Source organism: Nocardia sp. NPDC004278, assembly GCF_053602975.1.
Map to the genome: position 1 here is coordinate 1 of NZ_JBSGEQ010000036.1, position 57671 is coordinate 57671.

General features: G+C 64.7%; 50 protein-coding genes and 1 pseudogene. 17 read left to right on the plus strand and 34 right to left on the minus strand.

Annotated elements, in window-relative coordinates; translation table 11 throughout:
* Positions 1-750: 750 nt before the first annotated feature.
* Positions 751-1110, plus strand: a complete 360-nt coding sequence (locus tag ACWEO2_RS35990) for an ArsR/SmtB family transcription factor (protein ID WP_452409440.1) — start codon at positions 751-753, stop codon at positions 1108-1110.
* A gap of 600 nt (positions 1111-1710) precedes the next feature.
* On the opposite strand, the gene ACWEO2_RS35995 is transcribed toward ACWEO2_RS35990, so the two are convergent.
* The 4 genes from ACWEO2_RS35995 to ACWEO2_RS36010 form a co-directional block, all read right to left on the minus strand.
* Positions 1711-3357 (minus strand): SulP family inorganic anion transporter, encoded by a 1647-nt coding sequence (locus ACWEO2_RS35995; RefSeq protein ID WP_452409441.1) that lies wholly within the window; start codon positions 3355-3357, stop codon positions 1711-1713.
* 2 nt (positions 3358-3359) lie between these two features.
* Positions 3360-5192, minus strand: coding sequence for a phosphoenolpyruvate carboxykinase (GTP) (locus ACWEO2_RS36000; protein WP_452409442.1), 1833 nt, complete (start codon positions 5190-5192; stop codon positions 3360-3362).
* A gap of 945 nt (positions 5193-6137) precedes the next feature.
* Positions 6138-8903, minus strand: a complete 2766-nt coding sequence (locus ACWEO2_RS36005; protein WP_452409443.1) for an ATP-binding protein — start codon at positions 8901-8903, stop codon at positions 6138-6140.
* Between the two features lie 61 nt (positions 8904-8964).
* Positions 8965-10161, minus strand: coding sequence for an amidohydrolase family protein (locus tag ACWEO2_RS36010; protein WP_452409444.1), 1197 nt, complete (start codon positions 10159-10161; stop codon positions 8965-8967).
* Positions 10162-10841: 680 nt separating this feature from the next.
* Between ACWEO2_RS36010 and ACWEO2_RS36015 the strand changes: the two genes are divergently transcribed.
* From ACWEO2_RS36015 to ACWEO2_RS36030, 4 genes are all read left to right on the plus strand, one after another.
* Positions 10842-11438, plus strand: coding sequence for an RICIN domain-containing protein (locus ACWEO2_RS36015; RefSeq protein WP_452409445.1), 597 nt, complete (start codon positions 10842-10844; stop codon positions 11436-11438).
* Positions 11439-11936: 498 nt separating this feature from the next.
* Positions 11937-12278 carry an ArsR/SmtB family transcription factor gene (locus ACWEO2_RS36020; protein WP_452409446.1) on the plus strand — a complete coding sequence of 114 codons (342 nt, stop codon included), beginning with the start codon at positions 11937-11939 and terminating at the stop codon, positions 12276-12278.
* Positions 12279-12281: 3 nt separating this feature from the next.
* Positions 12282-12788, plus strand: coding sequence for an SRPBCC family protein (locus ACWEO2_RS36025; protein ID WP_452409447.1), 507 nt, complete (start codon positions 12282-12284; stop codon positions 12786-12788).
* Positions 12788-13468: a dihydrofolate reductase family protein gene (locus ACWEO2_RS36030; RefSeq protein ID WP_452409448.1), complete on the plus strand. Its 681-nt coding sequence runs from the start codon at positions 12788-12790 to the stop codon at positions 13466-13468. Before ACWEO2_RS36025 ends, ACWEO2_RS36030 begins: the two co-directional genes overlap by 1 nt.
* A 329-nt stretch (positions 13469-13797) precedes the next feature.
* Here the strand turns inward: ACWEO2_RS36030 and ACWEO2_RS36035 are convergent, their stop codons facing one another.
* Positions 13798-16578 carry an ATP-binding protein gene (locus tag ACWEO2_RS36035; protein ID WP_452409449.1) on the minus strand — a complete coding sequence of 927 codons (2781 nt, stop codon included), beginning with the start codon at positions 16576-16578 and terminating at the stop codon, positions 13798-13800.
* A gap of 133 nt (positions 16579-16711) precedes the next feature.
* Between ACWEO2_RS36035 and ACWEO2_RS36040 the strand changes: the two genes are divergently transcribed.
* Together ACWEO2_RS36040 and ACWEO2_RS36045 are read left to right on the plus strand one after the other, a co-directional pair.
* The gene (locus ACWEO2_RS36040) at positions 16712-17041 is read left to right on the plus strand and encodes a hypothetical protein (RefSeq protein ID WP_452409450.1); all 330 of its coding nucleotides are present in this window, start codon (positions 16712-16714) and stop codon (positions 17039-17041) included.
* 2 nt (positions 17042-17043) lie between these two features.
* Positions 17044-17583 carry a YceI family protein gene (locus ACWEO2_RS36045; protein ID WP_452409451.1) on the plus strand — a complete coding sequence of 180 codons (540 nt, stop codon included), beginning with the start codon at positions 17044-17046 and terminating at the stop codon, positions 17581-17583.
* 614 nt (positions 17584-18197) lie between these two features.
* Here the strand turns inward: ACWEO2_RS36045 and ACWEO2_RS36050 are convergent.
* From ACWEO2_RS36050 to ACWEO2_RS36060, 3 genes are all read right to left on the minus strand, one after another.
* Positions 18198-18827, minus strand: coding sequence for a TetR/AcrR family transcriptional regulator (locus ACWEO2_RS36050; protein WP_452409452.1), 630 nt, complete (start codon positions 18825-18827; stop codon positions 18198-18200).
* Positions 18828-18833: 6 nt separating this feature from the next.
* Positions 18834-19664 carry a class I SAM-dependent methyltransferase gene (locus ACWEO2_RS36055; protein ID WP_452409453.1) on the minus strand — a complete coding sequence of 277 codons (831 nt, stop codon included), beginning with the start codon at positions 19662-19664 and terminating at the stop codon, positions 18834-18836.
* 276 nt (positions 19665-19940) lie between these two features.
* Positions 19941-20777, minus strand: coding sequence for a PhzF family phenazine biosynthesis protein (locus ACWEO2_RS36060; protein WP_452409454.1), 837 nt, complete (start codon positions 20775-20777; stop codon positions 19941-19943).
* A gap of 85 nt (positions 20778-20862) precedes the next feature.
* Here ACWEO2_RS36060 and ACWEO2_RS36065 point away from each other — a divergent pair, with 85 nt between their 5' ends.
* Positions 20863-21738: a LysR family transcriptional regulator gene (locus ACWEO2_RS36065; RefSeq protein WP_452409455.1), complete on the plus strand. Its 876-nt coding sequence runs from the start codon at positions 20863-20865 to the stop codon at positions 21736-21738.
* A gap of 615 nt (positions 21739-22353) precedes the next feature.
* Here ACWEO2_RS36065 and ACWEO2_RS36070 read toward each other — a convergent pair.
* The 9 genes and pseudogenes from ACWEO2_RS36070 to ACWEO2_RS36110 form a co-directional block, all read right to left on the minus strand.
* Positions 22354-23025 (minus strand): RNA polymerase subunit sigma-70, encoded by a 672-nt coding sequence (locus ACWEO2_RS36070; protein WP_452409456.1) that lies wholly within the window; start codon positions 23023-23025, stop codon positions 22354-22356.
* Positions 23026-23268: 243 nt separating this feature from the next.
* Positions 23269-23472, minus strand: coding sequence for an SDR family NAD(P)-dependent oxidoreductase (locus tag ACWEO2_RS36075; protein WP_452409457.1), 204 nt, complete (start codon positions 23470-23472; stop codon positions 23269-23271).
* Positions 23473-23688: 216 nt separating this feature from the next.
* Positions 23689-23862, minus strand: a pseudogene (locus tag ACWEO2_RS36080) (3-isopropylmalate dehydratase small subunit); the annotation flags it as partial.
* Positions 23863-23902: 40 nt separating this feature from the next.
* On the minus strand, positions 23903-24766 hold the full coding sequence (locus tag ACWEO2_RS36085; protein ID WP_452409458.1) for a dioxygenase family protein: 864 nt from the start codon (positions 24764-24766) through the stop codon (positions 23903-23905).
* Positions 24766-25644: a citryl-CoA lyase gene (locus tag ACWEO2_RS36090; RefSeq protein ID WP_452409459.1), complete on the minus strand. Its 879-nt coding sequence runs from the start codon at positions 25642-25644 to the stop codon at positions 24766-24768. The genes ACWEO2_RS36085 and ACWEO2_RS36090 overlap by 1 nt, the downstream gene beginning before the upstream one ends.
* Complete coding sequence (locus tag ACWEO2_RS36095; RefSeq protein ID WP_452409460.1) at positions 25641-26834, minus strand: CaiB/BaiF CoA transferase family protein; 1194 nt, start codon at positions 26832-26834, stop codon at positions 25641-25643. The genes ACWEO2_RS36090 and ACWEO2_RS36095 overlap by 4 nt, the downstream gene beginning before the upstream one ends.
* 47 nt (positions 26835-26881) lie before the next feature.
* On the minus strand, positions 26882-28249 hold the full coding sequence (locus ACWEO2_RS36100; RefSeq protein WP_452409461.1) for an amidohydrolase family protein: 1368 nt from the start codon (positions 28247-28249) through the stop codon (positions 26882-26884).
* Positions 28246-29370 carry an alpha/beta hydrolase family protein gene (locus ACWEO2_RS36105; RefSeq protein WP_452409462.1) on the minus strand — a complete coding sequence of 375 codons (1125 nt, stop codon included), beginning with the start codon at positions 29368-29370 and terminating at the stop codon, positions 28246-28248. Before ACWEO2_RS36105 ends, ACWEO2_RS36100 begins: the two co-directional genes overlap by 4 nt.
* Before the next feature lie 2 nt (positions 29371-29372).
* Positions 29373-30968 carry a bifunctional 3-(3-hydroxy-phenyl)propionate/3-hydroxycinnamic acid hydroxylase gene (locus tag ACWEO2_RS36110; RefSeq protein WP_452409463.1) on the minus strand — a complete coding sequence of 532 codons (1596 nt, stop codon included), beginning with the start codon at positions 30966-30968 and terminating at the stop codon, positions 29373-29375.
* Between the two features lie 388 nt (positions 30969-31356).
* Here ACWEO2_RS36110 and ACWEO2_RS36115 point away from each other — a divergent pair, with 388 nt between their 5' ends.
* Positions 31357-32172: an IclR family transcriptional regulator domain-containing protein gene (locus ACWEO2_RS36115; RefSeq protein WP_452409464.1), complete on the plus strand. Its 816-nt coding sequence runs from the start codon at positions 31357-31359 to the stop codon at positions 32170-32172.
* A 941-nt stretch (positions 32173-33113) separates the two neighbouring features.
* On the opposite strand, the gene ACWEO2_RS36120 is transcribed toward ACWEO2_RS36115, so the two are convergent.
* Genes ACWEO2_RS36120 through ACWEO2_RS36130 form a run of 3 tightly spaced genes read right to left on the minus strand, consistent with a single transcriptional unit; the run spans position 33114 to position 35622 of the window.
* The gene (locus ACWEO2_RS36120) at positions 33114-34592 is read right to left on the minus strand and encodes an MFS transporter (protein WP_452409465.1); all 1479 of its coding nucleotides are present in this window, start codon (positions 34590-34592) and stop codon (positions 33114-33116) included.
* Complete coding sequence (locus tag ACWEO2_RS36125) at positions 34547-34732, minus strand: hypothetical protein (protein ID WP_452409466.1); 186 nt, start codon at positions 34730-34732, stop codon at positions 34547-34549. Before ACWEO2_RS36125 ends, ACWEO2_RS36120 begins: the two co-directional genes overlap by 46 nt.
* The gene (locus tag ACWEO2_RS36130) at positions 34732-35622 is read right to left on the minus strand and encodes a hypothetical protein (RefSeq protein ID WP_452409467.1); all 891 of its coding nucleotides are present in this window, start codon (positions 35620-35622) and stop codon (positions 34732-34734) included. Before ACWEO2_RS36130 ends, ACWEO2_RS36125 begins: the two co-directional genes overlap by 1 nt.
* 126 nt (positions 35623-35748) lie before the next feature.
* Here ACWEO2_RS36130 and ACWEO2_RS36135 point away from each other — a divergent pair, with 126 nt between their 5' ends.
* Complete coding sequence (locus ACWEO2_RS36135; protein WP_452409468.1) at positions 35749-36639, plus strand: LysR family transcriptional regulator; 891 nt, start codon at positions 35749-35751, stop codon at positions 36637-36639.
* A 689-nt stretch (positions 36640-37328) separates the two neighbouring features.
* On the opposite strand, the gene ACWEO2_RS36140 is transcribed toward ACWEO2_RS36135, so the two are convergent.
* On the minus strand, positions 37329-37964 hold the full coding sequence (locus ACWEO2_RS36140) for a recombinase family protein (protein WP_452409469.1): 636 nt from the start codon (positions 37962-37964) through the stop codon (positions 37329-37331).
* Between the two features lie 357 nt (positions 37965-38321).
* Positions 38322-38486: a hypothetical protein gene (locus tag ACWEO2_RS36145; protein WP_452409470.1), complete on the minus strand. Its 165-nt coding sequence runs from the start codon at positions 38484-38486 to the stop codon at positions 38322-38324.
* Positions 38487-38602: 116 nt separating this feature from the next.
* On the opposite strand from ACWEO2_RS36145, the gene ACWEO2_RS36150 reads away from it, so the two are divergent.
* Together ACWEO2_RS36150 and ACWEO2_RS36155 are read left to right on the plus strand one after the other, a co-directional pair.
* Positions 38603-39430, plus strand: a complete 828-nt coding sequence (locus ACWEO2_RS36150; RefSeq protein WP_452409471.1) for a 2-keto-4-pentenoate hydratase — start codon at positions 38603-38605, stop codon at positions 39428-39430.
* Positions 39431-39509: 79 nt separating this feature from the next.
* On the plus strand, positions 39510-39788 hold the full coding sequence (locus tag ACWEO2_RS36155; protein WP_452409472.1) for a hypothetical protein: 279 nt from the start codon (positions 39510-39512) through the stop codon (positions 39786-39788).
* 7 nt (positions 39789-39795) lie between these two features.
* On the opposite strand, the gene ACWEO2_RS36160 is transcribed toward ACWEO2_RS36155, so the two are convergent.
* The gene (locus ACWEO2_RS36160; protein WP_452409473.1) at positions 39796-40020 is read right to left on the minus strand and encodes a zinc-binding dehydrogenase; all 225 of its coding nucleotides are present in this window, start codon (positions 40018-40020) and stop codon (positions 39796-39798) included.
* A 213-nt stretch (positions 40021-40233) separates the two neighbouring features.
* Here ACWEO2_RS36160 and ACWEO2_RS36165 point away from each other — a divergent pair, with 213 nt between their 5' ends.
* The 5 genes from ACWEO2_RS36165 (at position 40234) to ACWEO2_RS36185 (ending at position 46362) form a co-directional block, all read left to right on the plus strand.
* Complete coding sequence (locus tag ACWEO2_RS36165; protein WP_452409474.1) at positions 40234-40536, plus strand: hypothetical protein; 303 nt, start codon at positions 40234-40236, stop codon at positions 40534-40536.
* Between the two features lie 1052 nt (positions 40537-41588).
* Positions 41589-42641 carry a thiamine pyrophosphate-dependent dehydrogenase E1 component subunit alpha gene (locus tag ACWEO2_RS36170; protein ID WP_452409475.1) on the plus strand — a complete coding sequence of 351 codons (1053 nt, stop codon included), beginning with the start codon at positions 41589-41591 and terminating at the stop codon, positions 42639-42641.
* A gap of 16 nt (positions 42642-42657) precedes the next feature.
* A complete protein-coding gene (locus ACWEO2_RS36175) occupies positions 42658-43611 on the plus strand; it encodes an alpha-ketoacid dehydrogenase subunit beta (protein ID WP_452409505.1) in 954 nt (317 codons plus the stop codon).
* Positions 43612-43631: 20 nt separating this feature from the next.
* The gene (locus ACWEO2_RS36180) at positions 43632-44981 is read left to right on the plus strand and encodes a dihydrolipoamide acetyltransferase family protein (RefSeq protein ID WP_452409506.1); all 1350 of its coding nucleotides are present in this window, start codon (positions 43632-43634) and stop codon (positions 44979-44981) included.
* Positions 44982-45153: 172 nt separating this feature from the next.
* Positions 45154-46362, plus strand: coding sequence for a cytochrome P450 (locus ACWEO2_RS36185; protein ID WP_452409476.1), 1209 nt, complete (start codon positions 45154-45156; stop codon positions 46360-46362).
* A 117-nt stretch (positions 46363-46479) separates the two neighbouring features.
* Here ACWEO2_RS36185 and ACWEO2_RS36190 read toward each other — a convergent pair whose 3' ends face one another.
* From ACWEO2_RS36190 to ACWEO2_RS36240, 11 genes are all read right to left on the minus strand, one after another.
* Complete coding sequence (locus ACWEO2_RS36190) at positions 46480-47319, minus strand: alpha/beta fold hydrolase (RefSeq protein ID WP_452409477.1); 840 nt, start codon at positions 47317-47319, stop codon at positions 46480-46482.
* The gene (locus ACWEO2_RS36195) at positions 47312-47521 is read right to left on the minus strand and encodes a ferredoxin (protein WP_452409478.1); all 210 of its coding nucleotides are present in this window, start codon (positions 47519-47521) and stop codon (positions 47312-47314) included. The genes ACWEO2_RS36190 and ACWEO2_RS36195 overlap by 8 nt, the downstream gene beginning before the upstream one ends.
* Positions 47522-47534: 13 nt before the next feature.
* A complete protein-coding gene (locus tag ACWEO2_RS36200; protein ID WP_452409479.1) occupies positions 47535-49628 on the minus strand; it encodes an acetate--CoA ligase family protein in 2094 nt (697 codons plus the stop codon).
* Positions 49625-50527 carry an alpha/beta fold hydrolase gene (locus ACWEO2_RS36205; protein ID WP_452409480.1) on the minus strand — a complete coding sequence of 301 codons (903 nt, stop codon included), beginning with the start codon at positions 50525-50527 and terminating at the stop codon, positions 49625-49627. Before ACWEO2_RS36205 ends, ACWEO2_RS36200 begins: the two co-directional genes overlap by 4 nt.
* A 101-nt stretch (positions 50528-50628) precedes the next feature.
* On the minus strand, positions 50629-52170 hold the full coding sequence (locus ACWEO2_RS36210; RefSeq protein ID WP_452409481.1) for an AMP-binding protein: 1542 nt from the start codon (positions 52168-52170) through the stop codon (positions 50629-50631).
* A gap of 195 nt (positions 52171-52365) precedes the next feature.
* Positions 52366-53280, minus strand: coding sequence for a VOC family protein (locus tag ACWEO2_RS36215; RefSeq protein WP_452409482.1), 915 nt, complete (start codon positions 53278-53280; stop codon positions 52366-52368).
* Between the two features lie 32 nt (positions 53281-53312).
* The gene (locus ACWEO2_RS36220; protein ID WP_452409483.1) at positions 53313-54467 is read right to left on the minus strand and encodes an acyl-CoA dehydrogenase family protein; all 1155 of its coding nucleotides are present in this window, start codon (positions 54465-54467) and stop codon (positions 53313-53315) included.
* Positions 54464-54841, minus strand: coding sequence for a hypothetical protein (locus ACWEO2_RS36225; protein ID WP_452409510.1), 378 nt, complete (start codon positions 54839-54841; stop codon positions 54464-54466). The genes ACWEO2_RS36220 and ACWEO2_RS36225 overlap by 4 nt, the downstream gene beginning before the upstream one ends.
* Positions 54766-55245, minus strand: coding sequence for an aromatic-ring-hydroxylating dioxygenase subunit beta (locus ACWEO2_RS36230; protein WP_452409507.1), 480 nt, complete (start codon positions 55243-55245; stop codon positions 54766-54768). Before ACWEO2_RS36230 ends, ACWEO2_RS36225 begins: the two co-directional genes overlap by 76 nt.
* Positions 55246-55250: 5 nt before the next feature.
* Positions 55251-56528 carry an aromatic ring-hydroxylating oxygenase subunit alpha gene (locus ACWEO2_RS36235; protein ID WP_452409484.1) on the minus strand — a complete coding sequence of 426 codons (1278 nt, stop codon included), beginning with the start codon at positions 56526-56528 and terminating at the stop codon, positions 55251-55253.
* A 30-nt stretch (positions 56529-56558) separates the two neighbouring features.
* Positions 56559-57413 carry an alpha/beta fold hydrolase gene (locus ACWEO2_RS36240; RefSeq protein WP_452409485.1) on the minus strand — a complete coding sequence of 285 codons (855 nt, stop codon included), beginning with the start codon at positions 57411-57413 and terminating at the stop codon, positions 56559-56561.
* Positions 57414-57671: the final 258 nt, after the last annotated feature.

Below are 57671 nucleotides of genomic sequence, written 5' to 3' on the forward strand. Positions count from 1 at the left end.
GTGGGGTCTGCCGCTGACACGCGCTGTTCAGCTCCGGTGTGAGGTCGGCGCACAGCAAATTCGTTCCGCTACCCGGTAGGCCGATATCGAAAGTACGCAACAGAGTTCGGCTGAAGCATCCGAGAGCGGCGAGATCAGGACAGCAGGTCCTTTGCGCATCCAGACCGCGCCGGTCGCTGTTGACCGCAACCGATGAGCCCTGCGCGCGCAGTGGCGGTCTTCGCGAAAGCCGCTACCCGGACCTGCGCAATGAGAGGTGGCCGGTCATCCTGACGGAAGTCAACGAGCACCAGCGCGCGAGGCCGGCTACCCCCGCCATCCTCGCGTGACTGCGTGGCGGCCAATCCGTTCGAGCCCCAGCAGCACTATCGGCGTCAAGGAAGTTGCAGGTCAGCGACATACACCACGTTGGGGATATGGGTCAGCTCCCCCTCCGGACACCGAAAGTTCGTTACGTCACCCGGTCTACCTGCGGTTATGCAGGACGGGCGCGTGACGGCGTCAAGCCAAATCAGTGCAGAACAGCAGGTGGGGGCCCTGTGGGGGGTCAATTCGGGTTCAGCTGAGAAAATCCAAAGAAGCGGGCGCGTCGATCCGGCGGATCATGGACAGTCATATCGCGGATGTCTTTCCAGCTCTCCGGATATCGGTCGAGTTGCGGCATGCGGTCGCGCCCGCGTGTCCACCTGACCTGGCGAGTTGCTAAAATTAGAAAGTAATCTCAGTGTTGTTGGTTCATCGGAGGACATCATGGCGGATGCACACCAACCGCTCTATCGGATGAAGGCCGACTTCTTCAAGACGCTGGGTCATCCTGCGCGTATTCGGGTGTTGGAACTGCTGAGCGAACGCGACTATGCAGTGTCGGAGATGTTGCCGGAGGTCGGTATCGAACCGGCGAACCTGTCGCAGCAGCTGGCCATTCTACGGCGTACGGGTCTGGTCACTGCGCGGCGTGAGGGGCTGTCGGTGTCGTACGCGTTGACTTCACCACGGGTCGCGGAGCTGTTGAGGGTGGCACGAGCCATTCTCAACGGAGTGGTTGCCGGGCAGGCCGAACTGCTCGAGGAAGTGTCCGAACCCGACCTGGTGGTCGAGTCCACCGGCTGAATCGGTCCTCACGCCCGGTGCACGAACCCACATCGCCATTCCGGATCTGCAGCGAACCACGCACGGCCGCAGGCACATCCGCCACCGCAGGCGCGGCGATCCGGCCGATCCGAAGAGTCTTGCGCACCCAGCCCACCGCGCGACCACTACCGGCTACTCGCCAGTGGCGAAGGGAATATCAACGACTGCATCGTTCACGACCAGGGCCGGTGTCGAAGTGAGTTGAGGGTGGCACCGCTGTATGCGGTGCCACCCGTGTTTGTTTTCTGAAAGCTGTTGTCTGCGTTGGCAGATGGGTGAGGTCTCGGGTAGCGCCCAGGTCCGGCTCAGGAGACGTGGATGCCGGTGAAGCACGACAATCGCGCCGACGATGGCCGCAGCGGCGTGGCGCCTGCGGCGTTTTCCTGCGCGCCGGTGGTCCAGCTGGGTTCGGTACGAATGGCTGTCGAGTTCAGGTGAAATCATCCTCTGACTGTCGCAGCTGGTGGGGACCGGTGGCTTGGACAAATGTTCCCGCACATCCAGCAGTTGAGGGTGCGCTTCACCGGGTCTACCGGGCAGCCATCCGCCGATCTTGTTGTCGCGAAATCGCGCAACCCTTTACTCCTCGGCTGTCAACGCCACGGACACCGGAATATATCGGCGAGCATGATCGATGGCCTCATGAGTATTGGCGAAGATGCTGTCTTCACCTCCAGCGGGTAGCGCGCCGACCGCTGCCAGTCGATGCTGATGATCGGGCCGTAATCCGGACAGCAGCACGGTGATGTGGCGGTGCTCGAGTTTGGTGATGGCGTCCTTCAACACCAGCGCACCGGTGGTGTCCAGGGCAGTCACCTTCGACATCCGCAGAATCACGACCTTGACGTCGGCGACCTCGGCCAACTCCAGCAGGAACCGGTGCGCGGCGGCGAAGAACAGTGGTCCGTCGATCCGGTAGGCGACGATGTGATCGCGCAGCAGCTCGTGTTCCTCAGCGAGATGGTCGCTCTGATCCAGAGGCACCTGCTCGAGACGGGCCTCCCGCGCGACCGACCGCAACGCCAGCACGACCGCGAACCCGACACCGACCGCGACCGCGGTAACCAGGTCCAAGGCGACAGTGACACCGAAGGTGACCACCATGATGATCACATCGCCACGCGAGGCACGAGCGATCGCCAGCAGCGACGCGGTCTCCACCATGCGCACCGTGGTCGCGAGTAGCACACCGGCCAGTGCCGCCACCGGGATATCGGCCACCAACGGCGCGGCCAGGTAGATGATCGCGGCCAGCAGCACCGCATGGGTGAGCGCAGCCAGCCGAGTGCGCCCACCGGAGCGGACATTGACCGCGGTGCGGGCGATCGCGCCGGTCGCCGGGACGCCACCGAATAGCGGCGCGGCGATATTGGCCAGACCTTGCCCGAACAGCTCCCGGTCCGGATTGTGACGGGTGCCCACACACATGGAGTCGGCAGCGGTCGCCGACAGCAACGATTCGAGGGCGGCCAGTGCCGCCACCGCGAGCGCGGGCCCGATCAACGATCCCAATTCGTTCAGGTGCACGAAGCCCAACGAAGGTGCGGGCAGCCCCGAGGGAATGGTCCCGATTTGTGTCAGATCCAGGTCGACCATGGCGGTGACGATCGTGGCGACGGCGACCGCGAACAGCGCGAACGGCGCCTTTGGCAGGAAGCGGCCACCGATGAGAATGACAACGGCGACCACCAGCGCAGTCACCGGCGGCGCGATACTCGGTTCGTCGACGAAACGGCGCACCGCATCGGCTGCGGATTGCCACACCTTGTCGCCCTCGGCATGCGTAATGCCCAGCGCAGCCGGAAACTGTTGCAGCGCAATCACAACCGCGATCCCGGCGGTGAACCCCTCGATCACCGGGGCGGGCATATAGCGCACCGCACGACCGACACCGGCCACCGCGAGCGCAACCAGCACCACACCCGCCATCAGTCCGACCGCGAGCACTCCGGTCGCGCCGTGCTGATGCACGATCGGCACCAGTACGACCGTCATGGCACCGGTCGGCCCGGACACCTGGAACCGGGAACCGCCGAATACCGCGGCCAGCGAGCCCGCGACCACCGCGGTCGCCAGACCCGCGGCCGCACCCAGGCCCGAGCTGATCCCGAAACCCAGCGCCAGCGGCAACGCCACCAACGCAACGATCAATCCCGCCATCAGATCCGCACCGGGGGCACGGATCGCCGGTTTCCATTCCGACCAGGTCGGCAGCAGCGCTCGCACGGTCAGCGGGCGCCGAGCAGGCGCAGCTTCAACGCGGCCAGTTGCTCACGCAGCACCTCGGGTAGCCGGTTCCCACCGATGGTCGCGTACCACTCATCGATGGAACGGGTCTCGGCCACCCATTCCTCGGTGTCGACGGCGAGCGCGTCACCGACCAGCGCGCGGTAGCCCTCGTCGAGACCATCGAGGTCGAGCGCGTTCGGGGTCGGTACCTGCCCGATCGGCGTCCACAACGCGGGCGCGCTGCCATCGAGGCGTTCCAGCGCCCACTTCAACACACGGACGTTATCGCCGAAGCCCGGCCACAGGAACGTGCCGTCCGCGCCACGCCGGAACCAGTTGACCTGGAAGATCTTCGGCAGCTTCGCCGGATCGGCCGCCGCACCCAGCTTCAGCCAGTGCGCGAAGTAGTCCCCGACGTGATAGCCCAGGAACGGCAGCATCGCCATCGGATCGCGCCGCACCACGCCGACCTTGCCCGCCGCGGCGGCGGTGGTCTCCGACGACAGCACCGACGCGGTGAACACCCCGTGCTCCCAATCGAACGATTCCGCGATCAACGGCACGGTGGTGGCACGGCGGCCACCGAAGAAGATCGCCGAAATCGGCACGCCCGTAGGGTCGTTCCACTCCGGCGCCACCGACGGGCACTGCTCGATCGGTGTGCAATAACGCGAATTCGGATGCGCCGCGGGGGTACCCGACTCCGGCGTCCAGCTCTGGCCACGCCAGTCGGTGAGGTGCGCGGGTGGCTGCTCGGTCAACCCCTCCCACCACACGTCGCCGTCGTCGGTGCGCGCGGTATTGGTGAAAATCGAATTACCGACATCGATGGTGGCGATCGCATTGGGGTTGGTCTTCGCGCCGGTTCCCGGTGCTACGCCGAAGAATCCGGCCTCCGGATTCACCGCATACAACCGCCCGTCCGCACCGAAGCGCATCCAGGCGATATCGTCACCAATGGTCTCGGCCTGCCAACCCGGCAGCGCCGGTTCGAGCATCGCGAGATTGGTCTTACCGCACGAGGACGGGAACGCCGCCGCGATGTAGTGCGTCTTATCCTGTGGGGAGGTGAGTTTCAGGATCAGCATGTGCTCGGCCAGCCACCCCTCGTCGCGGCCGAGCACCGAGGCGATCCGCAGCGCGAAACACTTCTTGCCGAGCAGCGCATTGCCGCCGTAGCCCGAGCCGTAACTCCAGATGGTGCGGGTCTCCGGGAAATGCGCGATGTACTTGGTCTTGTCGCACGGCCACGGCACATCCCGCTCGCCGGGGCTCAGCGGCGCACCCACCGAATGCAAGCACTGCACGAATTCCGCATCGCTGGTCAGCTTGTTCCACACTGGTGTACCGGAGCGAGTCATGATCTGCATCGACACCGCCACATACGCCGAATCGGTGATCTGCACGCCATATTTCGGCTCAGCTGCATCCAAAGGCCCCATGCAGAACGCGATCACATACATCGTCCGCCCCGACATCGCGCCACGGAAGTGCTCGGTCATTACCGTGCGCATATCAACCGGGTCCACCCAGTTGTTCGTCGGTCCCGCGTCGGAAGGCTCCTCGGAACAGATGAAGGTGCGATCCTCCACCCGCGCCACATCCTCCGGATCCGACACGCACCAGAACGAATTCGGCTTCCCTTCCAGCGCAACGAAGGTGCCCTTCTCGACCAGCTCCGCAGTCAGCCGATCCCACTCGGCGCGCGAACCGTCACACCAGACAACACGATCCGGCGCGGTCAGCTCGGCCACCTCATCGACCCACGCCGTGATACCCGGATGAATGGTCGGGGCCACCGGAACCGCAGCAGACGCGAAGCGATCGGTCACAGGTCTTCTCCTTACGAAACTTGCTAGGTATCTAGTTTAGAAATTCTGCAATCAGACGCCAGAGGTATGGCGGGTGATCATGCCCACTGCCCTCAGCTCGCGCGCCGCCCCACAGCGATCGAGGGCACCGCCGCACGGTCGCCAACAAACTCGGCCCGCCCTGCCATCACGCCGTGGCGGACCATCCTCCTACGGCGCAGGTTATCGGCTCCGGCAACCGATATCCTGATTGCGAACTTTAGCAAACAGTGCAGCGGAAGCGGCATCGAGCCGACCACACGATCGCACAACCACACCAACGACCGGGACGCCGAGCAAATGACCGAGCGCACGACCCCTGCACTCCGTCAGCGGATCGGCGGCATCTGCGATATACCCCGCCAGGGTAATAGCCCGCAGCCGTCGGGCCTGTCCGTATGATGACGGCGTGAGCGATCGGCGTCTGCCGCCTCGAGGGTCCGGACCGAGTCCGGATACTCGGCTTGCTGGTACCGATGCTCGGTGTCGCGGCCATGCACGTTGGGGAGGCGAGCAGTTGCCAGCATTCGCCGGTCCAGTTGTAGATGCCGACGGTCTGGCCGGTGCGGTTCCAGTACGAGGTCAACCGGTCGCCGACGCCGCCGTTGCCGATGTCGTGCCCCGCGCAGTACGCACCGATCTGCAGGATCATGCTGGCCCGTGCCGTCGCGACCGTCCCAGCCGCAGCACGTTCCGCCTGGGCAGTCGTAGCTCGACGCCGATGCCGGCGTGGCCGAAACGGTGGTACCGACCGCCGCGCAGGCGAGGGCGGTAGCAGCGAACGCCAGGCGGCGAGCCGTGGAATACGTATTCACTGTTGTGCCCTCGGGATTCGGTTGCAGCGATGCAGGTTTTCTCGCCGCGATCGATGGTGTCCGAATCACCCAGCAGGAGAATCCGTATTCCCACGCAGCGCCGGTGCGGATTTCAGCGCTGCTGCGCCGCCCAGGCGGCGACCTGGGTGCGGTTGGTCAATCCGAGCTTGGTGAGGATGTGCTGGACATGACTTTCGGCTGTGCGCTCAGAAATGTGCATGAGCGCGGCGATCTGTTTGTTGGTAAGCCCCTGCGCGACGTGCGCGGCGACCTCGGCCTCGCGGCGGGTCAAGCCGCTGGGCCGATCTCCGCGGAGAGTGGCCGCGAGCTCGCCCGCGCGACTTCGCAGGGGTGCCATGCCCAATTTCCCTGCGGTCGCAGCGATATTCGTGCACAGTGCGCCGGCCTCGTCGAGATCGCCGGGCCTGCGGCGGCGAGCTAGGACCCGGGCCAGCTCGAATCTGGCGAGCGCGGCGTAGGGCGGAGTACCGCCGGCGTCATTGGCGGCGATGCCCTGCCGGAGCTCTCGGACGGCCTCGTCGAGCCTCCCTCCGGCCGCCGCCGCGATTCCGAGGTACGTGCGGGCCGAGCCTGCGTTCGCCAGGGTTCCGGCCCCGCCGGTGACGAAAAGGTTTGCGTGCGGGCGCAATTGGGAGGCCACGTGCGTGGCGGCATCGGCATCGTCGAATAGCGCCGCTAGTTCGGCTATGGTCGCCAGGGTGGGCAGTAGCGCCGGCGGCGGCAGCACCCCGATGTCCGGGGTGCGGCGATACAGCCGCCGCGCGCGTTCGAGGTCGCCGCGCTGGGCCCAGTAAACGCCGCAGGACGGCGTGACGAATTCCGGTGCGTTGCGCTCGATTACCTCGAATTGCTCGGCCGAGACGAGGTCACCACGGCCGGTGAGCCCGTCGACGGTCATCAACACGATGATCGAGGTTCCGGCCAGTGAGTCGTGGGTACGTCCCTCGATCAGGCGCAGTGCTTCGCCCGCGGCCATGACGGCTTCGTCGAATCGGCCCCGCGAGATCGCGATGGCCCCAGCGCAGCGCAGGAAGTGCCAGCGTGCGATCGGCCGCTGTAGACGTTCGACCAGCCACCCCATCGGCGTGAGCTCCGCTTCGGCCTCGTCCAGCCGGCCCAGCATCATGAGCGCGTCGTAGCGCCACAGCCGGCCCCAGAGTGCGGTGTCGTCGTCGTGTTCAGCTTCGCCGAGTACCAGCATGTGTTCAGCCACGTCGAGCCGCTCGTGCACGCCGTCGGGACCCGAGCGAGCCATCTGCCGGGCCCGCAGCGCCGAGCGCAGGACCTCGGCGTCGCCGAGCCTGCGCGCCATGGCGAGTGCCTCGGCCGAGATCGAATCGGAGTCGGCGCCGCGGGTGAATCCGGCCTCACCGGCCTGCAGGGCGAGCAGCCGGACCCGCAACGAGCTGTCCTCGGCGGGCAGCCGGGCCAGCGCCTCGCCGGCCAATCGCGCACCGGTGAATGTGCCTCCCCACGGGTCGGACAGCCCTTCCATCGCCAAAGCGACCGCGCCCAGCGCATACGGGTCACTCGCCGCACGCGCGACCTCGGACGACCGTGCCAATACCGCTGCGGCGGTGCGGATGTCGCCATTGCGGATGAGCGCGGTTCCGTGGCGCAGCAGCAGCCGCGCCCGGTCGACCGGAGTCAGCGGCGCGTCGACCTCCAGCGCCCGCCGATAGAAGTCGGCGGCCTGCTCCCACGCCAAGCTCGCCAGCGCCCGGTCACCGGCACGCTCGGCCCACTCGACCGCCCGCCGCGGCTCACCCACCGGCAGCGCGGTCAGCCAGTGATGGGCGATCTCACCCGCCCGTTCACCCGCGTCCGACCGTTCGGTCAGCCAGGCTGCCAGCCGGGCATGGGCGACTGCCCGAGCCGCCGTCGACAGACTCACCCGCGCTCCTTCGCGAATGAGGTCGTGCCGGAAGCGCCAGCCCACCCCGCGGGTCAGCAGCCCCGCCAGCTCCGCTTCATCGAGCGCGGTGAGCACGACCTCGACCGGGTGACCCGTCACCGCTGCCAGCGACGGTGGGTCCGGCTCGTCGCCGAGCGAGGCCGCGATCGAGAGCAATTCGCGGCACGGCGCGCTGAGCCGGGCCAGCCGAGCCCGGACAGTATCGAGCGCGCCGTCCGGAAGCATCTCCGCGCCGCCATCGACCAAGGGCGCCATCTCGTTGACGAAGAACGGATTTCCCCCAGTGCGACGACTCACCGCCGCGGCGACATCGGCGGAAACGTCATGGCCGATGACGAGTTCGAGCTGACGCCGCACATCCGAAGCAGGCAGGCCGACCAACCGAATCCGGGTCTGCCCGGCCTCGTGGGCGAGCGCGGCCAGCGCTGCCGCCAGTGCCGCCCGGCCGCCGATCTCGGTGTCGCGATAGGTCGCCACCAGCATGAACCGGGATCCGGCCATGCCGCGGGCCACATGTACGAGCAAAGCCAGCGACGCGGCATCGGCCCACTGCAGATCGTCGAGGACGACGAGCAGCCCGCGCGGCTCGGCGATCTCGCGCAGCCGCTGTGCGAAGATCTCGAACGCCTCGAATCGTGCGGTGGCTGAATCGCTGTCGGTGCTGCCGTGAGTCAGGCCCGTCGGCAACGTGTCGCCGAGCGCGCGAGCGGCCTGCCGGAAGATCCAGTACGGCGGGCTGCCTTCGTCGTCGCTCGCTCGCCCCCAGGCGACCGGCACACCGGCAGCGCCGGCGCGCGTCGTGATCTCCTGCGCGAGACGGGTTTTGCCGATTCCCGGCTCGCCGGTGAGCAGAACCAGCTGGCCACGACCGGCATCGGCCTGGTCGAGGCGGGCAGCGAGCACTTCGAACTCGTGAACGCGCCCGACGAAATCGCCACTCATGTCCGGCACGATATAACCCGAGCCGCCATTGCGGCGACGGTCTCCTCCGATGCGGCGACGGTCAGCGCGGTACCAGCTCGCCGCTGGCATACACCGCGGCTATCCGGCGCAGCGCGGACGGGTCCGCGAGCGGATCACCGTCCACCGCAACAAGATCGGCGTCGAAACCGGGCGCGATCCTGCCCTTGCGGTGCCCAAGCCCGCACACCCCCGCCGCGACCGAGGTGACCGCACGCAGCGCCGCGGCCGGGCCGAGGCCGATATCGCGCAGCATCGCCGGTGCTGTCGCGAGCACGCCGTGCGGCTTCACCGGGGCGATACCGGCGTCGGTCCCGGCGACGAACGGCGCACCCAACTCGTGCAGCCGACGCAGGTTCGCCAGCACGGCCGGGAGCCTGCGCGCGACCTCCACTGGAGGCGCCGCACCGGGCACCGGCACCATGCCGACGGTCGCGCCGATCACGATGCGCCGCTCCGCGATCGCACCCATCAAGTCCTCCCGCACATCCACACCGTCGGCCGACCAGAACGTCACATGCTCCATCCCGTCCACCCCCGCGGCGAGCGCGTCGGCGATAGCGGAGGTGCCGTGCGCGTGCGCGGTCACCGGCAGGCCGTGGCGGTGTGCCTCGTCGACCGCGGCGCACAGCACAGCGCGGTCGAACTGCGCGCGATGCTGTCGGGTACCCGGCGTCATGCTGCCACCACTGGCCATGATCTTGATGACGTCCACGCCCCGGTCGACATGTTCACGCACCGCCTTGCGTATCCCGAACTCGGTCGGCTCCGCTACCCCGCCGAGGAAATGACAATGACCGCCCGGACTGGTGATGGGCGGGCCCGCCACCACGATCGTCGGAAGCCCGGCCCGATCCCGCAGCCGCAGTGAAAGATAGCCGCGATCGCCCAGATCGCGGACCGTCGTGACCCCCGCCCGCAGCGACGCCCGTCCCGCGTCCATCATGGCCGCGAGCGCCTCCTCGTCCGAGCGGGTCAGCAGCGCGCCCACGGGATCGAACCCGGCGTCGAACGCCAGATGAACGTGCGTGTCGATCAGCCCCGGCAGCAGCGTGACACCGCCGAGGTCGACAACATCCACACCCGGCGGCGGTTGTCCGCCCGCCTCGACCGAGCAAATCCTCGCCCCCTCCAGAATCACCATCGGATCGGGGAGCAGATCAGAGCCGATACCGTCGAACAGCCACCCGGCACGAATCGCCGTACGCCGACGCCGCTCGGAAACAATCGATTGCGTCATGACAACGACCCTCACGCGTCACGGCCCCGAAGGCGTCCGCACAAGTACCCAGACCGAGTACGGAATTACCTCACACGGCGGCTCAGCGGACAGCCCTGTCCTGCTCCGGATCTCGCACCGTGATCGCAGCTGTGAGTGCATTGGCGGCGGCGATCTCATGGTCAGTACGGTGCGTCTGAGCAGTGCGCGGCAGGGTTTTCGACGCCCCAGCTGCCGACTGGCGGATCGGGTTGTCGCACAGCGGGATCGGCGCCCTCCGGCGTCGACCGATCGTCAGGTCCGCGCTGGGCTTCGGTCATCCCTGTAGCCCTTCGATTCCGCAACGGGCTCCCCCGTCGCCCCGCAACTCAGAGCCGATCGTATTCCCGCCACCATCGTCACCGACAACCCGATCGGAACATTCGAGCTCAAACGGCGCGCCGCCGACGAGCCCGGCCCCGTCACCGAAGACGGCGAGGAACTGGAACCGGGTTACCTGATGCGCCGCGCCGCCTCGGGCGCTCTCATGCACATCTCTGAGCGCATCGCCGAAAGCCATGTGCAGCTCATCCTCACTAAGCTCGGGCTGACGAACCGCACCGAGGTGGCCGCCTGGGTCGCTGAGCAGCGCTGAACACCCGTACCGGCCCTACGTAGGAGTACGGATTCCGGTATCGGGCATTTCGAACACGATTTATCGCATGACGATCAACATGCCTTCTAGTACCCGCCGCCCATTCAAGGAGAATCTCGAGAATAAGAACAAATTCCGCGCAGGTGTCGCTGTCATCGCCGCCGCGCTGGCAAGCACGGTGGTTTGGGGACCAGCTGCCCAAGCCGAACCTGTTGCCCCCGACTCGGAGACGTATTACGAAATCCATGTACAACATAGCCACCTGTGTCTCGATGTCGCCGACGTCCGCTACGACCACGGTGCGCCCGTGCTTCAAGCCAGGTGCGAGAACGGAAGGAATCAGAACTGGAAGCTGGTGAAGTCGGAGTTCCGCGCGGGGTACTTCATGGTCCAAGTGAAGCATTCCAAGAAATGCCTCGATGTCGTCGACTTCAGGCTGGACCATGGGGCTCCGGTGGTTCAGGCTGACTGCCGGGACACCGACAACCAGCAGTGGAAGTTGGAGCCGGTCGGCAACGACGCCCCGTTGTACTACCACCTGATCAACTACAACAGCGAACAATGCCTGGACGTGCAGGACTCCAGCGTCGCCCATGGTGCGAACGTGATTCAAGGAAATTGCTGGGACGGGTCGAACCAGCGCTGGCAATTCGATAAGAAATAGCGGGCGTAGATCACGACGGTCGGTTCATTTCGCTTGGTGACAGCGAATGTGAGGCTATGGTGTAGCCGACTGGCGTATACCGGCTATTCGGATAGTCCGATAAACACCAGCAAGCCTTCGACAATCTCGTCCGGCTCGCCTACGCCAACAGCAAGGCCCTGACCCCGACCGTGCTGGAACTCAACGATGCCATCGACCCGGCAGACATCCGCCGTTGGATCCGCATCCTGCGCTGAATCGCCCGGCCAGGGCCAGGTGCGCTGCCTAGATGATTGATTCCAAGGGGCGGGGGTACACGGTAGCGCCGCCCCTTGGAGCGACGGTTTCGCCTTTTCGTTTCCTCGACCGTGGATGTTTCGAATGAGGTTGCCCGACAGCGGATTTGAGAAGGTGGGTGAAAGTGTCGTAAGTCAAAGGTTATGAGCAATCGCCATCCGACAACACTCGCCCGATTCCCAACCGGCTTGACGTATTCCGATATGGGAATATGATGACGGCGTGGCACGAGCAGCGACGACGTCGGACGCGTTCAACGCGATCGCCGAGCCGCAGCGCCGGGACATCCTGGCGCTGCTGCGGGCGGGTGAGCGGCCGGTGACCGACCTGGCCCAGGAGCTGGGGATGAGCCAGCCGCGGGCGTCCAAGCACCTGCGGGTGCTCCGGGAGGTGGGGCTGGTGCGGGTCCGCGTGGCGGGTAAGCAGCGCCTCTACGGCCTGGACGCCCGCGGGCTGCGGCCGGTCCACGAGTGGGTCGGCGGATTCGAGCGGTTCTGGAACGAGAGTTTCGACCGGCTGGACACCTACGTGCAGGACCTCAAACAAACACAACCGGAGGAATGACCGATGGCAGGCGCAAGGCAAGAAACGCGGGCGGAACCGGCGACGGCCGACCGGGAGATCGTGATCTCCCGGGTCATCGACGCCCCGCGGGAGCTGGTTTTCGCGGCGTTCACCGAGGTCCGGCACCTGTCACGGTGGTGGGGTCCGGAGGGGTTCACCACCACCACGCGGTCCTTCGAGTTCCGTGAGGGCGGGGAGTGGGACTTCGTGCTACACGGGCCCGACGGGACCGACTACTCCGAGTGGATCACCTGGACCGAGATCGCCCCGCCGGAGCGGATCGCGCTGCGCCACGGTGAGTCCCGCGACGACCCGAACGCCTTCGAGTCGGTCCTGACCTTCACGCCCGACGGTGCGGCGACCCGGATCGTGATGCACACGGTGTTCCCCACCAAGGAACTGCGCGACGAGGCGGTCGAGAAGTACCACGCGATCGAGGGCGGCCAGCAGACCCTGAGCAGCCTGGCGGCCTACGTCACCGACCGCACGCGGAAGGGAGCGCAGAGCTGATGGCCGGGAAGGTGTTCTTTAGCGTGTCGATGTCGCTGGACGGGTTCATCGCGCCCGAGTCCCACGCCGTCGGTGTTCGTGCCATGCAGGGCTTCATCGCGCCCGATAAGCAGGACGACCCGGACGTGCAGCGCTGGATGGCGCAGTGGATGGAACTGCAGCAGTGGGTCTTCCCGCTGCGGTTCTTCCGGGAGAACCTGAAGCTGGGCGAGGGCGGCGAGGAGGGCCGCGACAACGACATCGCGCGGGAGACGTTCGAACGCACCGGCGCGAGCGTCATGGGCAAGCACATGTTCGACCTCGGCGAGCCGACATGGCCGGAGGAAGCGAACTTCCACACCCCGGTCTTCGTCGTGACGCACACCAAGCGTGACCCCTGGGAGCGGCCCGGCGGCACCACGTTCCACTTCGTCAACAACGGCATCGAGCACGCCCTCGACCAGGCCCGCGAGGCCGCCGGCGACCGCGACGTCCGCATCGCCGGCGGCGGCGCGACGATCCTGGAGCACCTGAACGCCGGCTTGGTCGACGAGTTCTCGATCACGCTGTCACCCGTGCTTTTCGGCGCCGGCACCCGCCTGTTCGACGGCGTGGACGCGTCTAAAGTCGCGCTGGAACCGATCCGTTCGGAGCCGTCGGCGCGGGTGACGCACCTTACCTACGCCGTGCACCCACGGTAGCCGCGCCGACGCGACGCAAGCTCGTTCCACCTCGAGGCTGGCCGATTCTGCGTTCTCACCTCACGGCACCGCCAGGCTTGCATCGTCGTCGGCAGAGCGGGCATCACCGACCTGCTGGACAGCCTTCGCCACCGGCACCGGACACGTCTTCCTGGCCGCCACCGCGATCTGCGCACTCGGGTTCCTGATCGCCTGGCTCACCGAAGAAGTTCCGTTGCGCGACAAGGCTCCCGAGCCGGGTGCGACCGACAAGCCCGCAAGCAAGGCCGCTGCCTGATGCGGTACGGCGCCGACTCGATCACCTGGTATCGGGCCGGTGTGATGCCGAGTCAGGAGCGCAGGCGCCACGCCGCGATCTCGGTTCGATTCTGAAATCCCAACTTGGCCAAGATGCTGCTGACATGCGTCTCCACTGTGCGCTCGGACAGTACGAGTCGAGTGGCGATTTCGCGGTTGGCGAGGCCATCGGTGACCAGGTCCGCGACTTCGGTTTCGCGGGTGGTCAATGGGTTCGCTTTGCGGGCGGCCCGGTCGATCTCGGCGAGCAGCGCATCGGCGGCCCGCAGGCGATGCGTCATATCGAGTCGCCGAAATTCCTGTGCCGCTTCGGTTATCACCGACCGGGCGGCGCGCAGATCCCCGGGCGTGCCCCGGGTGCGCAGCGCATCGGCCAGCCCGAGGCGGCTCAGCGCCAGAAATGGGCGCGCGCCGATCCGGCTGTCCATCGCGATCGCACGCTGGTAATGCTCGATCGCGGCGTCGACCCGTCCGGCGGTGAGCGCGAGGTCGGCGATCGGGCGGGCGATCGAACCGGAGCACAGGACAGCGCCGCCATCGCCGAGATAGTAGCCGTCGTCGGGGCCGAACGCCTGGTAGGTGCGCTCGGCGGTTTCCTTGTCGCGTAACAACACCGCGGTGAAACCGAGGTTGTAGAGCAGCCCGAGCCAATGCGGACCGATCTGGAAGGTGCCGGGCAATTCCCGGAACTCCTGGAACAGCGTGCGTGCCTCGTCGAGATCGCCGGCCAGGGCGCGTGTCATCGGGAGAAAGATCCGGATCAACGGTATCTGCGGCGCATGGCGCATCGCCGCGAATCGCTCGGCGGCTTCGGTTTCGGACGCATAGCCCTGCACCATGTTCATCAGCCCGCCGAACGCGTGGTGCAAACCGAGCAGCGACTGGTCGCCCATCCGGACGGCGAGTTCGAATGCGGCGTTATTGCTTTCGTCGGCCGTGACAAAGTCTCCGGTTAGTGCGGCGCGGGTGGCATCGAGTCGATGCAGATGCCAGCGGGCGATCGGCAGGCGTCCCCGCTCGGCGACCTGCTCCAGCTCGATGATCGCTCGGTCGACCAGGGCGAGATCACCGAGTTGGAATGCGGCCGAGGCCAGCCATAGATAGCCCCACAGCCGGGCCAGCGGCTGTCGCGCCCGGTCGCCGATTTCGATGGCGCGTTCGACGAGGTCCATCCGCTCGGCGAGGAATTGCGGCGCCGATAGGGCGAGGTGGCGGGCGTGGATGGCATCGAGCAGAGTGTCGGGGTCGCCGCTGCGTTCGGCGGTCGCCATGGCCGTCGCGGAAAGCTCTCTGGCACGGTCGCATTCGCCGATCTGTGCGGCCGCCATGGCACGATGCGCGGTGAGCCGGGCGATTGACGCGCCGTCGGTATCAGCAGATAAGCCGCGTAATGCACTGCGGCACAGTTGATCCACCGTGGCGATTACCCTCGGGGTACCGATACCGTGCACCACCAGCGCGGCCGCCGCGACGAGGTCGTGGCGGGTTGCCCGCTCCGCGATCGCCCCGGCCTGTGCGCAATGGTCGATGCTGTCGTCGATGCGTCCGGCCTCGAATTCGCTGCGCGCGAGTTCGATCAACAGCTCGGCCCGCAAAGGGCCGGGTGCGCTCGGTCCGGTCGCCTCGATCGCCCATCGGTGGAAACCGATCGCCTCGTCGTAGGCGGTCGTCGCGCGGGCGGACTCGGCGGCAATGCGAGCCCAGTGTGCGCAGTCGGCGTCGGTGTCCGGGCCGCTCGCCCTTCGTAGGTGGGTCGCGATCGGTCCGGCCGCCGAAGGATCGCCGTCGGCGCGGGCGGCGAGCAACTCAGCGGCACTGCGGTGCAATGACATTCGCTCCGACGGCGACAATTCGGCGTAGATCGCATCGCGGATCAGCGCGTGGACGAATGCGACTGCGCCGTTATCGGGGTGCCGGACCACACCGGCGGTCACCGCCGTATCGAGCGCCGTTTCGACGTCGGCGCCCGTGAGCTGTTCGAGCAATTCCGGTTCGATCCGCTCGCCGAGCACGCTCGCGGCCCGCAGTACCGCCCGGGTCGCCGCATCGAGCCGATCCACCTGCGCCAATGCCAGCCGTCGAAAACCCGGACGGGACAACGGATCCGGATCGGATTCGCCGGACGAGTCGACGACGAGTCGAACGTAGAGCGGGTTGCCGCCGGTGCGTTCGTGTAGCCGGTCGGCGGCCGCAGTATCCAGGGCGGGCGCGGCGTGGCGCAACCAATACCGGACCTCCTCGACCGACAGTCCGGTCAGCGGCATCGTCTGCGTGTGCGGCATCCGTACCAGGTCCGGCAATTGTTCGAGATAGGGACCGTCGGCAGTGTCGCGTGCGGTGGCCAGTAGGAGCAACCGCTGGTGCGGGAGTTCAGCGGCGACGTGCCGCAGCAGCAGTAGTGAGGTCCGGTCGGCCCAGTGCAGATCCTCCAGCACCACCGCGAGTCCGGCCGGGGCAGCGACCGCTTCGAGCGCGTCGACGAAGACGGTGAACATGCGAAACCGTTGCGAGGCCGAATCCTCCCACCGCACGGCGTCGCCGCCCGCCAGTGCTTCGGCCAACTCCGGAAGGTCGCGGCCGAGCCGATGCCACGGCCACAGCGGCGGCATCCCCGCATCGTCGACAGCGAAGCCACGGCCGACGCGCAGCCCGCACTCGGCGGCCAGCGCCGCGGTGTGCTCGGCGAGGCGGGTCTTGCCGATTCCAGCCGGTCCGTCGATCAGGACCAACCGCCCCGGTCCCGCGGCAGCCGCGAGCACAGCGGCCCGCAGCCGGGCGAGTTCGCGATGACGACCGATCAGCAGGTCCTGCACGGATAGCAGTATCCACGCGTTCGGCGGACCGCGCGCGAGGTTCAGTACCGCGCATACGTGGTGACACTGATTCGCGTCGCTGCCGTTCCGCCAAAGCTGAGTACATCATTCCCACAGATCAGGAGCATTTCCGATGTACGCACAACTCGTATATTTCGACGGACCACGCAGCACTGACCAATTGGTCGCGGCGGACTTCGCGGCCCAGCACCGCATCGAACCCGCGCTCGCCGGTGTCCCCGGACTGCTCGCCACCTACGAGCTGCGCCGCCACGACGGGTCCGGGATGATCCTGGTGTTCGCCGAATCCGAGGATGTGCTGCTCGACGCACAGCGGGCGATGCTCGCCACCGAACTGCTGCCCGGCGAGGATATGGCACTGCTGCCCGGCCCCAACCGGGTGGAGACCTATCCGGTGATCGCGTATCACGGCTCCGCCGACATCTATGCGGATCGAGGCTAGCCATGACGTGGACACTGCTCGTCGAGCCACAGCTGCGACGCGGCCAACGACACTGGGTGGTCGACCCAGCGCACAGCCGAGCCGAATTCACCGTCGCCAACTTCGGCCGCACCGTCTACGGCCGGGCGCCGATCCGGGACGGTCGCTTGACCACCGGGCCCCGCGGTACACCCGAAACCGTCTCCGGCACGGTCGATCTGGGTGCGATCGACACCGCGCATGCCCGGCGCGACCGGGATCTGCGTGCCCGCCGCCTGCTCGATCTGGACAGGTATCCGCTGATGACCTTCACCGCCGACCACATCGCGGATCTCGCTGGTGAGTGGCGAGTCGCCGGGACGGCACAGATGCGCGGACGACGGGTCGAACTCATCTGCACCGTAACCAGATTCGTCCTCGGTCCCGACGACACTGTCCGGCTGCTCGCCCATGCCGTGCTGGACCGGCGGAAAATCGGTATCCGGGCCCCGGAGTTGATGATCGGACGGTATATCGCGATCGAGGTGAATGTGCTTTTGCGCCCGGAAGCCGCGTCGGACTGACGATCTCCGGCGCGGGCCGACGAGGGGGCAGTCCGCGACGGAGCTCGGGTGCGCGTGCTCGAACAACCGAAGGATCGAAGCCGAAGCTCGCGCGACGACGCAGGTGCGCCAGCACCCCTCTGCGCCGGTTGTACCAACGCCGACATCATCATCGACAGCGAGCAGACAGCCACGAACCCATCCAGAAGCTGTACACGACATGCCGCTCAGCCCAAGGGCGTGCACGCTACAGCACGGAAATGGTTCGGATAACTACACAAACATGACAAAACCGCAGGTCGTTGACCTGTGGCCTTGCCATTCTGTGGGCCTAACGCTCCACAACCCGAACACTTTGACGGTTGAAGGGCCAGCGATTCGGTTCAGGCCGGTAGACGTTCGGCAGCCGAAACCAGGGCTTGACCTGCTGATTTCACCGATCTAGCGGCGATCGGCGCGCTGACGCATCGGAGACCACCGCGAACAACCCAAGCGTCAGCTCGGGTTGTTCGCTCGGCATGCGGCTATTACAGCTCACTATCGTCAACTACCGCCATACCGGATGTGATCGGATGCCCTATCCGAACCCGCCGACTGGCATGGCGCTGACCCGATCCGCAGGCCGAGGCATTGGCTCAAGCTGATTGCTCGGAGCGTGATCCGATGCCCGCCAGCAGCGTGGCGATTACCGACTCCACCGCCGTCGGGGATGTCGGGTGGGAGGCGCGCGGCAGTAGCGTCGACAGCGCCTGGTCGTGGCAGATCCCGACCAGCATGGCGACGGCGGCGTCGAGATCGGCGGCGGGGTCGAGGCGTCCGAGGTCCTGTTCGGCGCGCAGGTAGTCGGCGAGTAGGTCCCGCCAGTCGCGTTCGCTGCCCGGCTTCGCGCTGAACTGCCCCAGGACCGCGGGCTGGGCGAGCAGGCTCGCGAAGACCGGGAGGATGGCCCGGTGCATCGCCAGTCCCTGCGCTAAGTAGGCGATCAGGTTCTCGGCCACCGGCGCGGTGCCCGGCCTGGGCAGCGGCGCGAGTCCGCGGTGCACGGTGTCGACGTGCGCGCGCAGGGCCGCGGCCAGCAACTCCTCCTTGTCGGTGAAATGGTTGTAGAGCACGCCATCGGCGACGCCCGCCGCCCGCGCGATCGTCCGCACCGTCAGACTCGCGCCGCCCTGGTCGGCGAGCAGCTGCGCGGCCGTCGCGATCAGGTGCTGGCGCAGGTCGCGGTCGTCGCGATCGCGCAGCGCCGCTGCCTTTCTGGGGGACATGCGGTCTTACGGTAGCGGCTTCATTGCGGTGACCAACCAGGCGGCCGCGCTCAGATGCACCCCGTCGGGGCGGACGAACGGCTCCAGCGCGTCGGCGATCGCGGCGCGGACCTGCTCGTCGGCGGTGAAGTCGTGCAGGCTTCGGTGATAGCGCACCGGCCCCCAGTCCATGATGAACTGGGTGGCGTCGGCGATGTCGGGGCCCCATGTGCTGTCGGCGTCGACGCGGCGCGCGTCGACGCCGATGAAACCGGCGGTGGTGAGCAGCCGCCGCATGGTGTCGGGATCGGCGAAGTCGTTGAGGCTGGGTCCGATCTCGAAGTCCGGCAGGTGCGCCGCGGCCGCCCCGAACACGCGGCCGATCTCCGAATCGGTCAGCGCGGGCATGGACACGAATGCGAGCCGTCCGCCGGGCTGCAGCGCGCGGGCGATATTGCCGAACGCCGCCACCGGATCGGCGAAGAACATGATGCCGAAGCGGCTGAGCGCGACGTCGAACGCGGCGTCCGGGAACGGATGCACCTGTGCGTCACCCTGGGTGAAGGACACGTTGTCCACCCCTCGAGCCCCCGCCTGTTCCCTGGCGCGAGCCAGCATCGGACCGGACAGGTCCACCCCAGCCGCCGCGGCCGCCCGCCGCGCCGCCAGCCGGGTCAGTTGACCGTTGCCACAGCCGATATCGAGGACGTGGTCGCCCCTGGCTACGTGGGCGGCATCCAGCAGCGGCTCGTTGAAGCCACTGTTGATCGCGTCGTATCGGTCGTAGTTCGCGGCCCAGTGGTCGCCCTCGTAGCCGTTCCAGGCTTCGGACTGGGCGGTGTTGACGATCTCGGTCATGGCGACCTCCTTTATGAACATACATTCATGAACTGTTGTTCATAATGCTCTCGAAGCAGCTCCCGGTCAATGGCGAGGTGTCGATTCGACCGTGCGCCAGTCGGGCGTTGGCTTGACGATGCACGCCGCTGACCCCCATACCGTCGCCACTCCGAGGCAATGGCTACGAGCCAGCACGGCGATCACGGCAGCGGTACAGGCATGGCTTAGCAACTGCACCGCCGCCGCGGTAATTTGCCGCTCCGATCCGGAATTCGGCGCGGTTGCGGCTGATGCTCAGTCGATCCGCACTGCGTGTCCGGTGACCCGAATGCCGGTTGCGGCTGGATCGAGGTCGACCAGCAGCCGGCTCCGCCGACCCATATCGACGCCCTGGGTGATGGTGATTCGGCCAGATTCGGCATAACCGATGTCGCGGAGGTATCCGCCGAATGCCGCCGCTGCGGCACCGGTTGCGGCGTCCTCGACGACTCCACCGATGGGGAAGGGGTCGCGGGCCTGGAAGCGGCGGTCATCCTCGTGCCAGAACAGGTGCACCGTCGTCCATCCGGCCTCGCGCATGACTGCGCCGAGGGCGTCGAAGTCGTAGTCCAGGGCGGCCAGGCGTTCGCGGGATGCGGCGGCCAGCACCAGATGGTCGTTGCCGGCATAAGCCACCCGGGCAGGAAAGGCCGGATCGAGATCGGTTGGGTCCCAGCCGAGTGCTGCCAGCGTGTCGGAGATCTCGGTCGCGGTCGCCGCCCTGGAATGCGTTGCGACGCTGGTCAATGTCGCGGCCGGGTGATCGTCGGCGGTACTGGTCTCGACGACGATATCGCCGATGTTGGTTCGGAAATTCAGTGTGCCGGGACCGATGCGTTCGGTGAGTGCGACCGCGGTTGCGATGGTGGCGTGGCCACAGAAATCGACCTCGGCGAGCGCGCTGAAATAGCGAACCCGGTAGTGCCGGTCGCGTGTGTGGTTCAGGAAGGCAGTCTCCGAATAGCCGACCTTCCCGGCGATCCGCTGCATCTCGGAGTCGTCGAGTCCGGTCCCGTCCAGGACGACCCCGGCGGGGTTGCCGCCGGCCGGATCGGTACTGAATGCGGTGTAGCGCAGTACTTCGGTGCTCATATGTCTCATGCTCGCATCGCGCGACGATCGGGTCCAACGATGTATTTTGATCGTTTCCATCGGATATTCCGATAGCTTCGGCGGTATGGACACCCGGGTACTCGCCACCTTCGTCGCACTCGCGAGGACCGGCAGTTTCACTGCGACCGCGGCCGAATTGCACCTCGCCCAGTCGACGGTGACCGCACACATCAAGACGTTGGAGACCGAGCTCGGGCTGCGGCTGTTCGATCGGTTGCGGCTCGGCGCGACGCTGACCGACGCGGGGCGGCGGACCCTGGAGAAAGCCGGTCTGGTCCTCGATGCCGAGGCAGCGCTGCGTGCCGATCCGGATGTAGCCGGCCCGATCCAAGGCACGGTCGGCATCGTGGCGCCGGAATCCCTGTGCGGGCACCTGCTTCCCGGAGTGATCGCGGCGTTGCAACGACGTCATCCGGGGGTCGAGGTCATGCTGTCGCCGGCGGGCACGGCCGACGCGGCCGACGCGCTACGTACCGGCCGCTATGCGCTCGCACTGATGCTCGAGCCGTCGCTCGAGGCGCCCGATCTCGTTGTCGATCAGCTGGGCACCCTCGAACTCGCATTCGTTACCGATCGGCGGCAATCGGTGACGGCGCAATCGTGGGCGGAATTGGCGGAGCAGCGATGGTTCCTACTCGAAGAGGGCTGCACCTACAGCGACGAGGTCGCTCGGTGCCTGCGGGACAGTGCGGCAGTGGTTCGCACGACTCGGTTGGGCAGTATCGAGGCCGCCCGGGCCTGCGTCGCGGCTGGACTCGGACTGGCCGTACTGCCCGTTTTCGCCGTCGACGAGCGGCGGCTGGCTCGTTTCGCCGGGCCGGCGATCGTCGAACCCGGATTGCTGCTGGTCCGTCACCGCCGCCGGACGACCGGCCGCGCGCTCGACGCGGTGATCGAGGAAATCCGGCGCGGTGCAACGAAGCTGCTTTCCGGCGGGTAAGCGATCACAGCATCAAATATGAAGTGCCCCAACCTATTCGCCTGCCAGAGTTCGTCGCCGTTGCGTTCCGCCACGACGATGCCCTCCCGAACCAGCCAGTCCAGCGCTCGGTCGGCCAATACCGACGCATCGGCAGATGTGGCGTCGAGATCGACGAGGACTTGAAGGTGGTCACCCATAGCACAATCCTTCGTGTGCTTTCCGCGTGGACCAAAGGTGTCCGCAGCGGGCCCAGTGTGTCTTCGAGAATAGATAGCCGCGAGGCATACTCCGGCACACCGGCAGTGGATCTTCCGGGCTGATCCTCGAATCTGCCACCAGGACTTTTGAGACACGGACTAGTCGATGCCGTCGTCGCCCAGGGCCGGAACAGTATCTGGTGCGGCCTTTTCGGGGCCCCCAGAGTTCGGCTGCGATACGGAACAGTCGAACGCGTTCCAATGGGCAGTTCTCTTGCTCGTCGTGGTAATCGAGTGCGCCACGATCAATTTGCTGAATCATGCAGTCGGCGGCGTCGGCGGACCCGAGCATGAGTTGGCAGAACAGCCGCAGCTGTGCGCGCAGCGCGGCGTCGTGTTGAGCGATGTTTTCCTGTTCGGGCATGCCGTTGCCCGGTCAGAGCCCGAACAGCGGAAACACCCAGGAGCCGTGGAACGCGACGACCCCGCTGACGCCGTCGGCGGCAAGTGTCAAGACGTGCACGGCGTGTGGCCGGCGCGCACCGTCATGGCTGCGGGCGTATACCGCGAAGGCGGGCTGTCCATTGGCGGAGGTGGCGACCAGTTCGGCCGGCCCGATCGCCCGCATCTGTCTGGCCAGGAAGGTCAGGATGGTATCGCGGCCTTCGAACCAGGTCGCGATAGGCGGCATTTCCCATCGTGCGTCTTCGGTCAGTACCGCGACGAGTTGATCGATGTCCGCGGTTTCGAATGCGGTGACGTATCGGTCGAGCAGGGCTCGCTGCCGTGGTTCGGCGGGTTCGGTCAGATTGTCCTGGCTGAGTGGAACCTGGGCGCATGCTCGCCGAAGCGCGCTGTTGATGGCAGCTGTTGTCATCTCCAGCAGTTCCGCGACCTCGGTGGTCCGCCATTGCAGCACGTCGCGCAGGATCAGCACGGCTCGTTGTCGCGGTGGTAGCTGTTGCAGGGCCCCCATCAGGGCGAGCCGCATGGTCTGTCGTTGCACCACGACAGTTGCCGGGTCGGTCGGTGCGGCGGTGAACAGGAAGTCGGGTATCGGCTGCAGCCACGGTATCTCGGGGGATCGTTCGACCAGCCCGGCGTCCACGTTTGTCTCAGGGGCACCGAGATCGGCGGGCAGTGGCCTGCGTCTGCTTTTTCCAGCGCTTTGAAACACGCCCTGGTCGCGATGCGGTAGAGCCAGGTGCGCAACGACGATCGGCCCTCGCGGGTGGGGCGGTGGGCGGCGCGGTCGCCCGCGGGTTCGCCCATCGGGGCGCCACAGCCGATTGCTCGCCGGGTGTCGTTGCAAGACCTGTCATTCCGTTCACCGACCTTCCGGTCGACAATTTCATGCAACCGCCGTCAGCGGGGCCTTCTGGCAGATCAAGGGAAAAGCAGACGCGATGAGCGACGTCCGCTTCAGGTCCGCCAACGTCTCGGCGGTGCGCGCGACGCCCACGACCTGGTGACCCTGGTCGATCAGTGCGGCGGCGATCGCCGATCCGAAGCCGCGGCTGGCGCCGGTGACCACCGCCGTGGTGTTCCCGAGCATCAGCAGCCCACCGGAGGAATCAACGACCTAATGAAACAGTGCTCACACCAGCACGAGTACGCGGTGGGCACGACATCCCAGCAGTGATTCATCCACCCGGCCGACCGGCAGGGGCACGCTCTTTCGTCAGGACTCGAAGTCCAGGGGAAATAAGTGCTCACCTACCAGCGGCTACCAACCAGGAGTCTGCCCGATGGCCTACTCCCAGAACTCATTAGGGGTGTGGTTGAGGATGAATCCGGGGTCCTTGCGCCATTCGGCGAACAACGCGTCCTCATAGCCGGTGCGGGTCGTACGTTTCATGAATTCCGATGGAAGGATCTGATCGGTGTCGACGTTGCTGCGGCGCAGCGGGACCGCGATCCCGGTGCAGCGGAGGAACGGTTGCATGATTTCTTTCGGTGGAGATGCGGCCGTTGGTGATACGGCCTCAGTTCTTCGGCTGCAGCACGAAGTCGTAATGCGCGACCAGGAATGGTTTGTCCATCACTCGCCCGTCAGGGCTGGGCCCGGCCGGATTTTCGACGCATTTGACGATCAGGGGGTCTTTGACGCCGAAGACGACGTCGGTGTCGAGGTAGTCGGCGCCTTCCTGGAACAGGTGGGTGATCAGCTTCTCGTAGCCTGGTTCGTCGAACATGAAGTGGACATGAGCGGGACGGTATTCACTGATGTCGGTACGGCTGATCAGTTCGCCGACGGGGCCGTCCATGGGGATGGCGTAGCCGAGGGGGGCGATGGTGCGTACGCAGTAGGTGCCATCGGTGCGGGTCTGGTACTTGGCGCGCAGGCGTGCCTCGTCGATCTCGGGCATTTGTGCTTCGTAGGTGCCGTCGGCGTCGGCCTGCCAGACATCGAGGATCGCTCCGGGGATCGGGTTGCCTGCGGTGTCGTTGACCGTTCCGGTGAGAAACAGCGGGATGCCGGGTATGCCGTCGGACATGTCGTAGCCGAAGGGTGCGGCGGGTGAGTTGTCGATGTGGAAGGGGCCGAGGACGGTGGCCGGGGTTGCCTTGCTGTCGAAGCGATTGTTGAGCTGGACGACGAGCATGCTGAGTCCCACGACATCGGAGGCGAGGATGAATTCCTGGCGTTTGTCGTCGGAGATTTGCCCGACCCGGGTCAGCCATTCGATGGCCGCCATCCATTCGGCCTCGGTGAGATCGACCTCTCGGGCGTATTCGTGGATGTGACGGACCAGGGTGGTCATAAGTTGCGACAGGCGTGGTGAGTGCGCGGTCGACCAGCGTTTGATGGCCAGATCGGTGATGTTGTCCTCGGTGACGAATGCCATCACAGGCTCCTTGCAGAGGTTGCGGTGGAAGAATCGGCGGCGGACTGGTGCGTCGGGTTGGTGTCCGGGGCGCCAGGTGCCTGGTAGTAGGCGCTGCGGTCGACGCTGAGATAGATGTCGTTGGCGATCGGGTTGCGGCGTTCCTCGGCGATCTGGCCGAGCAGGCCCGCGCAGCGGGCCAGCAGGGCGAATCCGCGCAGCAGGTCGACGTCCAGGCCGAGGTCGGCCAGTACGGCTCCGCAGACTCCGGCGCCGTTGAGCGGCAGCCAGCGGCCCAGCGCGGTTTCGCTCATCCGGCCGATTGCGGCGAACAGCTGCAGGTGCGGGCCCGTCAGGTCTTCCTCTTCGACGATGCGCATCAGGGCGGGCGTGCGGGGGTCGCCGTCTTTGTGGTTGGGGTGCCCGAGGCCGGGGACGTAGCTGCCGCGCTGTTTTTGCTGCTTGATCGCGGCGAGCGCGAGCTGGTCCCAGCTGTCGTCGTTGTCGGGCAGAGCGGAGCCGTCGGCGGTGTGGGCGGCGAGGGTCTCGTGCAGGAACTGCCCGCAGTCCTCGGTGACGCCGAGGAACCGGGAGCCGCCACCGAGAAGACCGGCTGCGAGCGCACCCTGCAGCGAGTCCGGAGCGCTGAGGTAGGTCAGCCGGGCAGCGATCGCGGTCGGGGTGAAGCCGTGGTCGGCCAGAGCGACCAGCACCGACTCGAACACCCGAAGCTCACCGGGGGTGGGGCGGCGGGTGGTGACCAGCCAGAACGCCAGCTCTCCGAAGCCGACCTGGCCCATGAGGTCGCCGGCGAGGTCGTGGCCGAGAAGTTTGATCTCGGTGCGGGTGGACGTGCCCAGAGCGGTGGGGTATCGGTTCGGAGTGTTTTCGGTACTCATCGTTCCTCCGAGGTGGTCGCGGTGGCCGACAGCCAGGCACGGATCTCGTCGCTATGTTCGCCGAGGCCAGGCGGCGGCAGTTCGTAGCGGGGAGTGAGGGTGGAGAACGTGATCGGGTTGCGCACACCTGGGATCGCGCGTCCTTCGGGGCCGACTTGCACCACCGGGTCCAACCCGAGCTCACGGGCATACTCAACGCCCTGGGCGATCGTGTTGATCGGTCCGTTGGGGACACCGACGGCGTTGAGCCGTTCGAACCAGTGCTGCGCTGGTTGGGTCCGGAGCCGTTCGATCAGCAGCGGCCGCAGTTGTTCACGGTTGGCGGTGCGGTCGGCGTTGCTCGCGAAGCGGGGATCGTCGGCGACGTCGGCGATACCGAGGACTTCAACCAGTCGACGGAACTGTGCGTCGTTGCCGGCCGTGACGATCAGGTTCTTGTCGGCGGTGGGCAGCGGCTCATACGGGAACAGACTTGGATGTGCGTTACCCATCCGGTGCGGGGTCACGCCGCCAGCCACGTAGGCCGAGGTCTGGTTGACCAGGCCGCTCATAGCCGAGGACATCAGGTTTGATTCGATGCGCTGTCCTTCGCCGGTGGCATCGCGGTGGCGCAATGCGGCGAGGATGCCGATGGTCGAGTGCAGCCCGGCCATGACATCGAACACGCTGATCCCTGCTCGATACGGAGAGCCATCAGGATCACCGGTCAGGCTCATCAGCCCCGACATCGCCTGCACGATCAGGTCGTAACCGGGCAGCGACGCTCCCTTCGCGGTGCCGAATCCGCTGATCGAGCAGTAGATGACGGCCTCGTTGCGTTCTCTGACCGCCTCGTAGTCCAGGCCGAAACGCGTGAGGCCGCCGGGTTTGAAGTTCTCCACGACGATGTCCGCGCGAGTGGTCAGCGCGTGGGCGACGGTGAGATCGTCGGGATCTTTGAAGTCGAGCACGACCGAGCGTTTGTTGCGGTTGATGGCCGAGTAATAGGTCGAGACGCCGTCCGGGCGGACTGGTGGCATCCACGAGCGGGTGTCGTCGCCGCCCGGTCCTTCGACCTTGATCACCTCGGCGCCCATGTCGGCGAGCAGCATCGTGGCATAGGGGCCGGCCAGCACGCGGGACAGATCGGCTATGACGATGCCGTCGAGGGGGCGGGCAGGTCGCAGTCGGGGGGTCGGATCGGAAGTCACTGCGGTTTCCTTTCGCTGAACCCGGTCGGGGGTCCGTAGTGGTGTGGTCAGCCGTCGACGAGCTCGACGCTGAACAGCCGTTCGCGTGAGCCTTCGGCGCGGTGTCGGATGTCGGTGAGGTCGAGGCCGACGAGCCGACCCTGGTATTTGCGGACCTGTCCGGCGATCAGGACGGTGTCGATGTTTCCGGGGTGACCGGCACCGACGATGCTGGCGGCGATGTCGTTGGCGGGCAGCAGGTTGGCGGCGTCGAGGCGCAGGATGATCAGGTCGGCGGCTTTGCCGGGGGTGATGCTGCCGGTCTTGTGGTCCAGGCCCGAGGCGCGGGCGCCTTCGATGGTGGCCATAGCGAGCAGGTCGGCCGGAGTGAAGGCGGGCAGGGACTCATAGCCTGCGGGGTCGATACTGACGCCCACGTTCTGTGCCGACAGCGCCGCGCGCATGACGTTGAACATGTCGCCGGCCACCGAGGCCTCAGTGTCCACGCTCAGGCTGGGGCGGATTCCGTTGGCCAGCAGCCGGCCGGTGGCGGGCGCGCCGAGGCCGGGCAGGACCGCCTCCACCGCGGCCGAGACCGAGGCGTGGCCACCGGAGTCTGCGAGCATCTTCAGTTCTTCGTCATCGCTGGTGCAGCAGTGGATGAACAGCAGGTCTTCCCCGAGCAAGCCGGCTTCGCCGAGGCTGCCGATGCCACGGTATTGCGGGCCCCAGGGGCCGTTTCCGACGTGCATGCTCGAGCGGATGCCGAGCTCGCGGGCCATCGCGAGGTCTTGTGTGGTGACGTCGAGGGTGGACAGCTCCGGGCCGCGCAGCATGGCCTGCAGGGTGACCAGGGCGTCGTCGTCGCTGAGCACTTGCGAGCGCACCCGGCGGATATCGTCGGGGTGGGTGGCTTCTCCACGCAGCATCCACTTGTCGGAGTCGATCGAGGGCCAGCCGTAGGCGAAGGCCGCGCGGATCCCGGACTCACGCAACGCGGCGATCGCGGCGTCGGTGTGGGCGGGGCTGTTCTGGATGTGGGATTCGTCGCGCAAGGTGGTGATCCCGGCGTCGATAGCGCCGATCGCACCGACGAGGTTACCGATGTAGACGTCGTCGGGGGTGAACTGCGGTCCCCAGGTGAGCTGGATGTGCTGACGGTATTTCGGGAAGTCCCACCCGGTGCCGACCTGGCGGATCGCGCCCTGCCAGGTGTGGCGGTGAGTGTCGACGAATCCGGGCAGCACAGCCCGGTCGGCGCCGTCGATAACGGTGGCCCCGGCGTCGTCGATGCCGGTACCGACCTCGGCGATGACACCGTCATCGATGAGAACATCGCCGACGAACTCCCCCAGAGCCGGATCTTGGGTGAGCAGGTGTGCGCCGCGGATCAGGATGCGGCCCTGCGGGATGTCGGGCCTGGTTGTACTGGTCATCGGGGGTCTCCTTGGTCGTCGCTGAGCCGGTCGGCGAACCAGTCCGCAATGCGTGTGTGTTTGTCGTGGGAGTGGTTGTAGATGCAGTGGTCGCCGTCGGGGAACTCGCTGAAGGTCTTGTCCTGTGCGGCGGCGCTGTCGTAGAGCGCGTGGGCGTTCTCGATCAGGAACACGCGATCCGGTGTGCCGTGCATGACGTGCAACGGGCACCGCAGCGAGGCGAGCGTCGAATCGGTGAGCACGAAGGTCTCCATCACCTCCCGTGCGTGATCGGGATCGGAAATCCCCAGCAGTGCTTGTACTTTGGTGATGAACCGGTGGTAGCGGTCGAGGATCTCCGCTGGACGGATCGTGCCGCCGTTCACGCAGCAGGCCGCAATCCTCGAGTCCGTGGCCGCGACGAGGGCGGCGAGGAATCCACCCATGCTGTTGCCCCAGATACCGATCCGGTCGCCCAGCCGATGGTCGGCGAGCAGGTAGTCGACCACCGCCGAAAACGCCTTGGGCACATCGTGGTCGAGATAGAGGCCTTGCAGCACCCGGGTCTCGCCCTGGCCGGGGCCGTCGACGAGCAGGACCGCTACCCCGCGCGCGACCAAATAGGTCGCCCCGACGTGGTATTCCTCGCGCCAGCCGTCGAACCCACCCATCACGATCACTGTCGGGGGCCTGCTCACCCCGTGCGGTCTGAGCAGCCATCCGAGCAGCTCGGCACCTTGGTAGGGGATGCTGATGTGCTCGACGGCGGGATCGGTGAGCGCGCCGGCTTCGCCGTAGTACTCGATGAGCTTGCGGTACATGGGCGTTTTGCGGGCGTCGGTGTCCGGCAGCGGCACCTGTCCGACCCGGTAGCAGGCGCTGGCGCGCAGGAAATCGGCATGTGCTGTGAGGGTGTGCCCGGCCGCCAGCGACTCGATGGCCGAGTCGGCGATCCGTTCACCGATTCGCGCACCGGCATCCGCCCAGGGAATCCCGGCGTCGGCGAGGGCATACAACTCGACGACGTCGGCGTAGTCCAAGCCATTGCCGATCAGCCGCTGCAGCGGCATTGCCCGCTTGTGAGCGTCGACTTCGGCCCGCCACGGCGCGGCTGCGACGGCCGACTCTGCGGTCTCGGTCATGATCACACCGCCGCCGGCTGCGCGTCGGGCTGCGGCACCCTGGCCGGGGCGGGGAAGCGGCCCGCGAACCCGTCGGCCAGCGAGTCCAGCAGCAGCCCCGCCTCGCCGGCGCTCGACACGCTGCCGAACAACCAGAAGTCGGGGCGCACCAGGACGGTGGATGCGCCGAGTTCGGACAGCCACGAGGTGTAGGTTCCGTCCACGTCGATCACCGGAGCGCCGGATCCGGGCGCACCGATGTAGGCGGTGACGATGCCGATCCGATCGGCGAAATCCCGCTGGTTTTCGCTCAGCGAGTCGACAGCCGCGGCGTCGGTGCTCAGCAGCACCCAGCCGGTTCCGACGAGATCGTCGAACAGTCCAATCTGTCCGTCGACTTCGACCAGGCCCTGGTAGCCGACTGTTCCCGCGGTCGGGTCCCCGGGACGGATGAAGGCCTTCGGGCCGGGGATCTGCGGCAACGGCGGTGCCAGCGACGGGTCGGCCAGGGCCGCCTTCATCCCCTGGTCGCGCATTTCGGCGATGGCGGGATCGGTGATCACACAGGGCAACCCGATCTCGCGCGACAGGTTCATCCACGCCGTGAAGACCGGCTTGCGGTCGGCGGTATAGCTGTCGAGAATTTGCGGCGAGGCTTGTCCGCGCAGCACCAGATCCATACGCCAGGTCAGTGCCGACGCGTCGCGAATGCCGTTGCACATTCCTTCCCCGGCGAACGGCCACAGCACGTGGGCGGCGTCGCCGACAAGGAACACCCGCCTGTCCTGCCAGTGCTCGGCGACAACTTCCCGGAACCGGTAGACCGGCCGGCGCAGGATCTCCACATCCTCGGGGCCCACCCACGGCGACAGCAATTCCCAGACCCGCTCCTCGGTGAAGTCCTCAGGCTTCTCCCCGGGCAGCAACGTCCATTCCCAGCGGTGATGCTGAGCACCGAGCTGGAACAGACAGCCCGGACGCGCGGGATCGGCGAACTGACCGTTGTCGAACTCGAAGTGCAGCTTGTGCTTCTCCTTGCAGTCGACCACGAGCTGTTCGTAGTCGCAGTTGCCGACCCAGCTCTCGATGCCGAGGGCTTCACGGATGGTGCTGTTGGCGCCGTCGGCGGCGACCAGATACCGCGCGCGCACCTGACTGCGTTCCCCGGTCTTGCGGTTCTCGAGGGTCACGATGACGCCCTCGTCGTCCTGTTCGAACGACACGGCCTTCGTCGCCATCGTGACATCAACGTTGCCGGTCTCGGTCGCGGCACGGTTCATCGCGAGTTCGAGATAGTTCTGATAGAAGATCCAGTGCCCGCGGTGCCCATGGGGTCCGACCTGGCTCCAGTCCAAACGCAACAGCAGCTCCCCATCGAAAGCCTTGGTACGCATGTCGTACATCTCCCAGGCCACCGCGTCGGACTTGAACTCCTCATCGATGCCGATCTTCTGCAGTGTGCGGACGATCTCGTCGTCCATGTGGCCCGCGCGGGACAGGCCGTAGAGGGTTTCGTGGGCTTCAAATGCGGCGACCGAGTGCCCTGCCTGGCCGAGCTGGATGCTCATCATCTGCCCGACAGGTCCGAAACCGATGACGACGATGTCGTAGGTTTTCAACGCTGGTGGTCCTTTCGAGATGCCGTGCCGTCCGACCTCGAGGCCGGAGATTGGAAAGTGCGACGTGCAGGCACCGAAAGCGATCCGCAGTGTTCGGTCGATCGATGACGGTCTATGCGCTGTGCGCGTGCTCACCGTCGGGTGCCGCACGTTTCTGTTGTGCTCCACGAACGCGCTACCGCAGGTAGTAAATGCAGTTCAAACGAATATTGTCCGCCTGGCGGACAGTCGTCCGTTCGTGTAGGGTCAACAATGCCCCGATCAGATCGCTGTGTCAAGCGTCATAGGAGGGTGCACTGTGAGAGCCGGCACCGACACCTCGCTACCCGATACCTCCGACTCGAGCTACAAACTTGAGAAGCAACCGCCATACCTGGAAGGGGCTGCAATGGCCGAACGTGGGCAAGGACCCGACTTCATCGAAGCCCTGGCCAGAGGTCTGCACGTGCTGAAAATCTTCACCCCCACCCGGCCGGTGATGTCGCTGAGCGAAGTCGCCAAAGAAGCCGACCTGGCCCGGCCCACCGCCCGGCGCATCCTGCTCACCCTCGAAGAACTCGGCTACGTCCGATCCGGACACAACGGCTACGCCCTCACCCCGCGGGTTCTCGAACTCGGAATGGCCTACATCGGCGCGCTCAACCTGTGGGACATTGCACGACCCCACATGGAAGAACTCGTCTCCCACACTGGCGAGTCCTCATCGATGGCTGAACTCGACGGCTCCGACATCGTCTACGTCGCCCGCGTCGCCGTCCCGAAACTGATCGCCCTACGCGTCGACATAGGAACCCGCTTCCCGGCAATGGTCACCTCCCAAGGGCGGGTCCTGCTCGCCGCGCTCGACCCCGAAACCGTCCATACTGTCCTGGCCGAACCCAGCCGATCGGGTTTGCGGACCACCGACTACAGCCCTGCCCAAATCGACGAAATCCTCACCGAAACAAGAGAACGCGGCTGGGCCCTCGCCGACCAAGATCTAGCCCCCGGGGTCCGATCGATCGCCGCACCGGTGCGCGACGGACGCGGAATCGTCTGCACCGCAATGAACGTCACCGTGCACGCCGCCGAGACCTCCATCGAAACTCTCACCGAGCAGTACCTGCCCCTGCTGCTCCAGGCCACCGCGGCGACCACCAGCGACTGGACCGCATGGCAGAACCGACCTATCCGACAGCTGACACGCCCGAAGAACTCACACTGAACCTGACGGAAATGGTTCCGATCACGCGCTGTCAGCTCGACCAGATATCGCCGGTGACAAACGACATCCCGGGTCGTGTGCTGTCGCTTGCCAGGGCGGTCGGAGGGTCGGCTCGCGCCATCCCTCGTGTGGATCGACTTGCACGAGGGCCGTTCCACAGCAACCAACTTCAGGGCGCCATCCCAAAATATCCACTGCCACAAGGTCATTCAGCGACTTGAGGCGCAACAATCCGAGTTTCGGCGCCACTCACCACCGTATATGAACCAGAGCCATCGTCCTTACAGTCCCGCTTCTGCATGCCCTGTCTGGCCTGTGGCAAGGTTCGCTTATCGGGAGGGGAGGATCTGCCGTGCCGGAATCTGCTTGTCGGCGTTTGTGTGCATCGTGGATGCCGAGATCGTTTCGGCACGTTGATCTTTGGTTGCTCTCATCACGGTGTGGTGTTGCGCATCTCGGCGGCGTCGCCCGTCGAGTGTTGTGGCGTAGATATGGGTGTATTTGCATGGGGTCGGGGTTTGTCGGCTGCCTACCGTTTCCGTGGTCGTCAGTGCCGTTGCGGGTGGCGCCGGCGGCGATGGGCAGCGCCACGGCCGGTGTTGCACCATCGCGGCGACGCCGTCGTCGCCGGGGGTGTAGGCGATGCCCGCAAGATGGCGAGAAGGCGCGGCGGCCATGTCGGCCGATGATGAATCTGGCGGCAGCGATGCTGGCGATGGTCGGTGTAGCGGCTGGCTGCCGGATAGTGATGTGCTGGTTCATGGTGAGCCAGCGGCAGGGGGACGACCTTGACCCCTTACGGAAATAGAACTCGTCAAAAAGCGCTCGACCTGCGGAGACTATCTCTCGAATTGCCGATGAGAGATTCGGCTCGAACCTTATACATGCAGGTCAGAGCACAAACATCATCGCCCCTTTCTCAGATGTACGGCAAGGCGACATCAATATCCGTATCCTCGCCCTCGATCGGATTCGAGTTTGCGGGTCGAGATCGCGGCTCCTGCCAGGACCAGTGCTCCATAGACAACGTTCAGATACCAGCCGCCGTGAACCGCGTCATCCCGACTGCCCGTTTGTCCGCCGGTTCCGGTGAGTATCGTTGCGGCGATAGCGACGCCCACGGTTTGCCCGACCTGACGGGTGACACCAGCGATGCCACCGACGACCCCGGCCTGGCCTGCCGGGAGACCTGCGGCGGCGATGTGCGTTATCGGAGCACTGACGGCTGCGATGCCAGTGCCGAGCGCCACGTACGCGGCGAACAGCAGCGGAATCGATGGGTTGGCGCTGTCAAATGTGAGCAACAGCGCGCCGGCGGTCAGCGCCGAACCACCGGCTAGCAAAGACGGGCGCGGGCCCAGACGCGCAAGTATTCGACCGTTGACCGGCCCCACGACGAGGGCAGCAACGGCCAATGGCAGGGTCAGCAACCCCGCGTATAGCGGTCGATATCCTCGGATTTGCTCGAGATAGATGCTGTTCAGGTATAGAAATGACCCCATCGAGGCGAACGCGGCCACGGCAATGAGGTTTGCCCCGGCGAACAGTGGACTACGAAACAGGCGCAGCTCGATCAGCGGCTCAGCACGCCGCGGCTCGTAGATCAACAAGCCTGCCAGTGCGGCGACCGCGGTTGCCATCGTGCATACGATGGTTGGCGACGCCCAGCCCAGTTCACGTCCTTCGATGATGCCGAATGTCATCGTGGCCAGCATCAAAGCCAGTAGTGCTTGACCAATGGGATCGACTGCACGTGGCGTGGCAGCTTTGGATTCCGGAATGAAATATTTGGTCGCGATGTACATGGCGGCACCGACGGGGAGATTGATCAGAAAGATCCATCGCCAGCCGAATACGGACCCCGCCAGCGCTCCTCCGATGACCGGCCCGAGTGCCAGTGAGAGCCCGTTGGCCCCGGACCAGACGCCGACGGCGCGAGCTCGATCGGCCCGATCTGGAAACGTCGAAACAAGAATCGCCAACGCGACCGGATTCAGCATCGTCGCGCCGAGAGCCTGGAACGCGCGGAACGTCACCAGCCACTCCCGCCCCGGCGCAAAAGCGCATAGGGCCGAAGCTATTGTGAATACAACTATTCCGGTCCGGAATGTTCGTTTGCGGCCGACCCGATCTGATATGGATGCGGCTGCCATCATGAACGTTGCCAATATCAGTGTGTAAGCGTCGATCACCCATGCCAAGCCTGTGGGTTCGATACCGAATTCGTGACCGATGGTGGGCAACGCGATATTCACTGCGGTGGCATTGGCACCGACGAGCAACATGCTCGTACAGCAGATCCACAGCACAGCGGGGCGGCGGATCGTCGTGGGCGCCGCCGTGATCGCGGCCGCTGTGCCCCTCGTCGGTGTGGTCACACGAATGCCAGTCCTGCCGCGATTCGCCGGTTGAGGTTCCACTCGCGAGCGGCCAGCATCTGGGTCGACCAGTCGTCGGCGACGGACAGGAAGATCGGGTCGCCGGTGCGGCGGTATTCGTGCAGGCACGCCGCGGTGAGCTTGAAGGCGTGTTCGTCGCCGCTAGCGAGACAGTGATCCATTACTTCGTCGATTTCGGGAACCCGATCGGCGGTGCTGCCGCCGCCCCGCTGGTTCCGAAGGCGGCCCAGGTCGCCGCGGTGTAATGCCAGCCGAATCGGTATGCGTCGGTGTGTGCGGATTCCGGAGTGCAGGGCAACAGGATCCGCACGGCCTCGGTGGTGGTGATGGTGTGGGCGAACACCAGCGGGAACCTCGAATTGTTGCGCCGGTACAGATCGGCTCCGGCCCACGACAGGTTGTGGAGTTGTTCGAGTGGTTCGGTCGGTGCCGCCAGGAGATCCAGGGCGTGCGTGAATTCGGGAACCCCACCCAGCAGTTGAATCACCTGCGGCGGCACCCCGGACCGCTGCTGTGTCTCGTTCAGGTGCGGCATGTGCTGTAATGCCGACCGCACGTCCATGTCACCCTCGAGCGATGCCGCGCTGGACAATTCGTGGTAGTAGGCAGCCCAGTAGGCGAGTGCGCTGACCAACTCGTCCAGTCGCGGTTCGGTGGCCTCGCTTGACATCGCGGACACAGCGTGCGCCACGCGGATCGGACCGTGACCGCCCTGCGCCATGCCGCCGGGCCACAGGCGCGGCAACCATGTCGACAGCAAGTCGTGCCAGCTCATTTGGTCGAGTTCACGGCGGAAGAACAGTTGCCAGTCCGCGAACCGGTGCTTGGCGCCCAGAGCCGTTCGCCAGGTCTCCCCCGAGATCGGCGTCACTGCGGCCGGCGCCGCCGTCAGGAGCTCGGCGTACTTGGTTACCCAGGGGGCGACGGCCTCGGCGAAGCCGAGGTCGACGAGCGCCTGTACCGCCATCGGCCCGTGATTGGGGTTGCCGGTGCCGGTCTCGGTGCCGAAGCCGCTCAGCCGTTCGAGCGCGGTATCAAGGACCTCTGTCATCGGAGTTCTCCTGTTCGAGCATGTTTGTGCTCCCATGCTGGGACGATCCCTATAAAGAAGTCCAATACATGATTCGCAAGACTGGATAAGCAATCTTTATGATCGGAGATCTTTATGCTGCAGCACTTGCGGACATTCATCGTGGTTGCCGAGGAGTGCCACTTCACTCGCGCCGCGGCGCGCCTGCATATCGCGCAGCCCGCGGTAAGTCAGCAGATCCGGGCCCTGGAGCGACAGGTAGGCGAGCAGTTGCTCGAACGCAATGCGCGATCCGTTCGGCTGACTCGAGCCGGTCAGGTGTTTCTGCCGCATGCCCGGGCGGCGGTGCATGCGGCGGACAAAGGCTTCGCCGAGGTTGCCTCCAGTACCGGTACGCTGCGGGGCACATTGCGGGTCGGCCTCGTCGAATCGGCGGGACCGACGCACGCGCCCCGGTTGCTCACCGATTTTCTTGCCCGCCATCCCGGCATCGATCTCCACGTCAGCCAGGACGGCTCCGAACAGATGACTGATCAAGTCCGCGCGGCCGAACTGGATGTCGCCTTCATAGCCTTACCGGACACCCGGTGCCCGGCCGGAGTGACCGCACACTGGCTACACCCCACCGAGTCCCTCGTGGTCGCGGTGGCCGCCAACCACCCGCTGGCGAGCCGGGGCCGATTACGACTGTCCGACATCACCGACGAACCCCTGATCGCACTGCGTCAGGGAACCGGGAACAGATCGGTCATCGAACGGATCTACGCCGAACACTGCACTCGCCCACGAATCATCTGCGAGGCCCCGAACCTCGCCGTCGCCATGAGCTTCGTCGCCGAGAACCTCGGACTGTGTCTCGCCCCTCGGTCGACCGTCGCCACAGCCGCACCCACTGTCACCGCAGTCGAGTTGGCAGAGCCGGTGTTGCAGCGTCATCTCGCCCTGGTCTGGCGGTCCCCCGAGGCCGCAGGACTGCTCGCACGAGCGTTCGTGGCCTTCACTGAATCCGAACCACGATGGTCCGGAACACGAGTGTGATCCGTCCCGAGTTCGAGACCCATGCCGTGGACCTCGGGGATTCATCCAGGTTTCGCCGACGTCACCTCGACACCCCCGCGAGCGACTACAGTTCCCCGGCTGAGCACGCGTTTCCCTACCGCAGCAACAGTTTCGACACCCGATACCGGCCCCGCATCAGGCTCACGCGCGCGTGTTCCAACGCGCGCACCAGATCTTGTGCGGCCTCCCCCGCACCACCGACGGCACCTCGACCCCCCCTTGGAGGTTAGGCCCGACAACAGGGACTTCAGCGCGACGGACCTGCTACCGACGTGGTGCGATCAGTGGACCCGGCGAGGGACGCTCGACTGCTCGATGATTGGGAGAATGCCAGTAAGCAGGTGATGCATTTCTCGCCGAGGCGGGTCAAGTCCGATACGGGGCCAGTAGCTGTTGTCCCAGTCGACCACGCGAGGCTACCGCGGATCGCTGACGACCTCCTCGCCATATGGGATGAGTGTGCGACGCAGCTGAACGACCCGCTGAGCCCAAAGCGGGCGGACTTCCGGCTCTGGGCGTAAAAGAGGGCGGTGACCCCGGCAGGTCATCGCCACGTTCCCGGCGACTTCCTCGACATGACGAAGAACCGCCCGGCGCCGACGCACCACCTCACGGCCCATTACAGGCTCACTCACCCGAATCTCCTTAGAGCTCAAGGGATCCGAGTGTCAAGCATCTTCGTTAGGTTTATGCCGCAGCGCGTGCCGATGACGCACATGGAAGCCAGTACTGGAAAACGACAGTTTCCAGCGTTTCCGCAGGTCGATCTGTGTGGTTAGCGCATGTGTCCCCCTCCGGACACAGACAGTACGCCAACACGTGGCCGTGGGTTCGTCTCGGCCGTAACCGCGTGGTCGTCGTGGTTGTAGGTGAGTTTCAGTCCTAGTTCTCGGTATACCTCCAGCTTGTCGCCGGGGTCGGCAGCCCGCAGGATTGCCAGGATTCCACCGAATGCCTCCACACCCCGCGATGGTCGCCGCGTGGAGCAGCGAACGGTCACGGCGTCGGCGCGGGAGTTGTGACTCTTTGCGCTGCTTGTTCCACACCTCGTGACCGGTGTAGCGGGGATTGGCGAGGATCGCCCGGACAGCACTCTTGGACCAGGCAGCACCCGACCGATGCGAATTGCGCTTGCGGTCGTGAGCAGAGGGGCAGAGGATCTCCTCAGCGACTTCCGTGAACGCATGGAGAAGTCGGTGAACCACTCGGCGAGGCGAGCCTTCATACGGGTGAGCGGAACATCGATCCAGTCCCGGACGATGACGCGACTCTGGTTGTCGGTGCCCGATATGGTCAAAGGACACCTCTCATCCCCGTCGGCATTGATGCCAACGGTCGGCCCAAGCGCGGCCGGGACGCAGCACTGGTATCGATCAACACCTCCGCGCTGGCGCGGACACGGAAGGGTTCGGGTGTGACCGGTGTGTGTCTGTCGTGCGGGGAAGTCGGGCCGTTGCTGAAGACCTGCGCCCAGAACTCGACGGCCGACCGGCGCATGTGAACCGGCTCTGCGTCGATCATTCACGGATAGCGCATTGGCCCCGGCCGACACGGACGCGGAGTCTCGGTCGATGAGACCGGCAGCTGGCACCCTGATGCCGTAGCCACGACCCTGAAGTTTCGAATGACCACGACCGTAGTCAGGAGTTTCAATGATCGTGTCAAGCCGCAGCGCTGATCGGGGCTGGTGCCTCGATGGCGAAGGTGCGGTTGTCACGCGTGAGCGCCCAGACGACGTCGATCAGGCGGCGTGCCAGCGCGATGAGCACCTTCAGGTCGGTCACGATCTGATCGGGGCTGGTGATCGGCGTCAAATCACCACGCACGATCTCACAACAGCACCCCGCGGACGCCGCTGCCTGCATCTCCATAAACAGCGATCAGCCACACCCTGCCGCCCTGGGCGTCCTGCCCCGAACACTCACAACCTTATGGATGAACAATGATCACCACCCGCGCCCGCTCGACTGACGTGTCCGACAGCGCGGTCCAGCAATCTGCCGACCGGCTGCTCACCGCATGGCGCACGGGCGTGCCATGTGCCCCGGTTCGTGATCTGCTCGGTGAGGCCAACATTGCGTCGGCTTACGCGGTACAGCAGGAGCTCGCCGCGCGGCGGCTCGAGCACGGCGGTGTCGTCGTGGGCCACAAGATCGGCCTCACGGCTCCTGCGGTCCAAGCGCAACTCGGGGTCGACCAGCCGGATTTCGGCGTCCTGTTCGCCGATATGGATGTCAGTGGCTCCCGCGCGATATTGCAGACCCTGTTGCTGCAGCCGAGGATCGAGGCCGAGATCGCCTTCGTTCTCGGGGCCGATCTTGTCGACGGTGATCTGGACGTTGAGCAGGTTCGCGCCGGGGTAGATCATGCGGTGGCCGCGTTGGAGATCGTCGACAGCCGAATCGCGAACTGGGACATCACCATCACCGACACGATCGCTGACAATGGTTCCGCCGGTCTTTTCGTACTCGCCGACCGCGAGCTCGAACTCAGCGAGTTCGAGCCGCGCGCGGAGCATATGCGCTTGCTGGTCGACGGTGTCGAGGTGTCGTCGGGCACCGGTGATGCGTGTCTCGGCGATCCGCTGATCGCGCTATCTTGGCTGGCCCGTACCGCACGTGACCACGGCGCCCCGCTGCGCGCCGGTCAGATTATCCTGTCCGGCGCCCTGGGGCCAATGGTTCCCGTCCAGTTCGGATCGACCGTTCAGGCAGAACTATCCATGTTAGGTCCGGTGTCGGCAACATTCGAAGGACCGGACCATAATTGAGCACGACTATTCTGACGCCGAACCCGGCCCGCGCCATCACCGTGAGACTTGTCGATCCTTGTACAGAAATCGAATCTTGGTGACCGCGCCGACGTTAGGCCGGGACGATGCAGCAGACGCCCGGCAACTCATACACATAGTGATCGCACCGGACTCTGGAGAGTCGGCCCTTTTGCGGCTTGTGTGCATCTTCCATACAAAAGGGATCCACCTGGAAAAACTCGTGTTCGACGCCGCACGGTCGACTGTGCGTGCTGAGGTCGCAATTCCGGCGCGCGATGCCACCAGGCTTGCGTATCTCTTGCGGCGTGCCGTCGAGGTGGTCAGCGTTTCCATTGACGCGGGCGAACCTGAATAGCGCAGTCTTACCGGGACGTGAAGTCGAGGACCACCCTTCCACGCAACCCTCCGGCAGCTATCGCACGATGTGCCTCGGCGGCGTGGGATGCGGGCAACGTCCGAGCCACACTGGGCGTGATCAGGCTTTGCTCGGCCTGCTCTACCAGACGGTGCAGAGCAGCGGTGTCATGGAGACGTGCAGAGACGTGCAGAGAATCTCTTGCTCCAGCAAGAGATTCTCTGATCTCCATTTCGAGCCGACATTCGGCAGCCTGCCCGACCACGGCATGAAATCGGCACAACTAACCAAGATCGAGTCTTCGTGTGTGGAACTATGGCGTGGCACCGTGGGCGGCTGTCCGGTAATACTGGTTTCTTGTCAGCGACGTGGGCCATAATCACATCGATCTCGAGAACAACTTGCGCAGAATTCGCAGGTCGGTGACCGAATAGGAATACATGCAATGAATGACCATGAAAGAATGCTTGCATTCGCCGTTAAATGGCGGCATTGGAACGGCGGTTCGGCAGAGGATATTTTCATCGAATTCGGCGTCGACTCGACCGAGTTCTTCAGGCGACTACGTCAGCTCCTGACCGGTAAGCGCCGTCCGAACATCACGCCACCAATGATCAAGGAGCTGCTGAGTATCTGCGACACCCGGCTCCGCAGGGCACCCCGGCAAGGTGAACTCAACGGCACTACCGATATCCGAACCACTGATAACCGCCGCCGTGCGGCTTCTTGCCAGGGTGATCCTGTCTGAGCCTTGATATCCCTGGCAGTACCAACCTGTCAGCGAGCATTTCGCTACGTCGATACCGAAGAGCGATCCGGAAGCGGCCAGCGCAATCCTGCCTGGTCTCGTCCGTCGAGGGAGCTCCATGTGGCGCCGTCGAGGCCGCATGGAGCTCCCATTTGTCCGGAGCAGGTTCACCGCTCCGGCAGCGACACGGCGTTCTCGTTGCGACCAGCGCGAAAAGATTGCCTGTCAGTCGCGGATGTGTGGGGTCGACGAACAACCAGTTGCGCGGCCGGCGCCGTGCTCGAGTTGCCGCGAGCCACGGAGGATGATGCGCCGAACTTCAGGCGCCCCGATCGGGCGGGTTCTCAACCCACCTGACGAGCGAAAGCTGTTGCTCGCAACGCCGAGTTCACGCCACATCCTGACGAACAGCAATTGCTTCATCAACCGTGCTCACTGCCGCCAAGAGGTAGAACTCCAAAGATTCCAGTGAACTCGTCTGATGCTCAACCGAGTACGTTGTGCAGCAATCGGCCAGGACCGTGACGTCGATGTCGATGTCGCACATGGCTGCAGCACGAGTGGTCGTCTCTACACCCTTGGTCCCCACGGAGTTCGTCGATGATTTCGGCGTCCCACGTTCCGGGTGTAAATCACCGGTAACTCGTGTGCATGAACTCGTGGGCATGGGCGATCTCAACCGCACGCACATTTTGTTCGATTGTCGCTTCGATGTTGATCAACGCTCGACCGCGGTGCAGCCGCACTTGCCCTCAGGCCGCAGAAAGCTGTTCTGCATATCGATGACAATCAGCGCGTCCGCATCATTGAAAGCGTTCATCAGTTGGCCTCTATTTCGCCGTAGCCGCTGCCGAATTGTGCCAATGCCCATGGGGCCACTTCCAGCTGACCGGTTCACATTGTGAGACACCGGCACCGATATGGGCGACCGCGCGAACCGTAGGTCTTGCATCGTGGCACCGACGACTGGAGCCGATGCCCGACCGCAGCAATGGTGAACACACGACTTTCATCTCGGCCATACCCGGCTGCAAACCCACAAGGTGGCATCCATGGACACGATCCAGTTGCTCACACCCTCATCCGAGCTGACACCCGACCCGGATTACCCGCTTGAAGTAACACCTGAACTATGCCAACAGCTGCTGCGTCGTATGACGCTCGCTCGTCGTTTCGACCATGAGGCCTATACCCTGCAGCGTCAGGGCGAACTCGGCCTCTGGTTGCAGTCCTGGGGCCAAGAGGCCGCTCAGGTGGGCTCGATCGCCTCGCTCCGCGACAGCGACTGGGTGTTCCCGAGTTACCGAGACCACGCCGCCGCATTATTTCGCGGCATCGAGCCGAAAGAGATCATGTCCCAGTGGCGTGGCTGCAGCGCCGGTGGTTGGGACCCTAACCGCTACCGGTTCCACGTCTACACCCTGGTCCTGGCGACTCAGTTGCTGCACGCGACCGGATTCGCAATGGGCGCCCGGCTCGAGGAGACCGACGAAGTCGTCCTCACCTATTTCGGGGACGGGGCCAGCAGTGAGGGCGACGCTAGCGAAGCCCTCAACTGGGCGGCGACCTTCGAGTGCCCCGTGGTCTTCTTCTGCCAGAACAACCAGTGGGCTATCTCCACGCCGGTGGACAACCAGTTGGCTCGCCCACTCCATGAACGGGCCGCGGGGTTCGGAGTCGACTCCTACTTGGTCGATGGCAACGACGTACTCGCGGTTCTCGCAGTGACCCGAGCCGCCGTCGAGCGTGCCCGGCGCGAGCATCGTCCGGCGTTCATCGAGGCGATCACCTTCCGCATGGGAGGCCACAGCACCGCCGACGATCCGCAGGCCTACCGGCAAGCTCAGGACTTCGAGAAGTGGCAGAAACTCGATCCCATCGAGCGACTGCGCACCTTCATGGACCACAAGGGCTGGCTCGATGCCAACTTCGTCGCCGCGATCGACAAAGAAAGCGCAGAACTCGCGGGCCGCACCCGTCGGGAGTGCCAGGAGCTGCCGGCACCCGATCTGGCTCGGCTCTTCGACGAGGTGCTTTGCGGAAGCAATCCCTTGCTCGCAAAGGAGAAGCAGCGCTATCTCTCCACAACCGCACCACGAAGCTGAGGATCACATGTCGACAATGGTTCAGGCGCTGAACAACGCACTGCGCGACGCCATGCATGAGGACGAGGTGCTCGTACTGGGCGAAGATGTAGCCCAGCTCGGCGGTGTATTCCGGGTGACGCAAGGACTACTCGACGAATTCGGCCCGAAGCGGGTTTTCAACTCGCTGCTGGCCGAGTCGAGCATCGTTGGCACCGCGATCGGGCTGGCGATGCGCGGGTACCGACCTGTACTGGAGATCCAGTTCGACGGCTTCGTCTACCCTGCCTTCAACCAGATCGTTTCGATGCTGGCGAAGATGCATGCTCGAACCGGCGGCCTGGTCCGGCTCCCGGTCGTCATCCGAATCCCGGTCGGCGGCGGTATCGGTGCGGTCGAGCATCACAGCGAATCCAATGAGGCATATTTCGCGCACACCTCGGGCTTGCGAGTAGTCGCCTGCTCGAACCCCGACGACGCCTATTGGATGCTGCGCCAATCCATCGATTGCGAGGATCCCGTCGTCTTCTACGAGCCCAAACGGCAGTACTGGCACAAAGGTGAGATCAGCAAATCCGCAGATCTCACCCTGGATCGTGCACGGGTTGCCAAGCCGGGCACCGACGTCACAATCCTCACCTACGGCGGTATGGTCGCCGACTGCCTTCGGGCAGCGGACACTCTCGACGGCGAAGGCATCGCCGCAGAGGTCGTGGACCTGCGCTCGATCGCTCCGCTGGATCTCGAAACAGTAGTCAATTCGGTGCGCCGGACCGGACGTGCGGTCATTGTTCACGAAGCACCGACCTTCGTCAGCGTCGGATCCGAGATCGCAGCGTCGATCGGTGAAGAATGCTTCGCCTATCTGGAGGCACCAGTGCTGCGGGTAGGCAGCTACAACATCCCGTACCCGCCTGCCAAGGCAGAGCGGAACTATTTACCCGACGTCGACCGCATCCTGAATGCCGTCGACCAGGTCATGAGCTGGTAGGAGCGGATATCGTGCAGGAAATGCTTTTGCCCGATGTGGGCGAAGGACTCACAGAAGCCGAAGTTGCGCGCTGGCTGGTGGGCCCCGGCGATACGGTCGAGCTCAACCAGTTGGTCGTCGAAGTCGAGACTGTCAAAGCGGTCGTCGATCTTCCCTGTATGTATGCAGGCACGGTGGTGTCTCTCGGAGCTGAGGAAGGGGAAACCCTCGAAGTCGGCAGTGTCCTGCTCACCATTGCCACAGGTGATGAGGAGGTGTCGGAGACTGCCCGACCTGTGAAGGCCGACGACGAAGAACCGTTCGTAGCCCGCGACATCACTGCCTCCACCGCCCTCACATCCTCCTCGGCTCCGGCCCCGCCAGCGGAGGACCACGATCGAGTCGAGGTACTGGTCGGGTACGGCCCAGAAGCGGACGCCCCGTCCCCGCCCACCCCCCGCACCGCGCGCAACAAGCCCGTGGCACAAAGCGAACCCGTAGCTCAGATGGGACTCGTGCCAGCCGAACGACCCGCTGCAACGCCGCCGGTTCGGACTCTGGCCAAACAACTGGGTATCCCACTCGACAAACTGACCCCCGCGGAGAACGGAGAATACATAACCTATCTCGACGTTGTCCGATACCGCGATGCCCAGCTCGGTAGTAGCGGTGGCGGCGACGGCGAGCGACCCGAGGTCCGTAACCGCATTCCGGTGAAAGGTGTCCGCCGTGCCACCGCTGAGGCAGTGTCCGCGTCGGCGTTCTCGGCCCCGCACGTCACCGAGTTCGTAACCATTGATGCGACCCGCTGCCGCGAGTTCGTCGCCGAGCTGAGGCATTCCGAACGCTTCGAGTCGCTGTCGGTCACTCCGCTCCTCGTCGCCGCGCGGGCAGCCTGTATCGCGCTGCGCGAGTTCCCAGGGGTGAACTCCAGCTGGGACGAGAGCGCTCAGGAGATCGTCGAGTATGCGCGGGTGAACCTCGGTATCGCCGCCGCCACCGACCGGGGCCTCATCGTCCCGAACATCAAATCCGCCGACACGCTCGGGCTGCGCGAACTCTCGTCGGCGCTCACAGACCTGGTCACCACCGCCCGCGCCGGCCGCACACCGGTTACCGACATGACGCGCGGCACATTCACGATCACCAATGTCGGTGTTTTCGGTGTTGAAGGAGCAACACCGATTCTGAACCGCGGCGAGTCCGCGATTCTCGCACTCGGCGCCCTGACCGAGCGGCCGTGGGTCGTCGACGGCCAGGTGGTCCCGAGGACCACGATGACGCTCTCGCTGTCATTCGATCACCGCCTTGTCGACGGCGAACTGGGTAGCCGTTTCCTCACCCGGATAGCCGCACTCATCGCCGACCCATACCAATTCGCAAGCGCTTGAATACCCGTATTGCGGGCGGTGTCCGGTCGAACGGACACCGCCCGCAACAGCGACTTTCCTCCGTGGTCTTGCGGACTGAAACCGCCACGCGACACCACGCCGTGACGCCTCACACACTGATGACATCACCTTTAGCCCGACTGATTGGGAACATGCTGTGACAAATGAGCTCATGACCGACGAACTCCCCAGCTATCCGTTACCACGAAGCCGCTGCCCGTTCGACCCCCCGCCCGAGTACGAGGCCTGGCGTGAGGCGGAGGGGATAACCAAGGTCAAACTGTGGGACGGACGCACCTCCTGGGTCGTAACTCGCCTCGAGTACTTCCGACAGATACTCGGCGACACACGATTCTCGGTGAACTGGTCACACCCAGGCATGCCTTCCATTTCGGAGGCTACGAGCGCGCCCATTCCGACACGTCTCTCATTCCTGCGGATGGATGATCCGGAGCACGCGCGTCTGCGACGTATGGTCGCCCGCGATTTCGCCGCACCACGAATCGAAGAAATGCGTCCGCGCATCCAGGAGCACTGCGATCAACTGCTCGACGACATGGAGCGAAAGGGGCCGCCTGCCGATCTCGTCGCCGACTTCGCAATGGCCCTGCCCTCGCTCGTCGCCTGCGAGATCCTGGGCGTTCCATACGAGGACCATGACAATTTCCAGTCCAAGACCCGCACCATGCTCACGCCCAATAACAGCCGCGAGGACGTCATGCGGGCCGCTGAGGAACTGGGCGCGTATCTGTCCGAGCTCATCCACAAGAAGAAGGGGAAGCCCGGTACAGATACCTACAGCAGGCTGATCAACACCTACTTCGTCAACGGCAATATCACCGAGCAGGAGTGCGTCATCACCGCGATTCTGCTGCTCATCGGAGGTCATGAGACGACCGCCAACCAGATCGCGATGAGTACCCTGCTACTGGCCGAGCATCCAGACCAGCTCGCTGAATTCCGCGCCAATGACGACCCTGCATTCGTCGCGAACGCTGTGGAAAACCTGCTGCGATACATGTCGATCATCGAGAACAATCTCAATCGTGTCGCAACAGCGGATGTCGAGGTGGACGGGCATTTGATTCGCGCAGGTGAAGGGGTCATTCTCAACGTCCCCGCAGCCAATCGAGATCCTCGCGCCTTCCACGCGCACGCCAAGCTCGACCTCGGTTACCGCGAGCAGGAGAAACACGCGTCATTCGGCCACGGCGTGCACCAATGTCTCGGGCAAATACTGGCCCGAGCCGAATTGCAGATTTCCCTGAAGACTCTGCTGCGTCGTATGCCGAATATCGCACCCACCGTGCCGCTGGCTGAGGTCGATCTGAAGAGCAACCCGCTGATCGTCGGGCTCAACAAACTTCCGGTCACCTGGTAGGTAGCCACATATCAAATGCCGAAGCGGGGCCGGGAATGAATTCCCGGCCCCGCTTCGCTGTATGGCGGCTCAGACGGTGTGTACGGCACGTGGCCACGCATCCATCCTCTGCCACATTCAGTGGTCGGACTCTCGCCGCAGAAAGGTAGACACCAGTTCAGCGAACTCGGCCGCGCGTTCGATCTGCACCCAGTGCCCCGTATGTGGGAACACATGCAAGGTAGCGTCGTCGACAGCGCGCAGCAGCCGCAGCGATGTCTCCAACGGAACCACCTGATCATCACGCCCATGCACAAGCAATACCTGGTGCTGCAACGCCGCCAACGCATCGGCCGGCACCGTGAACTCATCGATCCACCGCTGTCGCGGCGCCGGGAACAACGATGCCCAGCGCTCCTGCGCACCTGGCTTGCTCGACGCGCGATACCGCATCTCGCCCAGATCCGCCGGAAGCAATCCGCGATCGTAAACGAAGTACCGCAGTAACTGCTCCATCGCCTCGAGGGAGGGTTCGTATCCCCACACCGCGTCGAGCCCCGCTGTCAGTTCGAACGGCGCCCCCACAGAACCCATCAGCACCAGCTGGTCGACCCGTTGCGGGTAGGTCATCGCGAACCACAAGGCAAGAGCACCGCCGAACGAGTTCCCGACAATCGACACCCGCTCCAAACCAAGCCCGTCGAGGAATGTGGCGATGTGCTCCAGCCACTGCGACTTATCCGGCGAGCCAGGTTCGGCGTGATGTGTGTAACCGAATCCGACGACATCCGGGGCGACGACCCGAAATTCCTCCGCGAGCCGCGGCATGGTCAGTCGCCAGTTCGCGTAAGCCGTGACGCCAGGACCGGAACCGTGCAACAGCAGAACCGGCGTACCGGCACCGACATCGTGATAATTGGTTGTAAACGGTCCATGGTGCAGTGTCAGACCGATTTCCGGGTCGCCTGCCTCAGGCATCAGCGGACTCTCCCGACAGGATCACCGCTTGTACCGGGCATGCGCCGGCGGATTCGCGAACACGCGCCTCCATGCCTTCGGGCACGGTTGTGTCGTCAGGAACCACGGCGTAACCGTCGTCATCAAGTTCGAAGACTTCCGGTGCGATCTGGGCACACACGCCGTAGCCTTGGCAGAGGCCGAGATCAACCTTGATATCCATTGTTGCTTCCTTCCTAGTCAGTCGGTCCGAGCACGGAAACGACCGCGTCCAACATCACGACTCCATCCGCACGCACGAGCAGCGGATTGATATCGAGCTCGGCGACCACGCCCGCGGCCGCGATCTCACCGAGGATGAGCAAGATGCGGACCACAGCCTCGACATCGAGTGCCGGCCGACCGCGCCACTCGTCCAGCAGCGGACGGATACGCAGGCCGTCCACCATCTGGCGGGCTCGTTCCTCGGTCAGGGGCAGAACCGACATCGCGGTGTCGTGGAGCACTTCGACAGCCGTACCGCCGGAGCCGACCATCACGATCGGCCCGAGCAGCGGGTCCTGCGAAATGCCCGCGAGCAGCTCGACGCCGCCCGAAACCTGCTCTGCGACAATGAATCCCGAGACGGTCAGATCGTCGAGCCGGTCGAGCATCGCAGTACGCTCCGCCACCAGCCGCTCGGCATCAGCGATGCCGACTGCAACCGCTCCCCGATCACTCTTGTGGACCAAGCCGTCCGCGACCGCCTTGAGCACCACCGGGTAACCCAACGCGTCGGCCGCTGCCACGAGGCCATCGATGTCAGTGGCGGCGACGAGCGTGTGCGGAGCAGGGGCGATACCGCGCTCAGCGAGCCACGCCAGCGAGTCGTGTTCAGCCAGCACTGTGCGCGCCGCGTCGGGCGGTACGGGCGCAGGCACCGGCGACACGTCGACAACTCCCTCCGGATTACGCCGTCTGGGGTGATTGAGCAGCGCGTTCGCCGCGCTCACCGCGTTACGCATATTCCGCACAACCGGGACACCTCCGTTGACCATGGCACGGAACACCGGGTCGTCGGTACTCGGCAAAAGTGCGAGGGTAATGACCGGCTTGTCACCGCGGGCGTGCGCATGCAATGCCATCGCTTCGATCGGCGGGCCCATGGCCGGAAGGGGCGTCGACACCGGAAGCAGCAGAATGCCTACGGCTGGATCATCGAGGACCGCGTCGACGATCTTCTCGCCCAGCCCCTTCAGCAGCGAATACCCGCCGTTGTCCACCGGGTTGCGGGTGGCCAGTGGCTCCGGCAGCAGCTCCCGCAGCCGCGCCTGTGTCTCGGCGGACAATTCCGGTACGCGCAGCCCCGCATTCGCGGCGACATCCACCAGATGCGCGTTCGTCCCACCGGATGCACTGATGATGGCCACGCCATCGGCTACCGGCAGTGCGGGGACCCTGGACAACACCGTTGTGACATCGAGCAGTTCGTCCAGGTCCTGGACACGATGTATCCCCAACTGGGTGAAGAACGCATCCAGCGCCGCATCAGCGCCGGCCAGCTTGCCCGTATGTGACATCGCTGCGGCCGCACCCTGATCGGACGACCCGACCTTCACCAGGACCCACGGGGTACCAGTTTCGACGCACGCCGTCGCCGCACGCCGCAACGCGGCTCCCGACCCGAAGCCCTCGACGTAGGAGGCCACCGCCTTGGTCTGCTCGTCCCGCGCCATGAACTCGACGAAATCGGACAGTTCCAGATCCGCCTCGTTACCGGTGGTCACCCAGTAACTGAGGCCGAAGCCGAGATCCTGTCCCGAGGCGATCGGCCGCCCCTGATGGCCGCTCTGTGTCGCGAGACCTATCAGCGGCGTATCTCGCTCCGGCAGTACCTCGAACAGGTTCGTGTTCGTGTTCGGACCGACCAACCGGGTGCCCGCCGCAGCAGCCAACTCACGCAGCCGGTCCTCGGCCGCTCGCCCCTCGGCGGTACCTCTCTCCGAGAATCCCGATGCGTGTACGACCGTGAACGCCGGCCGCTTTCGCACCACCTGCTCCATCGCACCCAGCACATCGGCGATGAGCACCACGACAACATCGAGGTCGCCAGGCACATCGTCGAGCGAGGCGTACGTACGGTGCCCGAATACCGACTCGAGGCGCGGATTGACCGGGTAGATCGTCCCGCCCTCGGCAAGTACTCGTCGCTCGATCTGCCGGAACATGAAGTCGAACGGCGCCTTGGAATCGTGGGCACCGATGACGGCCAGTCGCCGCGGCCGGAACAGACGTGTCAGGTCGACCCCTCCAGACATGTTCGCGCCTGGTTCGGGAACGATCGCGGTCATGCCGCCTCCCTGGTCAAGAACTCGATAGCGGCCCGATCGAAGCGCTCTGCCTGCTCGACCTGGGCCCAGTGACCACACCGGCCGAACACCTGAAGCTCGGCATGCGGCATGTACTGCAGCGGGAACAACGCCCCATCCACTGGGTTGAAGTGATCGTCGCGTCCCCAGATAAGCAATGTCTCCGCGTCCACCGTCGCGCACAACCGCCAGCTCTCGAAGTCCGCCGGATTGAATCGGACCACTCGATCCTTTGCGGCGAGCCACATCTCGAATATCGGCGAGCCTGCCTTCTGGTTCTCGACAAGCTCCAACAAGTCGGACAGTCGCTCGAGAACCTGAGCGTCCTCGACCGACGACTTGTCGTAGACCATTTCCTCGAGAAAGGCGCGCATAGTGGCCGGTTTCGGGTCACGCAGCAGTGTGGAGCTCACCTCCCCGAGGTGGGAATGGATACGTCCTGACGGAGACCACACCGGGTAACACACCCCAGCCGGCCCCAACAGCACGAGCCGCCCAGTGCGCTCGGGGTAGGCGGCTGCGAACCGGAACGACACCCCGCCACCGAGCGAGTTACCGATGAAATGCGCCTTGTGCACACCTATCCGGTTGAGAACCTCGGCAACGCAGCCGGCGTAGTAGGCGAATGCCGAGGGCTCGTCGGCAGGTTGATTCGCCGGCCCGGATTTCCCGTAGCCGGGAAGGTCGATGAGGACCAAACTGAAGTACTCCGCCAGTGCCGGCACATTTTCCATGAAATTCGTCCACGACGACGCACCTGGCCCACCGCCGTGCAACAGAACGACGGTTTCGGGCCGGTCACCGATACGCATTACGTGAATCCGCGTACCTCCGGCGTCGATATACTCCCGAACGCCCTCGTCGATCTCCTCGTTTTGCATAGCTCAACAGTGCCCGCCCTTGGTCCGGTCAGCCAACCCGCACAGTCCGTATCATGGAACCGAGTGCCGAAACCAGTCGCTATGCGCTCACCCGACGGCGATCAATCCGAGCTCGGCGCGGAATTCTCAGCAGTCTTGGCCAGTAGTCGCTTATAGAGCTTGCCATTGTCTTGGCGCGGAAGCGTGTCGACGAACATCCATCGGCGAGGTAGCTTGTAACGCGCAAAACGCTTCGCCAGCACGGCGAGCAATTCCTGTTGCGCTGCCTCCACATCACCTGTCGCGTCGTTGAGCACCACCACCGCCTGGGCGATTTCGCCAAGGTCATCATCGGGCACACCGATTACGGCTGCGTCCTGCACAAGCGGGTCGTCGATAAGGGCATCTTCGATCTCCTGCGGGTAGATATTCACCCCGCCGGAGACGATCATGTTCGATTCACGATCGGTGATAAAAAGATAGCCGTCCTTGTCGAGATAGCCGATGTCACCGATGCACCGCCACGTCGGGTGTACGGGGTGCCGGGTACGCCGAGATTTCTCCGGGTCCTTGTGGTATTCGAAGTCCTGCGGCACATCGAAATAGATTCGGCCAGGCATTCCGACAGGTAGTTCGGTACCGTCGACGTCGCAAACGTGTGGGACTCCCATGATCGCGCGACCGACCGTGCCACGTCGAGCAAGCCATTCCTCGGCGGTCGCCCGAGTAATTCCGTATGGTTCGGAGGCACCGTAGAGTTCGGTGACAATCGGTCCCCACCAGCGAATCGTCGCCAGCTTGACCTCGGGCGGACAGGGTGCGCCGGAAACGAACGCCAGATGATGCCGCTCGAGTTCGCGGCCAGAGCGGAGGTCGGCAGGTAGTGACAGCATCCGCTTGAGCATGGTCGGAACCCACAGACTCATGGTCGCCTGGTGACGCTCGAGCAGATCCAGTGCCACCGCGGGGTCGAAACGCTCCATGATCACCGCAGTACCACCGGCATCGAGCGCGCCGGCCGGGTACATCAGCGGCAGCGAGTGATAGCTGGGTCCCGGACAGAGTATGACCGTATCCTGCGTCATGCCATACGAGGTCTGCAGGAAACGTTCGAACGCATTTCCTTCGGCATAGCCGACGCCGGTGATGGCACGTTTGATGCCTTTGGGGCGACCCGTTGTTCCCGACGAGTAGAACATCGGTGCGCCGCGAACCACGTCGGTGTCGGCATGCGGACCGAGAGCGGAAAGTTCGGGCTCCAACCGGGTGAAGCCGGGCACATCGCCGCCGATGCTGACTTGCGTCACATCAGGGCTCAACAGATCCGTGATCGTCCCATCGCGTGCTGTCGCCGGATGAGCGAAAAGGAGCTTCACGTCGGCGTCATTGATAATATATGCCGCCTCCCCGGGGGTGAGGTTGGCATTGACCGGCACGAGGTACACACCGGTGCGCATCGCGGCGAAGTACAGTGCGTGATACCAGGTGGAGTTGCGCATCCAGACGGCGGCGGCATCGCCGGTCCGCAGGCCTGCCGCGGCGATGAACGAGGCCAAGCGCAGTGATCGATCGGCTAGTTGAGCGTAGCTGAGCGTGTCTCCTGCCGGCTCGACAATGATCGCCGGTTTGTCGGGCGTCAGCAGAGCCTGCTCCCAGATCGTCACATGTTCTCCTCACATCTGGTTGAGCCAGGCCACGCACACCGCGCACGTGGCCCGATCCAAAATCTCGTCCGAAGGCCAAGTGCCTGCCGCCGAGCATTCATCTTTCTCTGGGCTCTGGGCTCTGGGCTCTGGGCTCTGGGCCGCGGACGCGGCTGCGCTGCCCCGCCTGACATAAGCACCAGCGCCGTGTCAACCTCAGCTCTTCTTGATGAGGTCGTTGACCGATTTACCAGACTCAACAAATCGGTGGCCCCAGACATCCCCTTTTGTCATTGTCGTCGCAGCCTCGCTCTCGGCCATCTGCTTGCCCGACCAGCCGTACTCCATCTGATAGCCGCCCGGAGTCTTGCAGTAGAAACTGACCATCGAGTCGTTGGTATGCCGGCCGAGTGTGAGCGTCAACTGCACACCTTGATCGATAACACGGTCATAGGCCTTGCCGACATCGTCCAGTTCGCCGACCTCGAACATGAAGTGATGCAGACGCGGCGCCTTCTCAGGAGGAAACTGCACCATGGCCAGAGAGTGCTCGCGGCTTCCACATCGCAGGAACACGGTTCGATTGTTGTTCTGAATAGACACGTCACTGAACTGGAATCCGAATATCCGGGTGTAGAACTCCAAACTGGCATCCAGGTTTGCGACGCCGATGACGGCATGGCCCAGCCCTTGATCGCCGGTTACGAATCTCGATACACCCTGTGGTGAGGCGAACTCGTAGTCGCGCTCTTGACCCCAGAACACCTCCACCACGACATTGCTCGGATCGGTCAGCCGGACGAGTTCGGCCACCTTGCGTTCCGCATAGGCCTTGTCGCCGACGATCCGCTCATAGGCGATGCCGTGCTCATCGAGAACCGCCAGAGTCTGCAAGAGCGCCACCGGGCCTTGCACCTCGAAACCGAGGTAGGTGATGTTGCCACGCCCCTCGGTGGGGTGCACCGCGACACGGTAGGCCCGATCGTCGGTCTTGAGCAGCACAGCCCCATCCGCTCCGTCGCGCACCTCGCAGCCGATGATTTCCGTCGCGAAGGTCCGGAATTCACCGGGAGCTGGTGCACTGACGCCGACGTAGCCGAGGTTGAGAATAGGAACGGTTGACGCGGTCATGGCGCTTTCTTTCTGACTAGGTGATGTACTGTTCAACGCTGCACGCCGCGCTCGACGAGTTGCTTGGCGATCACGTTGCGCTGCATTTCATTGGTGCCTTCACCGACGAGGAACAACGGCGCCTCACGGTAGTATCGCTCGACCGGAAACTCGAGTGAGTAGCCGTAGCCGCCGTGCACACGCATGGCGTCAAGCGCCACCTGGGTGGCCATTTCGGTTGCGAACAACTTGGCCATGCCGGCTTCCATATCGCAGCGTTCGCCGCGGTCCAGCGCCTCCGCGGCATCACGGACGAGCAAGCGCGATGCCTGGAGTTTGGTCGCCATGTCCGCCAGGTAGTTGCCGATCGACTGGTGCTGCCAGATCGGTTTGCCGAAGGTCTCACGCTGCTGTGCGTAGGTGAGCGCGGCGTCGAACGCCGCACCCCCGATTCCGCACGCTCTGGCCGCGACCTGGATCCGACCAATCTCCAGACCTGCCATCATCTGCTTGAATCCCTTGCCGGGTGTCCCGCCGAGCACAGCGGAAGCCGGAACTCGATAGTCCGCGAATGACAGCTCGCAGGTTTCGATACCTTTGTAGCCGAGCTTGGGCAGATCCCGTGACACGGTGAATCCCGGCCCGGGTTCGGCGAGCACGATGCTGATCCCGCGATGTGGCGGATTTGCAGCCGGATCGGTCTTCACCAACAGCCCGATCATGCCCGCGCGACGAGCGTTGGTGATCCACATCTTGGCGCCGTTGATGACCAGCTCGTCGCCGTCGGAGCGAGCCACGGTGCGGATCGCCTGCAAGTCCGACCCGCCACCCGGCTCGGTCAAACCCATGGCCGAACGGATCTCGCCGGTCGCCATCGCCGGCAGGAACTTCTCCTTCTGCTCTTCGGTGCCGAATTGCGACACCAGATGGGCGATGACCGAGTGGCTACCCATAGCTCCAGCGAGACTGACCCACCCGCGCGCCAGCTCTTCGCTGACCTTCGCGAAGCAAGCCGTCGATACTCGGCCGGGGCTGTAGGGCTCCGGGATGGTCAGGCCGAACAGACCCAGCTCCTTCATCGTCTCGATGAGATGCTCGGGGTAGGTGTTGCTGTGCTCGAGTTCGCTGACCACCGGCCGGACGTCGCGCTCGACAAAGTCTCGGACGGCTTTGACCAGCGCCTGCTCCTCGGGAATGAGGCCATTCACGGTACTTCTCCTTGTCGGGGTGTCTCCAGGGATGCTTCATCGAAGTCATCGATCTCGCCGCTCGCCTGCAGCTCGGCCAGTCGCCGCTCTTTGAATGCCGGGGCGAGCAGCTCGTCGAGTTGATCATGACGACACCAAGCAAGCGCCTGGAGTTCGAGCGGGTCGAGTCCGATGCTCTGGCCGGTTGCCGGATCGGTGATTCGCAGCACCGGACCGTTCGCAGCGTTGTCGACGCGAACCAGCACCGATGCGAACTCGTTCATGACACGCAGCCATTCGCCCCCTCCACCGCTTTCGGTCAGACGAGGAATGTCATCGGCGGCAGATCCCCGTCTCGCTGGAGCAGAATCAGCTCCCGGCGGCAGATGAGCCATCGGTCGGACTCCTTTCGAAGGCCATATTCGCAACGCATGGGGATTACGTTGAGCGGTTGCTGGAAACGTTGCCCACCAGGACGCCATTCGTACAGCACCGTGACAAATCGCGCGGTTGTGACATCGATGTCCGTTTCGACCTCGATGTTGCTCACCGCGCGCACCGTACGCGAGGGCGGGTCCTGGGTATGGTTGAGACCTGTCTGTTCGACCCGCCACACCCGAGCTTCAACTCGGAAGCGGTCCTCACAGATGATGGCCAGCTCGTCGGCTCGGGCGGATGTGAGCGGGATCGAATATGTGACATCGTCTGTGAGCAGAGCCAACCATTCCCCATATTGGCATTCGTCGAGCAATCGCGCTTCCCTGAGCAGCAGCGCCTCGATCTCGTCCTTGACGGCCATGGCGATCACGCTTCCTTCATATACCGCAGCCAGCCGCGGTATACCGCACGCTGGGTGATCTCGCTGCTCGAATCCGCGGCCAGCGCACCATTCGGAAGCTTCTCCTCCGCGCCCGACTGACGTGTGAAAAGCACCCAGGGGTCCAGTGTGGCTGCCGATGCCGACCGGAATCCTTCCTGCATACGAGCAAACATCTCGGCGTCGTCCGGTCCGCCATAGCCTGCGGGCCCGTAGAAGCCTTGTTCCTGCTCACGGCGATGCGCGCGCACTTCCTCGGGGGCCGTCGGCAGGTCGACAAATGATTGTCGCACGTAGGTCGAATCGGGTGCCAAGGGCTGTACGACCCGAATATTCGACCCGCCGATACCGAGATTGGGAAAGATCGTAAGTCGCCATGGCGGCCCGAGCAGCCTGCCCACTCGGTCTTCCCCGTACGTTTCGGTCAGCTCCTTCACGAAAGGCTTCGGGTACCGACGTTCCGCGAGCATGCTTACCTGGGGTGTCTCGACGAGGTTGTGCCCGCCTCCCAGGTCGATGCCCCGGCCCTCCATGGCCGCGATGCGTTTGGTGCGCGGCTTCGGTGCCTCCCCGCGTGCCGCTCGAGCCCGCGCACTATTGTGCAGTTGCACCCGCACTGCGGCCTCATGCAAGAAATCTGGGTGGTAACCCTCGGTATTGTTCTCCATCTGGAGCTTCCAATTACCTGGGTAGGTCAGCTGATAATTACCGCCCTGGACACTGACGACTCCATCGGGGGCCTGAGCCGCCCAGTCATCGAGGTATTCCTTCGCCAGGCCGAGAAAATCGCGGAGGTCCTCCACATCGGGATTGAGCGAGGCGAAGATAAGGCCCTGGTAGGAATCGACCCGAGGTAGCCGTTGCAGACCGATGCGTTCGGCCTCGCCCAGCTCACCTTCTCCGTACCCGCGCCGCAGACTGACGCCGGTCAGTTTGCCCGTGTTGTTGTAGACCCAACCGTGGTACTCGCATTTGAAATAGTTCGCGGTGCCGCGCTCGCGTTGGCAAACCGTTGTCCCACGGTGGGCACAACGGTTGACGAGCACATTGATCGCATTGTCCTCGTCACGAGCCACGATAACCGGCACTTGGCCGATGTAGGTGGTCAGATAGTCACCCGGTGCGGCGACCTCGCTGACGTGTCCCACATAGATCCAGGTCTGGTAGAAGATCCGGCGCATTTCGAGGTGGAATATCTCCGGATCAGTATAGACGGCCATATGAACTCGGCCATCCGGCTCCACGAGGACATCGGGATCAATCATTTGTCAGCTGCCTTCCTCCCATGGTTGTTGTCATGCACCGGAGACCGATCGGTCTGATATTGCCACATCGGAATTCCGGTAAAGTTCACCACCGCGCACGGCGCTATCGGATTCAGCCAACAACGAATGAATGTGTCGAACAAGCCGGTCTCCGCCCTGCTCCCGGACCAAGTGCCCACAGTCTCCGAAGATCCGGAGCTGCGCGTCTTTGAGCCGGCGATTCAGGTAGAACGCCGAATCGAGCCCGCTGACCCGGTCCAGCCGGCCCCAGATCAGATCGACGGGCACGCGAATGGTTCGCAATCCGTCGCCAACAGCGGACGGCGGCGCATCGAACGCTCCCCTTTCGAGCCAGTCCGAGAGCCGCAACACTGCGCCTTTCACATCGACGTTCACTGTGCTGGCACGATATGCCGCGCCCGCGTCGGGTACAGCGAGTCCGGACCCACCGCACAGCGTGGTGAATGCGGCATCGCTCGTGTACGGATCTCCCAGGTACAGCTGGCGCACCAATTGTGCGAGGTCCCCGGACGTGGTCCATGCGCCACTCAACGGCTGAGCGTATCCGACCGGGGCGATCAGAATGAGTCGGCCGACCCGGTCCGGGTATCGGCTCGCAAAGCGGAGCGCAACAGTTGCCGATACGCCCTCCGCAAGCACGTCGACCGTGCCCCAGCGTGCTTCGTCGACTAGTTCGGACAATTCTTCGGCCAGGCCGTCCGCGCCGACTCGATCGGTGCGGTCCGCCCGGACGAGGAGGTCGAGAAGATCGACGCCGTGATGGCGATCGTTAGCGGTGGACATCTTCCGCAGGACCTCGACCAGGCGATCTGCCGACAGCCCGGGGGTCAGCCCGGGTAGGACCAGCAGCGTCTTCGCGGACATCGGACTCCTTCGAGGGCCGGTTGGTCACGACGTGCCAACATGGTGATATCGCATGTGGTGCGCTCGTCGCACCCCGATTTCAATTGCGTACGCGCCAAGTCCACCTCACCCGGGCCGCAGCCGACAATACGACCGTCCCACCCACCGAAACAGCTGAACCGGTGTCATGCGCCACAACCGATCCGGTGGTTGGACGAGCTTGCGATCCGATCGTCGCGATGCCCTCTCGGGATCGGCCTGCGTACCGGGACTGCCGGC

Excerpts from the sequence above, each read along its gene's own strand:
- ACWEO2_RS36175 (WP_452409505.1), top strand. The coding sequence starts at position 42,658 with ATGGTTCAGGCGCTGAACAACGCACTGCGCGACGCCATGCATGAGGAC.
- ACWEO2_RS36160 (WP_452409473.1), bottom strand. The coding sequence starts at position 40,020 with ATGGAGATCAGAGAATCTCTTGCTGGAGCAAGAGATTCTCTGCACGTC.
- ACWEO2_RS36195 (WP_452409478.1), bottom strand. The coding sequence starts at position 47,521 with ATGGATATCAAGGTTGATCTCGGCCTCTGCCAAGGCTACGGCGTGTGT.
- ACWEO2_RS36055 (WP_452409453.1), bottom strand. The coding sequence starts at position 19,664 with ATGACCGAGATCGTCAACACCGCCCAGTCCGAAGCCTGGAACGGCTAC.
- ACWEO2_RS36170 (WP_452409475.1), top strand. The coding sequence starts at position 41,589 with ATGGACACGATCCAGTTGCTCACACCCTCATCCGAGCTGACACCCGAC.
- ACWEO2_RS36100 (WP_452409461.1), bottom strand. The coding sequence starts at position 28,249 with ATGACCAGTACAACCAGGCCCGACATCCCGCAGGGCCGCATCCTGATC.
- ACWEO2_RS36030 (WP_452409448.1), top strand. The coding sequence starts at position 12,788 with ATGGCCGGGAAGGTGTTCTTTAGCGTGTCGATGTCGCTGGACGGGTTC.
- ACWEO2_RS36015 (WP_452409445.1), top strand. The coding sequence starts at position 10,842 with ATGACGATCAACATGCCTTCTAGTACCCGCCGCCCATTCAAGGAGAAT.
- ACWEO2_RS36025 (WP_452409447.1), top strand. The coding sequence starts at position 12,282 with ATGGCAGGCGCAAGGCAAGAAACGCGGGCGGAACCGGCGACGGCCGAC.
- ACWEO2_RS36010 (WP_452409444.1), bottom strand. The coding sequence starts at position 10,161 with ATGACGCAATCGATTGTTTCCGAGCGGCGTCGGCGTACGGCGATTCGT.
- ACWEO2_RS36165 (WP_452409474.1), top strand. The coding sequence starts at position 40,234 with ATGAATGACCATGAAAGAATGCTTGCATTCGCCGTTAAATGGCGGCAT.
- ACWEO2_RS36240 (WP_452409485.1), bottom strand. The coding sequence starts at position 57,413 with ATGTCCGCGAAGACGCTGCTGGTCCTACCCGGGCTGACCCCCGGGCTG.
- ACWEO2_RS36060 (WP_452409454.1), bottom strand. The coding sequence starts at position 20,777 with ATGAGCACCGAAGTACTGCGCTACACCGCATTCAGTACCGATCCGGCC.
- ACWEO2_RS36005 (WP_452409443.1), bottom strand. The coding sequence starts at position 8,903 with ATGAGTGGCGATTTCGTCGGGCGCGTTCACGAGTTCGAAGTGCTCGCT.
- ACWEO2_RS36045 (WP_452409451.1), top strand. The coding sequence starts at position 17,044 with ATGACGTGGACACTGCTCGTCGAGCCACAGCTGCGACGCGGCCAACGA.
- ACWEO2_RS36150 (WP_452409471.1), top strand. The coding sequence starts at position 38,603 with ATGATCACCACCCGCGCCCGCTCGACTGACGTGTCCGACAGCGCGGTC.
- ACWEO2_RS36125 (WP_452409466.1), bottom strand. The coding sequence starts at position 34,732 with ATGGATCACTGTCTCGCTAGCGGCGACGAACACGCCTTCAAGCTCACC.
- ACWEO2_RS36105 (WP_452409462.1), bottom strand. The coding sequence starts at position 29,370 with ATGACCGAGACCGCAGAGTCGGCCGTCGCAGCCGCGCCGTGGCGGGCC.
- ACWEO2_RS36215 (WP_452409482.1), bottom strand. The coding sequence starts at position 53,280 with ATGACCGCGTCAACCGTTCCTATTCTCAACCTCGGCTACGTCGGCGTC.
- ACWEO2_RS36200 (WP_452409479.1), bottom strand. The coding sequence starts at position 49,628 with ATGACCGCGATCGTTCCCGAACCAGGCGCGAACATGTCTGGAGGGGTC.
- ACWEO2_RS36185 (WP_452409476.1), top strand. The coding sequence starts at position 45,154 with ATGACCGACGAACTCCCCAGCTATCCGTTACCACGAAGCCGCTGCCCG.
- ACWEO2_RS36065 (WP_452409455.1), top strand. The coding sequence starts at position 20,863 with ATGGACACCCGGGTACTCGCCACCTTCGTCGCACTCGCGAGGACCGGC.
- ACWEO2_RS36115 (WP_452409464.1), top strand. The coding sequence starts at position 31,357 with ATGGCCGAACGTGGGCAAGGACCCGACTTCATCGAAGCCCTGGCCAGA.
- ACWEO2_RS36075 (WP_452409457.1), bottom strand. The coding sequence starts at position 23,472 with ATGCTCGGGAACACCACGGCGGTGGTCACCGGCGCCAGCCGCGGCTTC.
- ACWEO2_RS36205 (WP_452409480.1), bottom strand. The coding sequence starts at position 50,527 with ATGCAAAACGAGGAGATCGACGAGGGCGTTCGGGAGTATATCGACGCC.
- ACWEO2_RS36225 (WP_452409510.1), bottom strand. The coding sequence starts at position 54,841 with ATGGCTCATCTGCCGCCGGGAGCTGATTCTGCTCCAGCGAGACGGGGA.
- ACWEO2_RS36040 (WP_452409450.1), top strand. The coding sequence starts at position 16,712 with ATGTACGCACAACTCGTATATTTCGACGGACCACGCAGCACTGACCAA.
- ACWEO2_RS36085 (WP_452409458.1), bottom strand. The coding sequence starts at position 24,766 with ATGGCATTCGTCACCGAGGACAACATCACCGATCTGGCCATCAAACGC.
- ACWEO2_RS36050 (WP_452409452.1), bottom strand. The coding sequence starts at position 18,827 with ATGTCCCCCAGAAAGGCAGCGGCGCTGCGCGATCGCGACGACCGCGAC.
- ACWEO2_RS36130 (WP_452409467.1), bottom strand. The coding sequence starts at position 35,622 with ATGACAGAGGTCCTTGATACCGCGCTCGAACGGCTGAGCGGCTTCGGC.
- ACWEO2_RS36180 (WP_452409506.1), top strand. The coding sequence starts at position 43,632 with ATGCTTTTGCCCGATGTGGGCGAAGGACTCACAGAAGCCGAAGTTGCG.
- ACWEO2_RS36190 (WP_452409477.1), bottom strand. The coding sequence starts at position 47,319 with ATGCCTGAGGCAGGCGACCCGGAAATCGGTCTGACACTGCACCATGGA.
- ACWEO2_RS36230 (WP_452409507.1), bottom strand. The coding sequence starts at position 55,245 with ATGGCCGTCAAGGACGAGATCGAGGCGCTGCTGCTCAGGGAAGCGCGA.
- ACWEO2_RS35990 (WP_452409440.1), top strand. The coding sequence starts at position 751 with ATGGCGGATGCACACCAACCGCTCTATCGGATGAAGGCCGACTTCTTC.
- ACWEO2_RS36235 (WP_452409484.1), bottom strand. The coding sequence starts at position 56,528 with ATGATTGATCCCGATGTCCTCGTGGAGCCGGATGGCCGAGTTCATATG.
- ACWEO2_RS36090 (WP_452409459.1), bottom strand. The coding sequence starts at position 25,644 with ATGAGTACCGAAAACACTCCGAACCGATACCCCACCGCTCTGGGCACG.